Below are 57,671 nucleotides of genomic sequence, written 5' to 3'. Positions count from 1 at the left end.
CGGACAGCGACACCGAAACTGTGACGGTCGCAACCCCCAATCCAGTGCTGCGTGTTGTCAAGACCGAGGTGGATGGATCGGGCACCTTTGGCGCTGTCACAGGCGCCGAAGCTTACACTTTCGAAGTGTTCAATGACGGGAACGTGACGCTCAGCAACCTGAGCTTGAGCGACGATCTGACAGGGTTTTCCTGTACGTTGGCAGATCTTTTGCCCGGTGCATCGACCACCACCTGTGCCGATACGACCTCGCTGGCTGACAGCTACACCATCACGCAAACGGATGTGGATGCGCGATTCCTGACCAATGAGGTTCAGGTCACGGGCACTGCACCAGGTGGTGCATCCGTCAGTGATACCGACACTGTCACATTGGCTGGTCCGACACAGGCGCCCGCCATTGATATGACCAAGACTGCAACAGCCGGGGACAATTTCGCGGCGGTGGGCGACATGGTCAGCTACGACTACGTTGTCTCAAACACCGGGAACATCACGCTGACGGCGGATATCACCATCGCAGACGACCGCACGGCTGTAAGTTGCCCGGCGCTGCCACTCGGCGGCCTCGCACCCGGTGCCACACTGACATGCACAGCAACTTACGAGATCATGCAGGACGATCTGGATGCCGGCAGCGTGCTCAACCGTGCGACGGCGACCATCACGCAGACCGTGGTACCAGACACGCCCGGTGGCGCCACCGAAATCACCACGTCGTCGCCCGAACGGACCGAGACAGTGACTGCGGCCCAGTCCCCGGCGCTGACCCTCTCGAAGGCGCTTGCCGCAAGCTCGGCCAGCAGTTTTACCAATCCGGGCGACACGCTGACTTACGCGTACACCGTTACCAACACCGGCAACGTCACGATCACTGACACAATAAATGTGACGGACAACCAGATTGCGGGCGGTGCGCCGCAGCTTTGTTCCGAAGACGATCTGGCCCCTGGTGCCAGCCTGACGTGTGAGTTGGTCTGGACTGCGGATCAGCCAGCGATTGACGCTGGAAGCATCACTAACGTTGCTTCGCCGCAGTCGACATTCGGTGGTGTTCCGGTCCCGGCAACGTCTGACACGCTGACAGTCCCCGCAGTACAGACCCCGGCACTCACCATGTTGAAGGAGTTCGTTTCGATCCTGAACGCAAACCCGCCCCCGGTTGCAGGGGACTTTGCGGCGGGTAATGACGTAATCTATCGCTACACGGTCACCAATTCCGGCAACACGACCGTCACGACCGAACCCGTGGTGACGGACAACCTGATCCTGCCGGCGTCCATCTCTATCGATGCGCCATTTCCGGCGGCAGGCCTCGCGCCTGGTGACAGCGTCACTTACACAGGGGTGTACGAGCTTACCCTGGCCGATATTCAGCTTGGTAGTGTCACGAACAATGCGACTGCGACGTCGGGCGGCGTGACCTCGAGCCCTGCAACGGAAACCATTCCATCGGGGGCCAACCCGGCGCTCAGCATCACAAAGACCGCCGTCCAGACGAGCTTCACCGCCGTGGGGGACGTGATCGACTATGAATACGTGGTCGAGAACACATCGCAGGGCACGCCGGCGCCCGCATTCGCCAATGCGATTACGGTGGATGACGACAAAACGACCGTGACCTGCCCTGCTGTTCTCGGCGGGCAGTTGTTGGTCGGTGAATCTATCACCTGTGAATCCGAGTATACGGTTACACAAGAGGATCTGGATGCGGTTGCTTCCGGCCAGCCCGGTGGGTTTGTGACCAACGTGGCCACGGCCAACACAGTGTTCGCCGGCCAACCGGTTCAATCCCCTGCTGCAACAGTCACAGTGCTCGCTGTGAATGATCCTGCACTGTCTGTGATCAAGTCCGTATCAGGCGGCCCTGACCCGGCCGGAGAAGGGGATACGATCACCTTCGCGATCCTGACCACCAACAGTGGGGATACGACTGTTTCCGGTTTGGAAGTGTCGGACCCGTTGCTTGCAAGCCTGAGTTGCTTTGATGGTGCGTCGAACACTGATCCTGCCGTGACCTTGCCGGTCGCGCTGGCGCCGGGCGCGCAGCTTCTGTGTGAGGGCGACTATACCATCACGCAGGACGATGTGGATGGTCAGAGCCTTATAAACATTGCGACTGCGCAGGGCGTGACGCCTGCGGGTGATCCCGTGGTCGCCACCGGGTCGGTCACTGCGCCGCTCGAAGATGATGCGCCTGCGGTCGAGGTCACCAAGGCCCTGAGCGCAAGCGAGCCCGACAGCAGCTTTAGCGTGGTTGGGCAAGAAATTGAGTTCACCGTGACGGTGCGCAACACCGGCAATGTGACCCTGACATCGACGACGGTTACGGATGATCTGGTGCCAGGGGAAACATGTTCCGTGCCCAGCCTTGCGCCGGGTGAAGAGGATCAGAGTTGCACATTCCTGTATACTGTTACTCAGGCCGACGTTGACCAAGGTGACTTCACCAATGTAGCGCGCGCCTCTTCGGTTCCGATCAGTGACCCGGCCAATCCGATCATTGATGACGGATCACTCCTCGTGGATGGTCCGGATGCCGAGCCGTCCTTTAGCTTGGTCAAGGATGCCGATATCACCAGTTTCGCCGCCCCTGGCGTGACCATCACCTACAGCTACACAGTCTCCAATACGGGCAATGTGACTCTGACCGCGGCACCAACCGTAAGCGATGATCGCATTGCCAGTGTGAGTTGCCCTGCCTTCCCAACGGGTGGTTTGGCACCGCTCGACAGTATTGTTTGTACTGCGACTTATGAAACCACACAGGATGACGTGGATGCGGGCGAGGTCACAAACATTGCCACGGTCGCAAGCAGCGAAGTCCCGTTTGATCTGCTTGACCCCAACCGTGCCGAAGCGACCGAGACGGTTCCGGCAACGCGGGGCCCGGCCTTTACCATCGACAAGACGGTCGATGACGCGACCGATGTGCAGGCGGGGCAAGATCTGACCTACAGCTACCTTGTGACGAACACGGGCAACGTGACCTTGACCGATGTAACACTGACCGACAGCCACACGAGCGCGGCTGGCACCTCTCCTCTGACACTCAGCGGTGGCGGTGTGATTGGATCGCTCGAGCCGGGTGACAGCGTAACTCTGACCGCGACCTACACGGTCATGCAGGCGGATGTGGATGCAGGTGCGGATCTGACCAATGTTGTCACCGGGACGGCGACCCCGCCCGGCGGTCTGACGCCGCCCACTGCCGATGATACGCAAAGTGTCAGTGTCGAAGGTCCAAGCCCTGAAGTCACGGCCCTGAAAACCGTGAGCGCCAGCACTGGAACCGACGTTGGCGACAGTGTCACCTTTGACATTACCGTCTCGAATACTGGCAACGTAACGCTGGATACGGTCACGTTGACCGACACGCTGCGCGACGGCAACGGGCAGACAATCCTGCCCGCACCGGTGCCGACGTTGATCGCTGGAGACGGTGTGACGCTGGACGTGGATGAGACGTGGACATACCAGGTTACCCATGTCCTGACCCAATCGGACATCGATAGCGGAGGGCTGAGCAACTCGGTTCTCGTCCAGGCGCAAGACCCAAGCGACACGCCTGTGAGCGACCTGTCGGACAATGGCGTTCCCGGCGACGGAAGCGACAATCCAACCACCTTCTCTGTGCCGCCCGCACCCGGAGTGACGGGGATCAAGACCATCACATCAACCGGAACGGCTGTGGGCGACACTGTCAGCTTCCTCATTGAGATCGAAAACACGGGCAACGTGACCCTGACAAGCGTTGACGTCACGTCTGATACCTTGGAACGGCAGGACGGGACATCCCTGACCCTCGCAACAGGGCCGACATTCAGTTCGAACGATAATGGTTCGCCTGCAGGCACGTTGCAGGTGGGTGAGACTGCCACCTACACCGCCACTTACGTGCTGGTTCAGGCTGATCTTGATGCTGGTGGTATCCGCAACTCCGCAATTGTAAGTGGCACGCCGCCCACCGGGCCGCCAACAACGGACATCACCGACAACGGTGTTCCGGGCGACGGTGACGATACGCCGACAAGCCTGGACATCGCCGCTGACCCGTCCTTCAGCTTCGTCAAGGATTACACGGGTGCAGACGCAAGTTTCGATGCTGTAGACGATGTGCTCGACTACACATTTACATTGGTCAACACCGGCAACGTGACCCTGACCGATCCGATCGTGATCACCGATCCGTTGCTTGCTACCCCAGCTATCTGCGATCCCGTCTCTGCCGCGGCGCCCTGGGCGCCTGACGATACGCGGACCTGCACCGCAAGCTATACCATCACGCAAGAAGACCTGGACCGCGGTGAAGTCGAGAACACCGCGAGCGCGGCGGTAGGATCCGCGCCGGGTCAGACAGACAGCGTGACTGTACCAGCCAGCCAATCGCCTACGATGGAGCTGTTGAAAGAAGCAGAAAGCGTTGATCCGGCCACAGAGTTCTTCGTCGGTGCGGTGGTTGATTACACCTACACGGTCACCAATGCGGGCAATGTGACGCTGACGACCCCGATCACGATCACCGACAATCTGATCCCAACAGGTGATATTGTCTGCCCGACCTTCCCGACCGATGGCATCGCGCCCGGCGGCACATATGTCTGCACCGGTAGCTACACCGTAACCGTCGGCGATATTGATCTTACGTCGGTCACGAACCTTGCGTCTGCAACGGACGGCACCACGACATCCCCGCAAGTGACAGAAACTATTCCCAATGCCGCCACGCCGGCATTGGATGTGACCAAGGAACTGGTTCAGGTCACAGACGCGACCGGTGCAACCGTGCGGACGGGCGGGTTCGAAACGGTTGGTGATCGCCTGTTCTATCGTTTTAGCGTCACAAACTCGGGCGGTTTGGCCTTTGTAAATGACGTTGTGGTGAACGACGCGCTTCTCGCAGCACCGCTGGTCTGTTTTTCCAGCACGGGTGCCGATCCCGATTTCCGGCCTGGTGAGACGGTGACCTGTGAAACCGACCTTCTGCAGTCTTATGAGGTCACACAAGAAGATCTGGACGCGGGCGAAGTCTTTAACGAAGCCATCGCCGAAACCAGTGCGTCAGGCTTGACTGCGCCGGTGATCTCGGACGTCTCAAGCGTGACCACGCCTGCGGCAAGCGATCCGATGATCGAATTGGTGAAGTCGACCACCGCAACGTCCTTTGCCAATGTGGGCGAAACGATCACCTTTGACTTTGTGCTGAGCAACACGGGCAACCAGACGCTGACAGATGTGAGCGTCACGGACCCGCTGATCCCTGCGCTTGTATGCGAAGCTGACACATTGGCACCAGGCGGCGATCTGACCTGTTCTGGCGACTACGTGGTGACGCAGGAGGATGTTGACAATGGCACCCTCAGCAACACGGCCACGGCAGAGGCGATTGATCCAACCGGCACGGCAGTCATGCCAGATACCAGCGGAGTCACCGTTCCCGGACCGCTGACCGAACCACTTGGCCTTGCATTGTCCAAAACTGCCACCCCGACGCCGTTTGGTGCTGTGGGCAGCACGGTGTCCTACGGGTTCGAGGTTGAAAACACGTCACGCTTCACTCTGGCTGACGTAACGGTCACGGACCCGCTGATCCCCGGCTTCAGCTGCGTGATTGACACGCTTGATCCCAGCGCCGTCGATGCGACCAGCTGTGCCGCTCTCTACACAGTGACCCAAGAAGACGTGGACCGCGGAAGCATCGAAAACACGGCCCAAGTCACTGCGCGCGATCTGCTCAACACCCGCACCGTGACGGTCGAGGATACGCTGACCACGGCAGGACCCGCACGCACCCCGGCGCTGGAAGTTACCAAGACCGCCGACGTGCCAAGTGTGACTCCCGGATCGACCATCACCTACACTCTGAGGGTAGCGAACGTGGGCAACGTAACTGTTGCGGTCAGCGGAATCACCGACACGATGACGCGGATCAACACGGGTGCGCCCACGTTCCTAACCACGCCGTTCACCTTCGTGACCGGCGATGCCAACAACGATGATTTTCTGGATGTGGACGAGGTTTGGGAATACGCCGCGACATATGTGCTTTCTCAGTCGGACATCAATGCCGGTGGGGTAAGCAATACTGCGACCGTCACCGCCGACGGACCCGCAGGCACGGGATCGGTCAGCGATACATCGGACAATGGCAACGACGGTGATGGCAATACGACCGATGATCCAACAATCGTCGATATCACGTCGAACCCGCGGCTGGACGTCACCAAAACAGTTGTGACGACTGGCAGTGAAGCGGGTGACACAGTTGTCTTCGAAATACGTGCGGCCAATACCGGGAACGTGGATATCTCGGGCCTTGCGGTCATTGACACGTTAAGCCGTGCCAACGGTGAGGCAATCGGAACGCAGCCGGCAACCCCCGTTGGGACGATCGCTGATCCGTTGGCGCCCGGCAGTGCAGCTGTCTGGCGTGTCTCGTACACACTGACAACCGAAGATGTGGACGCGGGTGGATTGTCGAATGTGGTTGTCGTGTCGGGCACCGGCCCGGGGCCGGGCAATGTCCCGGTTAGCGACACCGGCGACAACGGCGACGATACCGATGGCAACACCACTGATGATCCGACTGTTCTGACAATTCAGCCGATGCCTGAGTTGGTGGTGACCAAAACCTCTGGCAACCAGACCGTTGAACCAACCGCACCGGGTGAAACCGTCACCTTCGATATCCTGATCGAAAACCTGGGCAACGTGACCCTGCGTGATCTGGTGTTCACCGATACGCTGACGCGGCTGGACGGAACGATTCTGACCCCGGATACGCCGCCCGTTGCAGGGTTTGCTGAATTGGGCGCGGGTGAAACAACAACCGTCAGCGTGGCCTACACATTGACGCAAGAGGATTTCGACGCGGGCGGCATCCAGAACATCTTTGCGGCGACCGGTGATGATCCGCTGGGTTTGCCGGTGACGGACAGTTCGGACGATGGGGACGACACCGATGGGAACGTGCTGGATGATCCGACGTTGGTTCCGATCACGGCGCTTCCGACCGTCGTTCTGACCAAGACGGCGAATGTGCCGACGCGCGTTTCGGGATCGGTCTTTGAAGTTCTCTTTACCATCACGGTCGAAAACACCGGTAACGTGACGCAAGCCGATCTGGTTTTAACCGACGACATGACGGCTTTCGTCGCGCCATCGACGCTGGTCACCGTGGGGGCGCCGGTTGCCTCGGGCTTTACCACCGGCGGCGCCAATGGCGCGTTTGATGGACAGACTGACACTAATACGCTGAGCGCTGGGACGTCACTGGCCCCCGGTGAAACAGCTACTGTCACGATTGCGGTGCAATATGACACAGCAGCCGGATCACCGTCAGGGACCAACACGGCGTCACTGACATCCGACCGGCTCACAGCTGCTGTGACCGCATCCGCAGCCGTCGCCAGCAGTGAGCCGACATCGGACATCGTGGCAACAAAGCGTGCGACCAACAGCGGTGTTTTGCAGCGCGGCTCGGTTGTGACGTTCGAGCTGACGTTCGAAAACCGGAACACTACTGCAGAAAGCGGGCTAACATTCGTGGACCAATTGCCGCCGGGTCTTCTGTTCCTTCCGGGATCTGCGACGTTCAACGGTGCATCGACGCCTGAACCGGTGATGAATGGTCGTTCTGTCACGTGGCCGGACCAGACGCTTGCTCCGGCAGAGGTGGCGACGATCCGCCTGAGCGCACGACTGACGGGTGGGGCGGGCGAATACATCAACAGCGCATTCGCCCTTGGGCCGACAGGCGCGCGCGTATCGAACACCGCAACTGCGGCGATGCAGGTCACACCCGAGGCGGTCTTTGATTGCGGTGACATCATCGGCAAGGTCTTTGATGACGTGAATGGCGACGGGTATCAGGATCCGCCCGAGACGCTGAAGCGTCTGGCCAATTCCTATGCGGCGCAGCTTGCGCTTGAGAAACTGACACCTGCCGAGATCAAGGCGGACGGTGGTGAGCCAGGGCTGCCCGGCGTGAAACTGGTGTCGCCGCGCGGCGATATTATCACGACCGACAAGTACGGGCGCTTCAATGTTCCCTGTGCCCTGCTGCCGGATGGCTCGATTGGGTCGAATTTCCAACTCAAACTGGACGACCGGACATTGCCCACCGGCTACCGTGTCACCACGGAAAACCCGCGCGTGATCCGCGTGACGGCAGGCAAACTGGCAGAGCTGAACTTTGGTGCGCGGCTGGGCAATCTGGTCGAGATTGACCTGACAGCCGCAGCCTTCTCGGGGGACGGACCAAATGCGGCCTTGATCAAAGGCCTACAGGGGTTGGTCGAACAGATCCGGCAAGAACCTTCCGCCATCCAGCTTCGATACTACCGCAGTGATGAAAGTGTTGAGACGGCGCGTACCCGTCTCAAAGCAACAGAAGATGCCTTGCGACAGGCGTGGCGGGGCAGGGGGACCTATCGGCTTGATGTCGACCGGTCCGTCCGGCGGTTGCAGTGAGGGGTACGGACATGAAACGGTTTATCGCAACATCAGCCCTTCTTCTGAGCAGCACAGCGTTTCCTGCATTTGCGCAGGATGGTGGGTTTGTCATCACCCTGAACGGGGACAAGGTGGCGGGCGACGATCCCGCGCTCGAACGCCAGGTCAAACGGGTGGACGAGGCACTTGAACAGGCAGATGTCCGGGTCCAGTACGATGGTCTGGACGTGACGCCGCGCCTTGACCTGGAAATTGAGGGGGCGGACGGTCAGCGGCGTGCAGGCGACAGCGTCACGCTGCAATCCGCATTAAACTACCCCGGGTTCGTGACGCGCGGCGAAGTTCTGATCGTGGATCAGAATGCACGTGGTGGCCCAAAAACCCTTGGGCGCTACGACATTGCGCCGAACGGACAAGTGACCATCACTGTTCCTGACGGCGAGAATATCGTCGCTGTTCACCGTGTTTATGATGCCAATGGTAGATACGATGAAACCGCGCCGTTACCCTTGAGCCGTGGCGACGATCGTGCGCTCGAAGATGGGGTGGAGGACGGCAATGACGCGACAGCCCGCCGTCGAATTCCGGTATATGGTGGCGCCGTTACTGTATCAGGGAGCAGCGTCGCGCCCGGTGCGCAGGTCACGACGCTGGGGGAAGTTGTGCGACCTGACCCGTCCGGGGCGTTCGTCATTCAGCGGATTCTCCCACCGGGTGACTATGCAATAGGAGTGCAGGTGCAAGGCACCGGCGCCGTGCCAGTCGATGTGGTGCGCGAGGTTGAAGTTCCGCGATCCGAGTCATTCTACACCGCGCAGATCGATCTGACGCTTGGCTACAATGATGGTGACCTTGACGGGAGCAATTCATATGAACGGGGACGTATCGCAGGTTACTTCAATGGTCGGTATGCCAATGGGGTTGAGCTGACCGCCCAAGTCGATACTGATGAAGGAGATCTGGACGAGATTTTCTCGACCTTGGGCGAGCGGGATCCGCGCTCGACCTTCCTGCGGCTCGACCCGGACGATCTGTATCCCACCTACGGCGACGACAGCACGTTGGTTGACGACACGCCGACATCTGGCAAATTCTATCTGCGGGTCGAGAAAGACAACAACTACGCTGTCTGGGGTGACTGGCGGGCTGACATTGCCAACACGACGTATCTGCGCAATGACCGCACGCTTTACGGTGCCCGAGGGCATCTGGAATCCACCAACACGACGTCGTTGGGCGAGCCTGTCTGGCAGTTGGATGCCTATGCCGCGCAGCAGGACACACTGCCGCAACGCGACGTGTTCCGTGGTACAGGCGGGTCGGTCTATTTCCTGAGCCGTCAGGACCTGACCATTGGATCAGAAACATTGTTGGTGCAGGTGCGTGACGCCACCACCGGGCGCGTGATTTCAACGCAATCCTTGGTGGCGGGGCGCGACTACTCGATCAACTACATTCAGGGCATCATCACCCTGAGCGCGCCATTGCAATCCGGCACAGGGTCCAACGGTCTGGTTGTGACGGATGTGGGGGGCGCGGCCGATGTCAATCTGGTCGCGCAGTATGAATTCACCCCGGATGCTGGTGATGTTGACGCGTTTTCCTACGGCCTGCGTGGGGAAGTGTGGGCAGCGGATCGTTTCCGTCTTGGCGCAACCTTGCAGAGCGAGGAAACCGGACTTGGCACGCAAGACTCCTATGGTCTCGATCTTCGATATCAGTTGAACGAGGACACGTATCTGAGCGCAGAATACGCTTGGTCCGATGGGCCGGGTTTCGGGTTCGACACATCGACGGATGGCGGGCTGGTGTTTGATGAAACACCTGCCAGCGGTGGTCGCGGCGACGCTTACAAGATCGAGGGCCGCGCAGCCCTTGGCGATCTGGGATTGGCTACCGAGGGTTCAATCAGTGCCTATTTCGAAGAACGGTCGGAGGGGTTTACCACCCTGGACTACTCAACCACCGCGGATGAGACCTTGTGGGGCCTTGCGCTGGATGCTGAGGTGTCCGAGCAGCTGAACATCGCCCTTTATTTTGACAGCTTCAAACAAGAGGGTGGCAAAACGGATCGCGAAGGTGGGATCGAGGCCGAGTACCTCCTTTCAGATCGCGTGACCCTTGGATTTGGGCTCGAGAATCTGGACCGGGAGGGTATTTCCGGTTCGGGGGATGGACAGCGGACGGACGCTGTTGTGCGTTTGACGTACAAACCCAACGACAATCTGACGTGGTATGTCTACGGGCAAGAAACGCTAAGCCGTTCGGGCACGCTTGAGGAAAACGACCGGATCGGTGTCGGGGGCAGCTATAGCTGGGCCGAGACCTGGAAAGTCGAGGGTGAACTGTCCGAAGGGGATGGTGGCACAGGGGGCCGCATCCTGTTGCGCAACGATCGCGGCGAAGCGGGGAACACCTATTTCGGTTACGAGCTTGATCCAAGTCGAGAAATCTCGGGTCTCAGCCGCTCCGATACCGGACGGTCACGGGGGCGCTTCATCTCGGGTGGAGAACGGCGGGTCAGCGGCACCGTCACCATGTTCGGAGAGAACGCATTTGATCGTTTTGGTCGCTACGAAAGCCTGACATCCGCCTACGGTGTCACCTATGAACCGACCGAACGCCTTTCTTTTGTGACGGCATTCGAGACTGGTCGGGTGCGTGACAGCGTAAACGGTGATTTCGACCGCTATGCGCTATCCCTGGGTGCGCAGTACCAGAGCGAGCAGTTGGAGGCCAAGGCACGGCTTGAGTTCCGCAACGAGGATGGAACTCGCAGCAATTCGAACCGAAACAGCGATACATGGCTGTTCACCGGGTCTGGCAGCTATAAATTGGATGAAAGCCAGCGACTGGTTTTCTCTGCCAAGGTGTCGGATACCGATGGCAACAGCGGCATCGCGCCGGACAGCGACTATACCGATCTATCGCTCGGGTATGCCTATCGCCCGATTTACAACGAGCGCCTGAATGTGCTGCTGCGTTATCGGTATCTAGACGACAGTTTCGGCCAACAGGTTGACGGTAGCGACACCCCTGGGCCGGTCCAGCAATCGCATGTCTTCAGCGTTGACGCGGAATATGATCTTAACAAGTTCTGGAGCATCGGCGGTAAGCTTGGCGCACGGTTTACTGACAGCGCAGACAATGTGGATGCCGAGTACACGTCGAATGACGCTGTTCTGGCCATCCTCAACACCCGCTGGCACGTGGTCAACAAATGGGACGCACTGTTTGAATTGCGCGCGCTTGAACTGCGCGATGCTGGAGTGTCCGAAGTGGGTGGGCTCGCGGCGATCTACCGTCATTTGGGCAAGAACGTGAAGCTTGGCGTTGGCTATAACTTCACCAACTTCAGCGATGACCTCACCGACCTGACCTTTGATGACAGGGGTGCTTTCATTAACATCGTTGCAAAGTTCTGAGCTGGGTACCTTGGTCTTGATGACCAGTTTGTATAGTGCGTTGGAGTTTCCCAGTGCGGGGGACCTGCAGGTGATGGTCGTCGGGTCGGAGCAGTGATACTGAATTGCCGGACTGGGTGGCGGTTTGCGGTGAAAGTGAAACACGTTTTGCATTTGCAGAACAACACAGGCCTTACGTAGGAGAAGCGTGGCAGTCAGACGTGCTCGTTATCAGCAAGACTATGGCCTGCTCGACACCCGCAAAGTCCCTGCGCTTGACCGCCACAAAGTGAGCGTCCCGGCACCGCGCGATGCCGGGACGCTCGTCGATCAGATCAAAGGATGAAATCGTCGGTGCTTAGATTGAACACGTCTTCCACCAAAAAGGCTGTATCTGCCCGTCCATCGCCGTCCGCGTCAATCAGGACGTGCGACCCTCTTGTCGCGTCGATCGCAATCCGAAACTCGGCACTTCCTGATCCCGTGAAGCCGTCGACCAATGTGAACATCCCAGCGTCGTTCAGATCGCCGATATCCAGTTTGTCTTGTCCGCGTTCGAAGTCGAGAATTACATCGGTTCTTGAAAGCGCAACGGCGCTGTCCCGCAACGTGTTGAAGTCAAAAACATCGCTACCTTCGCCACCGCGCATCACGTCGCGCCCGGTGCCACCATCAATAAGGTCATTGCCTGAGCCACCATCGAGCGTATCGTTGCCGCTCCCGCCTTGAAGGATATCGGCGCCGGTGCCCCCAAGTATCAAATCCTGCCCGCTACCGCCGGCCACACTGTCGTTGCCTTCGTCGCCTCTCAAGGTATCGTTTCCCGTATCTCCAAAGAGGGTGTCGTTATCCTGACCTCCGCTCAGGCTGTCGTTTCCTTTGCGCCCAAACAACGTGTCCTGTCCCGACTGGCCGGACATTGTATCGTTACCCAGACCACCGACCATCTCGTCGTTGCCCGCGCCGCCAAACATCAGATCATCGTCGTTCAGACCGAACAGACGGTCGTCACCTTCGCCGCCGTCCAGCGTATCATTCCCGTCGCCGCCAGACAGGAGGTCCTCCCGTCCACCTCCCGATATGCTGTCGTCGCCCGCGTTGCCAAAAAGCCGATCAAAGCTGTCGCCGCCCAGCAAGGTGTCATTCCCCTCGCCGCCTCGCACGTCGGCCGCGTCCCCATTGCGCCCGTCAAACAGATCGTCACCGCCTTCCAGAAGGACTTTGCCTTCGATGGTTGCATTGTTAACCACCTTCTGCGCTGTGTCGTTCCCCATTACGGCAATCGATCTGACATCACCCCCACCACTCAGGAAACCGTTGTTCTGAATGACACCGCCAACTGAATCGACATGGAAGTTGATGCCAACACCTCGGCCAGTGATGCTTTGCCAATTCACGATCTCGACATCCTCGGATTCAACCACAATGGCGGTTCCTCCGAAAATCGTACCTCGGTTTAGGATGTAGTTGTCTTCGCCGTCATCAACGATACCAACTCCATTGATGTCTCCTACAATTTCCCCTGAGTTTAAGATCGCGCTGCCGAATCCTGTGTTCCTGATTGCCGTTTCGCCACTGATTTCAGAGAAAGTGCCGTTTACGATCGTATTTCCACTGCCAAACAGCTGAAGACCGGTTTCCAATCCGCTGATCGTGCCGCGTTGGTTGTGGATAATGCTTTCCGATATCTCGCCATAAATGCCTTCGAACGCTCCTTCGATTGTGCCGAAGTTCGTGAGACTTGCTCCGGAGATGAAGTCGATTTCTATGGCCGCAGAAAGAACGCTGTTTGTATTTGTGATAGTTGCGTCCTGATCGACGACAAAGGGTCCGGCATCAAACTCAAGAAGAATTCCTTTGTTGGTCGATTCTAAAAATTCAGTGCTCATGTATTGCTCCTAATCTGAGCCCGGTCGCGTGATGAACCGGAGATGGTCAAAAAACCCTCAGCCGCAGGGCTGATTGGGCGAACTTAAAGCGGCAACAAGATCAGAACCCACGTCGCCCGCATGCCTCAGAAACCCGCGTAATGCGGGTCGAGTGTTTGGCCTTTGAACTGCTGCCGTGCAGTCGAGTGATACGTTTGTGCAAATCCGTCAGTACGACTCGGTCGACGGTAGTGCGGATGCCCACTGGATTTTTGTCCGTGAATACACCCGCCGGTCTGTAGGGTGAGATTTTGAAATGATGTTTCGTTTCTGTGCTCTTCTAGCCGCCGCTAGTGGCAGATCAGTAGCAATCATAACTCAGGGTTGAAACGCTGCTTTTTTGCTTTCTTAACAATGTATAAGCGATATGTTGCTGATATTTAGGCGGCGTCCCGCGGATGACGCAGGGGCATGTTGGAGGTGCGTCTTGGGGTGCGCTGATGACTGTCGTGCCCGGGCCAAGCGCGGCTGCGACCATGGGCTTGATGCGAACCGCTGCATGACCTGCGAGGTGATTGAAGCCCACTACAAGATCAGTTGGGTGCCTCCGTGTCTGATCGTGCATTGAACCGTACACGTTCAGCGTCCATCGCAGCGCGCCATTCGGTTCTCAGGACGTCCATGCGGCGGGGGATTTTGTCAATCAGCACCTCCGCTGCGACGATGCGTTCACTGCGAAAATACCGAAACGCTTGTCGGAGTTCACACCATGCCGCCACGATCCGGCCGGCATCGCGGTAGCCGATCAGGAGGGGCCAGATCACGCGGTTGGTCATGGCCCCGGCACCATCCGCATATGTCAGGGCGATCTTATGTCGCTGGCGGATGGCAAAGCGGACGTCAGAGGCGCTGAGCACCTCTGGGGGTGGTGTCGCGGGGCTCACGCCGGTGGTCGGTTCGACAAAAAAGCTTTGGGTGTTGTCTGGTGCGACTGCGGCGATCTTGGAGATCAGGTTTTCGGCTGCGCGGGCGAGTTCTGGCTCGCCCCGCGTTTGCACCCATTGGGCACCGAGCACGGCCGCTTCAATCTCGTCCGGAGTCAGCATGAGCGGAGGCATGTGAAAGCCCTGCTCAAGAACATAACCGACGCCTGCCTCGCCTCTGATTGGAACGCGCTGTGCCATCAAGGCAGCGATGTCACGGTAGATGGTGCGCTTGGTCACCTCCAGCTCGGCGCCGATGGCCTCGGCCGAGATCGGGCCACCCGTCCGGCGCAGAATTTCGATGATTTCAAACAATCGGTCGCCGCGTCGCACTTGTGCCTCCATCGGTTGATGGCAGCGTGCCCCACCCATGCTGACACCATGCTGTCAGCATGGTGTCGTTAGACCAATGGCGCAATCACGAAGACCAGGAGAACACAGATGGAGATCAACGGAAGTTGCGTGTGCGGATCAGTTCGCTTTTCCATTGCGGGGCGGCCCAAGATGATGGGCACTTGCCACTGTTCGCGTTGTCGCAAACTGGGCGCGTCGACAATTGTTTTTGTGGAGCGGGAGCAGTTCACGCTGACCGAGGGTGAGGCGTATATCGAGACAGTTCAGCCTGCGCCGCCCTTCATCTATCATCGTTCGTTTTGCCGGAGGTGCGGCACATCTTTGGGTGAGCCGCTGTCGCCGGACCCGTCCTTTCCCATCAATGCGCACTGTCTGGATGATGACCCGGGTGTACGGAATACGTTTCACGAACACGAAGGGGATCGGCCCCCGTGGGAAGAGGTGTAAGGCGGGGTGAACCCCGCCTTACAGAGTTACTCGGCAGCCCAGCCGGAGATGGCTTTGACCTCGAGGAAATCTTCGATCCCCCAAATGCCGCCTTCGCGCCCGTTGCCGGACTGTTTCATTCCGCCAAAGGGTGAGCCTGCAGCGCGAGAGGTGCCGTTCATTTCGACCATGCCAGAGCGTAGCGCTTGGGCCATGCGATTGAGCCGCGCGTCATCCTGCGTCTGAACATAGTTGGTGAGGCCGTAGGGGGTGTCGTTGGCGATCTTGACCGCCTCCTCTTCGCTGTCGAAGGGGATGATGGACAGGACCGGGCCAAAGATTTCCTCGCGCGCGATGGTCATGTTGTTGTTCACGTCGGCAAAGATGGTGGGACGCACGTAATACCCTTTGTTGAACCCTTCGGGGCGGCCTGTGCCACCGGCCACCAACTTGGCCCCTTCATCGATACCCTTCTGGATGAGGTCCTGGATCTTGGTCCACTGCACCTCGTTCACGACGGGGCCGATATGGCGGCCTTCTTCCGAGGCCGGGCCGACAGTGACCTTGTTTGCGACGGCTGCGGCTTCTTCGACCGCGTCATCGTATTTACTACGTTGCACCAGCATGCGGCTGGGGGCGTTACAGGACTGGCCGGTGTTGTTCATCATGTGCAGCACGCCGCGTTTCACGGCCTTTTCGTCGGCGTCGTCAAAGATGACATTGGCCCCTTTGCCGCCCAGTTCGAGGTGCACGCGTTTGAGTGTGTCGGCAGCGTTCTTCGAGATCAGGCGACCTGCGCGGGAGGAGCCGGTAAAACTGACCATGTCGACGTCAGGATGGCCCGACAGCACCGTGCCTACGCCGGGACCATCGCCGTTCACGAGGTTAAAGACGCCGGGCGGGAAGCCTGCCTCGTCCATCATCTCTGCAAAGATCATGGCGTTGAGAGGGGACTCCTCGGACGGTTTGAGGACCATGGTGCAGCCCGCGATGGCAGCCGCACCCACCTTGAGCGTGACCTGATTCATCGGCCAATTCCACGGGGTGATCAGGGCCGCGACTCCGACCGCTTCGTAGATGATCCGGTCGTTCGGCGCGCGGTCGTTGAGCGGGCGGTTGAAGTCGAACGCCTTGGCCGCGCGAATGAAATTTTTCAGGTGCCAAGTACCTGCGCCAACCTGCTGGTTGCGCGACATGTCGAGCGGGGCACCCATTTCGGATGACATGGCTTGCGCGAGGTCCTCGCCCCGTGTTTCATAAACCTCGATCAGCTTTTCGACCAGCGCGATGCGGTCGGCGACGGGCGTGGTCATCCAGCCGGGAAAGGCGGTCTTGGCCGCGGCAATAGCAGCTTCGGCATCTTCCCTACCGCCCAGCGAGATAACGGCCGTCGGCTCTTCGGTTGAGGGATCAATGACATGGTGGTCAGTGCCGTTTTGCGGGGCGACCCACTGGCCGTTGATATAGAAATCGCGTTTTTCAAGCATTCGGTTTCTCCCTGAGTTTGAATGGAATGTGGCACCGGCATGTGCCATCGGCAAGACGGGGGGATGAAAAGGCGTGCGCAATGCCTTAGGTTGCGTCTGTCATTACTATCCCGACGGAGGACACCATGGGTTTGCGCATTAACGACACCATCCCCGATTTGACGGTTGAAACAGACCACGGCACGATTTCGCTGCACGACTGGATTGGCGACAGCTGGGCCATCCTGTTTTCGCACCCCAAGGATTTCACACCCGTGTGCACGACCGAGTTCGGCGCCGTGGCTCAGTTGGCCGACGAGTGGGCGAAGCGCGGCACCAAGGTGATTGGCGTGTCTGTGGACGGAGTCGAGGATCACAAGAAATGGAAGGGCGATATCGAGAAGGTGGGAGGTGCCAAGGCAACTTTCCCGATCATCGCCGATGATGGTTTGGAGGTGTCGAAGGCCTTCGACATGCTGCCTGCCGAAGCCTATCTGCCCGATGGCCGCACACCTGCGGACAGTGCGACCGTGCGGTCGGTTTTCATCATTGGCCCAGATAAGCAGCTAAAGCTGTCGATGACCTATCCGATGACTGTTGGCCGCAACTTTGCCGAGGTGGTGCGGGCGCTCGATGGCTTGCAGATGTCGGCCAAAGGTGTTGCGACACCGGCAAACTGGGTGCCTGGCGAGGATGTGATCATCCCTCCAACCGTTTCAAACGAGGACGCGAAGGCCAAGTTCGGCGAGTTCGAGACTGTCCTGCCGTATCTGCGCAAGACCAAAGCGCCAGAGTAACATGTCTTGGTCCGGTCCTGTTTAGTGACCGGGCCACCCAAAATGGTCGATCATGGCGGCAATCTGGCGATCATTGCCGCCAGAAGCGTTGATCTTCAGCAGCGCATCGTCAGGATCTCGAACCCATTCTATGATCCTGCTTCTTCCTGCGTAGTTGAAGGCTTCGGACCCTTTTCTGCGGTGCATCCAATACAGCCAGATATCGTCTGCCGTGGGACAAAGTCGGGACGCTGTTTCCCAATCCGTCACCTGATCATCAAAGCAACCGGGCGCATACAATACTCCGAGAACACCCGTTGGGAAAATATGTCCTGACCATATTGATGTCTTATAGTTCTTGGGCCAATCAGGGTAAGCAACTGGCAGACCGTTTTTGCCCAGTGGAATGAGGTGCCCGCGTGTACACACAACTGGCGCACCACTTTCTTGATGCGCAGTTACCATGTTTTCTAGCCAATCCTCTTTATAATAAACGTCGTCATCGGCAGTAACGATCGTTGCCCCTGGTGCTTGAACAAGGATTGGCAAAATTTTCTTGTAAGACCGCAAGTCGTCGCAAGTCCTGATTTCGAGACCATGCGCCTCAAGTTCCCTGATCTCATCAGGGAGGGCATCTATGTCGTCGTGTGCAAGCCACAATATGGTGCGGTCGGGGCGGATGGTTTGTTTCAACAGCCCCAACAATGTCAGCTTCAAGTGCGGATATCGGGGAGGATAGCTGGTAAGCGAAACGATAAGAGGTGTATCAAGTGTGTGCACTCTCGCCTCGACGGAGCGCAGTTGAACCTCTTTGGCGGCGCGCCGTTGACGAAGTCGATATTTAAGTCGTGCGATAGAGCCCGCGAAGAGCTTGATTTTCATGATCCCTCCCAAGCTCTCTTGAGCCATTCAACGTTTCCTATCCGCCGGTACCACTTGCTGCCGTGGCCTGAAAGAGCGTCATGCATCTTGGGTTCACCAGCAAATACAACAATTTTGGCACCTTCCGGCAAACTTGGATTCGAAAAATAACTGCTTAGTCCGCTGGGCACACAGTGATTTTTGAAACTGACGCACCATTCGTCCGGCCAATATTCAAGGTGGCCGTGGCGGGCAAGTTGAGCAGACTGAAATTGCTGGGAAATCTCGTACTGTGCCATCGCAGAAATAGGATCGACAAGATACGTCTCAAGTATATACGTGTGCTTGCTAATTTCGTAGCGAAAGACCGATGAGTTTCCTACTGACGCGAGAAAGCGATCTCTCTTGGGATTAATCCGCCTAAGCGGCTTGGCGCGAAAGAGTATATCGTCACGAATGATGCGAAAAGGCGCGTCATCGGCAAAAAAGGGATCAAGTGATCCAACAACAATCAAATCCAGGTCGAGAAAAAGTGCAGTTCCTGATAGATTATAAAGATCGGGTGCAAACAGTCCCAGTTTTTGCCACCGCGTATCTGAATGTCCGCTAGGAAGACGCATTTCAGGCAATGGAAAGACTTCGATGTCGCTCGACAGTCCAACAGAGTCATCCGTGAAACAGATAAACCTATGTGGGCGCGTAAGGTTTCGCGATACTGCTCTCGCGAGACGATTTACGTATTCGGGCCCGTAAAGTGTGCCCCATTTCATGGTGAGGATCAGAACTGGAGGCATCAGCGAAAAGCAATCCGGCTATCTCGGGCCTTACTCATTTGGGTCTACCAGTATTTTTTTACCATTGAAGCGATATGTTGGAAGATCATTTACATTTTGCTGTGGAAACTGAGGTAAGTCCACAAAGCCGCCGTCGGCAGCCTTCCTGTTTATGTAAGTGATTACATTCTCGCGCTGCTCATACCACTGATCGTATGCGCGGCGCTCCTTTATTGTGCGAATGCCAATATTATGCAGAAATGACCTCTTTGACTTTCTAAGAGATTGCATCATCCGAAGCTCATTCGGCTCGGCGACGCTTTGAGGATCAACGCCAACGCTCGCAAGCATGCGGCTGAATGCTCTTTCGTATTTCAGGTCGTAGTTTGCTTCACCCGGTCTATTCGGAAAAAACCATGGTTTGACACGATTACAAAAATGGAGAAATACGGGATCAAATAATTTTTTGACACCTTGGTCGAGGAGCGGTGGTTGGAAGTTCCATCGAGGACTTAGTTCAGTCCACTTGTCATGCAGAACGGAATTAAGAAAATCCTGAGACTTAATGGCCTTTACATTGCGCGACGAGAAGTACGTTTCAAGTGATCTCTCCAGCAAGTCGACGTCCCACTTGCTGTTATCTACAAGAAGCATGCCAGAGTTGAAATAGCGATCACCAGGAACGCCGATTTTCTTCAGCCAATCTGACCGCTCCAACCCGGTATCATAAGGCGCCTTGAATAAATTTGCAGTATCACTTACGGCACCAAATCCATTTTCAAGAGGGAGAGTCCACAGGCTAAGGTCTGCTTTCACAGACAAAATATCGAGATCGATATAAAGTAACCTATCTGTATCACCTAGAAATCCAGGAACATAATTGCGAAGAAATACAATTTTTGGCCACTTCTTTGAAGTTGGCACGTTGGAGGGAAGACGTTTATCAAGGGCATTCAAATGAACATACGCACGATCATTTGGAACTGGATCAACGTGATCAACATCAGGGTCTTCTACAAAAAGATGCACATCAGTTTGCCATTGCTCCGCTAGGTAATTTGCCTGAGCTCGACCAATATGCAGATATCGTCCATTCGTAAGAAGATATATCGCGGTTTTCATACGACTGCTTACCTAGGATATGCTTTGGCTTAGGAGCCGCTTTATCGGCAGCTCCTAAACTTGAGTTGGTCTACAGGTTATTCCGCTGCAGATTCTTCTTTCTTGATCTCTTCGCCGGTTTCCTGGTCGACGACTTTCATCGACAGGCGGACTTTGCCGCGATCGTCAAAGCCCAGCAGCTTGACCTTGACCTCTTGACCTTCCTTCAGGACGTCCGAAGGATGGTTGAGGCGGCGGTTTTCGATCTGGGACACGTGCACCAGGCCGTCGCGCTTGCCAAAGAAGTTCACGAATGCGCCGAAGTCGACGATCTTCACAACTGTGCCGGTGTAAACCATGCCTTCTTCGGGTTCGGCCACGATCGAGTGGATCATGTCGTAGGCTTTCTTGATCGAGTCGCCGTTGGGTGATGCGATCTTGATGATGCCGTCATCGTTGATGTCGACCTTGGCGCCCGACACTTCGACGATTTCGCGGATCACTTTACCGCCCGAGCCGATGACCTCACGGATTTTGTCCGTGGGTACTTGCATGGTTTCAATACGCGGTGCGTGGACCGAGAATTCCTGTGCGCCGGTGATGGCTTTGCCCATTTCGCCCAGGATGTGCATCCGGCCATCTTTGGCCTGTGCGAGGGCTTTCTCCATGATCTCGGGCGTGATGCCTGCGATCTTGATGTCCATCTGTAGCGAGGTGATGCCGTTTTCGGTGCCCGCCACTTTGAAGTCCATGTCACCAAGGTGGTCTTCGTCACCCAGGATGTCGGACAGGATGGCGTAGCTGCCGTCCTCTTCGAGGATCAGGCCCATAGCCACACCGGCCACCGCGTTCTTCAGTGGAACGCCTGCATCCATCATCGACAGCGAGCCGCCGCAGACGGAAGCCATGGAGGACGAGCCGTTGGATTCGGTGATTTCCGACACCAGGCGCACGGTGTAGGGGAAGTCAGTCGAGGCAGGCAGCACGGCTTGCAGCGCGCGCCAAGCCAGTTTGCCGTGACCAATCTCGCGGCGTCCAGGAGGGCCCACGCGACCCGCTTCACCCACCGAGTAGGGTGGGAAGTTGTAGTGCAGCAGGAAGTTGGATTTGAAGTTGCCGTGCAGGGCGTCGATGAACTGTTCATCATCTCCGGTGCCCAAAGTGGTCACGACGAGGCCTTGCGTTTCACCACGGGTGAAGAGGGCCGAGCCGTGTGTCCGGGGCAGGAGGCCCGTTTGGCACACGATGTCGCGGATCTCGTCCGTCTTGCGACCGTCGATGCGGGTGCCGGTTTTGACGACGTCACCGCGCAGGATGGAGGCTTCGAGCTTTTTCAGAGCGGAACCGAGGTTGGCATCTTCTTGCTGCTCTTCGGTCAACGCTTCGATGATGGCGGTGCGGGCGGCGGCAACGGCACTCGTGCGCTCTTGCTTGTCGCTGATCGCGAAGGCTTCGCGCATCTGGGTTTCGCCAGCCGCTTTGACCGCTTCATAAAGGTCTGAATAGTCAGGGGCTTGGAAGTCGAACGGCTCTTTCGCAGCGTCTTCGGCCAGCGCGATGATCAGGTCGATCACGGGCTGGATTTGCTCGTGCGCGAAGTTCACGGCGCCCAGCATTTCTGCCTCGGACAGCTCGTAAGCTTCGGATTCGACCATCATCACGGCGTCTTTGGTGCCAGCGACAACCAGATCAAGACGCTGCTCGGGGTTCAGGCGCAGGTCCTGCATGTCGTCGACGGTCGGGTTCAGGATGTATTCGCCATCCTCAAAACCAACACGGGCACCCGCGATGGGGCCCATGAACGGCGCGCCGGAGATTGTCAGGGCGGCCGAGGCCGCAATCATCGCGACGATGTCGGGGTCATTGACCAGATCGTGCGACAGCACGGTGCACATCACCAGAACTTCGTGCTTGAAGCCGGAGACAAACAGGGGCCGGATTGGACGGTCGATCAGGCGGGCGGTCAGTGTTTCCTTCTCGGTGGGCCGTGCCTCACGCTTGAAGAAGCCGCCGGGGATCTTGCCCGCAGCGTAGTATTTCTCCTGGTAGTGGACGGTCAGGGGAAAGAAGTCCTGGCCCGGTTTTGGCTTTTTCGCGAACGTCACGTTCGCCATGACGCTGGTTTCGCCCAGTGTGGCAATAACGGAGCCGTCAGCCTGACGGGCGACCTTGCCGGTTTCCAGTGTGAGCGTCTCTTCGCCCCACTGCATCGATTTTTTCGTCTCGTTAAACATCAAGTGTTTCCTAAGTTGGCCGGATGGCCATTTGCGTAGGGGGCGTATTCCCCCTGACCCCGGTATCTTCTTTTGTCGGGCGCTGAGGTCCGGGCGCCAGGCTTTCAGATTTTGCGCGCATACAGCACTTTTGCGGTAAATGAAAGCGTGCGGCCTGCGGCGCATGCGCGCTCAGGACCATGGTTTGCGCGGTGGTTTGGCAAAGGCGATGGCTGCGTCGGGGAACAGGTCATTAATCTGACTGTCGGGTGCTGCTGTGCCCCATTTCTGCATCCAGCGCGTGGGCGGGGCGAGAGCGCCGCCCGGAGACCATTCGAAGTACCCAAGCGCGCCGGGGGCAGGGATGGGATCGCAGGGTTCGGGATCTTTCAGCGTCAATCCGGCGTTGCCGCCGAACCATTCGCTGCCGGATTCAGTGATTATGCCTGTGACCTCGACCGAGCCGATGATGGCTCCGCGTGGCAGGTCGAGCGGGTGAGGGCATTTGACCCTGTGCTTTTCGAGCCGCCAGTAAAGGTAGCGGAATTCTTCTTCCTTCAGTCCGGCGGCGGCGTGGAGTGCGATGCGTCCGGGTGTCATGCGCCCGGCACGGATGGAGCCGAGCGTGCGGTTTTCGATCGGTTTGTGACCCGCGATGATAGCCCAAGCCGAGGGCTGGCGGACAGAGAGTGCGATGCGGGGTAGGTTGGTCATGTGGTGTGAGTTTAGCTGCCTGTGTTTTCGTGTCCAATTCCGTCGCGACAGTTTTGCCAATTACGATGAAAACAAAGGGCCGCAGTTCAACTTGGGCTTGCAGGCTGCAAGGTCACGTTTATTGATGGGTGAAACAAGAACTGGACAAGTATAATGAAGATCAAACTCGCCTATATAGTACTATTTGTGTGTGGAGTTGTATTGGCTGCATGCAACTCGCCCGAAGAATTGGAACGCAAGAATGCAGAGTTCCAGAAAAAGCACTTTGCAGGGACAAGTGCGTCTGGAAGTCCACGATACCTGCGGGGGTGGCAACGAAGGAGCACGTCAAGCCGGAAAGCTTTTTCGGCGCTGTGACCGATGAGAGTGCGCGCAGCATGCCCGTGTCAAAGCTGCCTGGGCTAACATCCGAGAGCATTCCGACCCGGCTGTTTCAGCAATGGTGCGAGAGGGATGGCTATTCAGCCTTTCGTGTGACCGGTACTGAGCACAAAGGCGATTTCAGAGTGCAGGTGGCTAGCTGGGGTAGAACCTATTTTCCCATTTATGACGTCACTGCGGAGTGTACGCGCTAAGGGAGAAATTTGCATGATCCGGTGATCCTTGGACATGCAATTGGCAAGGGGTTTGGCGCGGCTGCAGGCCGTTTCCGATGTCTGGCTTCGCTTCACTGGTTCGACTGCTGCTAAAACGCAAGAAAGCCGCGCTTCTAGCGCGGCTTTCTGACTTTGGTGAAGGCAGCTAGTTAGCGGCGCAGGCCCAGGCGTTTGATGAGGTCGGTGTACCGTGCCTCTTCCTTGCCTTTGAGGTAGTCGAGCAGCTTGCGTCGCTGGGCAACCATTTTCAGAAGGCCGCGGCGGCCGTGGTTGTCTTTCTTGTGCGTTTTGAAGTGCTCGGTCAGCGTGGCGATGCGCGAGCTGAGGATGGCAACCTGAACTTCGGGCGAACCGGTGTCGCCTTCCTTAGTGCCATATTCTTTCATCACGCGTGCTTTTTCTTCAGCAGTGATCGACATCGGGATCTCCTTTTCAGGTTAGAGTGAGACGCCGCCGTCCGGGATGTCGTCCAGCACGGGGCCAAGTACCCGGGCAGTTTCCGAGGATGAGCGCGTATAGGAGAGATTCGCAGTGTTGGCAACTTGGATCGGGCGCGTCGGTGGATAGGGTGGCCAATGCGCCCGGCCCGCTGCAGGTCAGAACGGAGCCATACCCGCGCTTTGCGCAAGGCTGAGCGGCATCAAGGCGATGTCGTCAATCGAAATCTCGGCTCCGTTCAGCACATGCGCCACTGGCACACCGTTCATCATCACTTGGGTGATGCTTGGGTCGTCGGGGTCGAGCTGAAGAGAGATTTGGGGATCTTCCTCGGCGTCGTCGTGGACCAGCAGAATGTTGTCCTCTTCCGCATCGAAATCCATGATCGTCGCAGCGTGACCTTCGGCAATCCAGTCGCCGGCAACAATTGTGTCGGTGCCCTCGCCTGCCGTGACCACGTCCTCTTCCCCCGCGATGATGAGGTCGTCGCCGCCGCCGCCGTTCAGATAGTCATTGTCGCCCGAGCCATCCAAATCGTCCGATGCCACAGAGCCCGGCGCGCCTTCGACACCGTTCAGCACGTCGTCGCCCCAACCGCCAAACAATGTGTCTTCGCCCTCTCCGCCATCCAGCGTGTCGTTGTCGAGGCCACCGTGCACTGCATCATTGCCGTCGCCGCCAGAAAGACTGTCAGCGCCCATGGAGCCGTGCATCGAGTCGTCACCTGCGCCGCCGTTGATCGTGTCGTCGTCATTGTGGCCGTAAATCTCGTCCTCGCCACCGCTGCCATGAATCACGTCGGCCCCATCATCGCCATGGAGTGTGTCATCTCCCATCCCGCCGTCGAGGGTGTCGTTCCCTTCCTCGCCACGCAAGGTGTCATCGCCGTCTGTGCCGGTCAGATCGTCATCTCCGTCAGTTCCAAGTCTGAGAGTGTCGTCGCCGATGTAATTGTCGGTGGTTGCCGTGTCGTATTCGCCGGTTTCCCCGCCATTTACTGATGTGTCGCCGGCTGTTTCATCGCCTTCTTCCACCGGCATCATGTCGATCACGCCGACAGCGCCGACCGCCACAAGTCCCATCAATCCAGCAAGCCACAACATACACGTATTCCAAGCAACGGGCGCATTTGCCCAACGGCCATTTACCGCAATCCACGGTTTGGAACAAAGCCTATCCCGTAAAATGGTTAACGTCGGGTAACGCCAAATCCGTTTTCCCAAGGCTGCGGTTGTTGCGCGTATGGTAGGTACAACGGGTGTTTGGGGTGTCCGGCCTTGGACAGGCCCAGGTGATAGAGCGGACGATCGACATTGCGTAACAGCGTTGCCACATGTGTTCCGCGATCCAGGTGCGCGCCATGTGTTCCCCAGGCTGCCACCACGTCGTGTGTCCATGTCGCCCGTTCCAGAATGCTTTCGTCGTTTTCAGGCCCGACCGGATCGGTGGCAGTCCGCATCGCGCGTGGATCGGTGTCGCGCCATGCGAAGATGTTGGTGACAGCAAAGCTGCCATAGCCGAGGGTCCGCGCCCGTCGTTCGCAGCGTTCGACGGTTGGGTCGTTTTGCACCTCGGTCGCCGTGGATGGGTTCAGCATGACGAAGTTCACGCGGCGTCCCGTGTCATCCCAGATGCGTGTCAGGCTGTAGCGGTACCGCTCGCAATCGGAGTAGACGGCGGTCGAGGGCGCATCGCCCTTGGTGTGGGTTCGAACGATCATGGGGCGGTTCTGCCAGTCGCAGACCGCCCCATCAATCGGTTTGTTCAGGTGTTCTTATTGAGCGGGTACGGCCACGGGTTTGGGGCGCAGGTCCAGGACAGCACCCTTGGCCTCCATGATGCTCGCGGCAACCAGAGCGTAGACGATATGGCCCCACAGAGCGACCCAGGTGATGCCAGTGAAGCCGAGGAACGGTTTGTTGCCGGTCACCAGGTGCGCCATGACGTAGAGCGCAAACACCCAAAGCGCGATGCCGTAGACCACGGCCGTGATCGACCAATGCAGGCGGGGCATGACGGCCAGCTGGATGGGACGGGCAATGACGAAATAACCAACGGCATAGAAGATCAGGCCAGTTAAGGCGTGCAACAGGTGTGCCGCGCCCGAGGGGTTTGCGCCAAAGATCGCCTTGAGCGATGCGCCCGCCAGTCCGACGGGAGCCAGTTTTGCATAGCCGAAGAGCGGGCTCAGCGCCTGGCCGAATGCGTCGAATGCGATGGTGGCGAATGCGCCAGCGGTCAGAACGGTGCCAACGGTGCGGAAGGTAATTTGGGTCATATCATCTCTCATCGGTTTTGGGCGTTTCAAACTTGATGAGGTAAATGTGGACTGAATAGTTCCTAATTCATAGAGCACTCACGCAGGGCTTACCTGGGGTCCGTAAATTGTAACAATTCTGCGGGATAACTGGTGGAATTCCTGACCAGAAAGTGCCGGTAGCGGACCGAGTGTTACAGGTTGAAGACCCGTGCGGGGTGCAATTCGCCTGCCTTGTAGCGCCCGACAGCAACCGGTTTGCCTTCAAAGGACGCCCAGCACTCTTCTCCGTATTCGACGTCCGCCGCCAGGACCATGCCGGGGTTGCCGTTGCGCAGCCGCGCGGCCCCTTCGGCTGTGGCCCGCAGTTCGGGCAGATCAGCCAGCCCTTCGGAAATGGGGCGCAGGTGCTCGTCCAATGCGGGTGTCTGCGCCATCTCTTCGATTTGGTCGAAGGTCAGGCCATCGGCGGCTTCGAACGGGCCGGACCAGATACGTCGCAATTCACGCACGTGACCGTAACATCCCAGCGCTTCCCCCAAATCGCGCGCGATTGAACGAACATAGCCACCTTTGCCGCACACCATCTCCAGCTCGACATGATCGGGATCGGGTCGGTCGGTCAGTACAAGTTCCTCGACCCATAGGGGGCGCGCCTCAATCTCGACATCCTCACCATCACGGGCGAGTTTGTAGGCGCGCTGGCCGTCGATCTTCACGGCGGAGAACTTGGGCGGAACCTGCATGATGTCCCCGACAAATGGACCAAGCGCATCTTTGACCTCGTCATCTGATGGGCGGGTGTCGGATTGCGCGATCACCTCTCCTTCGGCATCGTCAGTATTGGTGGCCTGTCCCAGCCTGACGGTAAAGCGGTACGCCTTGAGTGCGTCGGTAATGTAGGGGACCGTCTTGGTCGCTTCGCCCAAGGCGACGGCCAGAACGCCGGTGGCTTCGGGATCGAGGGTGCCCGCGTGCCCGGCCTTTTTGGCTTGCAGCGCCCATCGCACTTTGTTCACGACCGCAGTCGAGGTCAGGCCCGCAGGCTTGTCCACCACCAACCAACCGGAAATGTCGCGCCCTTTGCGTGAACGGCCCATGTCACCCTCGTTTTTGCGTGAGGGCTGCCGCCTATCGCAGGGCCGTGGCCCTTGTCAATTGCCGGTCTCGACCGTGCCGATGATGGGGCCGACGGCAAAGCCGAAATCGTCCCGGTTCAGGTCGGGTGCGTAGAGGCGCGAGATGTTGCCATCAAAGAAGAGCGCGTTGGGCAGTTTCAGGTGATCCCGGTACAGGCTGCCGAATTCGTAAAAAGTGACAGAGTTGTTCGAGATGGCAAAGATCGCCTTGGACCCGTCCGCCGTGGTGCCCACCCCGTTGCGGATAAAGCGCGAAGTGCTGTCAGGCAGAAAGCGCGGATGCAAGTTGCCATCGATCACCAGCATCGGCCCGGATTGCGTGGCAAAGGTGCAGTCGGGCGACTGATCCACATAGTCCAGTGTTTCGAACACGTCAGCCCGCCCGGGTCGCAGGCACAGGATGCCGTTGGGCAGCAATCCGAAATTGCCGGGGCCGGGGTTGGCGATCACACGCATGACCTCTTTCCCATTCTCGACATAGTGCCCCACCGGCGCGCGATCCTCGTGATACATGCCCGCGTTCATGCCGAAGCTGAGTGTTTCGCCATCTGATTGCAGGGCGCGGTCCACTGCGTTGAAGTGGCCGTATGGCGCGCCTCCGTCATTATACAGGAACAACCGCAGCTCTTCTTTGGCCGCATCGACCGTGCAGATGGTGTAGCTGTTGTCCTGATACCGGATGTCTTCGCAGGTCACGGCCCATGCGGGCAGCGCCCATGACAGCAGCACAAGTGCGGCTGCCCTTAGTATCATGCTTCGGTATCCCGCCGCACCGCATCCTGGTTCAGCATGCGCCGCGTGTCGTCCATCCGGTCAAACGTCTCGTCCAGTTGGAACCGCAGGTCAGGTGCAAATTTCAGGGCCAGTTTCTTGGACACCGCGCGCCGCAGCTCACCTTTGTTGCGTGCCAGCAGCTTCAGCACATCCTCTTGCCCTTGACCACCCAAGGGCAGGACATAGGCCGTCGCAATCTTGAGATCGGGAGAGGTCCGCACTTCGCCCACCGTGATGGACATGCGGTTGAGGTCGGGGTCATGCACGTCACCCCGCGCCAGCACCTCGGACAGGGTGCGGCGGATCAGTTCGCCCACGCGCAGTTGCCGTTGCGAAGGGCCGGGACCGTCATGAAACTTATTCTTTGCCATTTTCTCCATCTAAGACAGGCGCTGACCTTTGCCAAGCGCGGCGGGGCAAGCTAGTGAAGCGGGAAACCGCCAAAAGGGGTGAGGGACATGTCAGATTTGCCGGGTATCGTGATTGCGGGGGCATCGGGCCGGATGGGCCAAATGCTGATCAGCGCGGTGCTGAAGGATGACCGGATGCGTCTTGTCGGCGCGTTGGAGCGGCCCGGCCACGATTGGATCGGGCGCGATGTGGGCGAGGCGATGGGCCGTCAGCCCTTGGGCGTTACGGTCTACGACGATCCGTTGGAGCCGATGGCCAAGGCGCAGGCCGTGATCGATTTTACCGCACCCGAGGCGACCATTGCCCTGTCCAGGATTGCTGCACAGGCGCGTGCCGCACATATCATCGGTACCACGGGCATGAGCGACGATCAGATTGCGCAACTGGAACCCGCATCACGGCATTCGCCGATTGTGCGGGCGGGCAACATGAGCCTTGGCGTGAACCTCCTGGTGCAGCTGACGAAACAAGTGGCGGCGGCGCTGGACGAGGATTTCGATATCGAGGTGATCGAGGGGCACCACCATCACAAGGTCGATGCACCTTCGGGCACGGCGCTGATGCTGGGAGAGGCCGCCGCCAAGGGGCGTGGTGTGGATCTGGAGCAGGTGCGCGACGCCGCCCGTGACGGGATCACCGGTGCACGCAAGCGGGGCGATATTGGCTTTTCAGTCATTCGAGGCGGCGACATTGTGGGCGAGCACGAGGTTCTATTTGCCGGAGCGGGTGAGCGCATTGTGCTTAAGCATATGGCGACCGACCGCGCGCTGTTTGCCAAGGGCGCGCTGCGTGCCGCCTTTTGGGCACAGGACAGGGCGCCTGGGCAGTACGACATGCTCGATGTACTTGGAATGCGCGGATAAACGCCACCGGGCAGCCGTATTTTCAACGCCTGAGTGAACCAATTCACTTGATCATGCGTAAACGTTGGCAAAGGACGCCATCGCGTGAAGGTGCTTGTGATATGCGTATGATGATGCTTGCGGCGGGTGCCGCGCTTGCTACCGGGCCTGCTCTGGCTGATCTTGTGAAGGTCGATGATCAGCAGAGATTCGTGCAACTGGTGAATGGCAAGACGCTGACGCGTCCGTTTGTGAAGTTGAACGTGAAACCGGATGGTAAAATCGAAGGGCGCGGTGCGCGCTGGGATGTCGAGGGCACGTGGTCGTGGAAAGACGGATACTTCTGTCGAGACCTGTTCTGGGGTGGCGATGCCTTGGGCTACAATTGTCAGGAAGTACAGGCGACGGCTGACGGACGTATCAAGTTCACGTCCGACCGGGGTGCCGGTGACAGCGCGATGTTCCGGCTGCGCTGAGCGCGATCAGAAGTCGACCGCAATCCCTTTTTTCTCCCAATCCCCATAGCGGACGGGCTCCGGCCCGTCTCGGCCTCCCAACTCGGTTGGCAGATCCATGTTCTTGGCAGCCTTGCGTCGCTTCTCTGCCTCGGCCAGCGCGCGCTGGGCGGCGGGGGGCAAACCGGTATCTGTTTGCGGCGGCACTTCCACTGGCGTTTCCGGTGTAGGTGCGGGCGGGTCCGGTTGCGGCGCTTCGGTCGGCGCGGGGGCCGGTATCGGGTCTGGCGTCGATGGGATACCCGGCGGTGCGTCGGGGCGATTTGGGTCGTCTGACATCGTGGGTTCCTCTTGGATCATGCCCTTGATATACGCCCAACCTTCGGCGCCGCAAGCGGGTGCGACAGCAAGGATCGGGAACAGAGATGAGCGACAAACCCGCAAAAGATGGTGGCCTGCCCGCGCGCCGCAGCGCGATTTACCTGCTGGATCAGATCATTGGCGAGGGCAAGCTGTTGCCGGAGCTCATCGGGGCGGGCGCGTTAGATCGCCTCGAACCAGCGGACCGTGCCCGGGCGCAAAGGCTTGCCACCGAAACCTTACGTGGGATGGAACGCGCCGACCGCCTCCTGCAAAAACATCTTCAGAAATACCCACCGCTGACCGTTCGCAATGCACTGCGCGTCGGGACAATTGAGCTGTGCGCGGGCGAGGCCGCGCATGGGGTCGTCAACTCGATGGTGAATGTTGTTTCGCGCCACAAGCGCTATGGGCATCTTAAGGGTCTCGTGAATGCAGTCCTGCGCAAGGTGGCGGACAAGGGGCCAGAGCAATGGCCCGCCCTGCGCACCCCGCGCCTGCCCAAATGGCTGCGCGGCCCGCTGGTCGAGGCTTGGGGTGGTGAGGCTGTGTTGGCCATGGAAAGCGTGCAGTTCGAAGGCGCGCCGCTAGACTTGAGTGTGAAGGGCAACGCAGCGGATGTGGCCAAGGCCGTTGGTGGCAAGGTGCTGCCCACCGGATCAGTGCGGCTGATGGATGCGGGCCAGGTCTCGGCCCTGCCGGGGTTCACGGAAGGTCAATGGTGGGTGCAGGATGCTGCCGCTGCTATCCCGGCCCGCGTTCTGGATGCGCAGAAGGGCGAGGCGGTGCTGGACCTGTGCGCGGCCCCCGGCGGCAAGACACTGCAACTGGCTGCGAGGGGTGCTGATGTTACTGCGGTCGACATTTCCGAAGGGCGGATGGAGCGGGTGAAGCAAAACCTGGTGCGCACCAAGTTGTCGGCCACGACGCAGGTGGCGGACGCATTTGAGGTCACTGGGCAATACGACGCCATTTTGCTCGACGCGCCTTGTTCGGCCACAGGTACAATCCGTCGCCACCCTGATCTGCCCTTCGCCAAGGATGGGGCAGAATTTGGCGCGTTGATCGATCTGCAGGCGCGTATGCTGGATCATGCTGTCACCCTGCTCAAGCCGGGGGGACGTATGGTCTTCTGCACATGCTCGCTGCTTCCCGATGAAGGCGAGGTTCAGGTGGAAGAGGCCCTGGGCCGACATCCATCTCTGACCGTCGATCGGGACGCCTTGGACCGTCCGGGCATCGACCTGGCATGGATCACGGACGAGGGCGGATTGCGCCTGCGCCCTGACCATTGGGCGGATCAGGGCGGCATGGATGGCTTCTATGTCGCGTGCTTGCGCAAGACCGACTGACATCGCGTGACTTGCGCGTAGACACCCGCTAAAGTGCTGCTCAAAACGCCGTAGACGCGTAGAGGCAGAGAGCATGTCCACCCTGAGCGGGCTGACCGCACGAAAAACACGGTTCCTGAACCGTTGGCACGCACGCCGTGCAACCCAGGCCAAGGCGGTGACGGCTTTCGTGTCGTCCCCGGAGCCGCGCACCATCGGCAGCTTTGCCAAGGGGCGGCAGCTTGTGGCGGGGAACTACCTGTTCGCGGGCGCATTGATCGAAGCGAAAGGCATGATGATCTGGGAGATCAACGCCCCGGACCGCGCCTATCTTGACGAAATCCATGGCTTTGCCTGGTTGGATGACCTCGCTGCTGTGGGGGATGCATCGACCCGCGAATTGGGTCAGACGTGGTTGTGGGGGTGGATCGAACGGTTTGGCCGTGGGCGTGGACCGGGCTGGACCCCTGACCTGACGGGCCGCCGCCTGATCCGCTGGATCAACCACGCCCTGTTTTTGCTGCGCGGTCACGAAGTGCCGGCCACCGATGCGTTCTATCTTAGCCTCGCGCAGCAGACCCGCTTTCTGGCGAAGCGTTGGCAAGCTGCGGCGCCCGGCCTGCCGCGCTTCGAAGCGCTGACCGGGCTGATCTATGCAGGTCTGGCACTGGAGGGGATGGAGGATCTGACCCCGCCCGCTGTCGCGGCCCTGGCAAAGGAATGCAACGACCAGATTGACGAACAAGGCGGTTTGCCGACCCGCAATCCCGAAGAACTGCTTGAGGTTTTTACCCTGCTGACATGGGCCGTAGCCGCGTTGGAGGAAGCCGCGAAACCCGTGCCAGACACGTGCACCGCCGCCATCGAACGGATCGCCCCGACTTTGCGCACCTTGCGCCATTCCGATGGTGGCTTGGCCCGCTTCCACGGTGGCGGGCGTGGACAAGAAGGGTGGCTGGATCACGCGCTGGCGGCATCCGGCGTCAAGACGCGGCAGCCGGATGGATTGTCCATGGGATATGCGCGGCTGAGCTCGGGGCGGACAAGTGTGATCATTGATGCGTCGGCCCCTCCCAAGCCCGAGGCCGGGCACAATGCACATGCCTCCACCCTCGCCTTTGAAGTGACGTCTGGCCGACGTCCGATGATCGTGAATTGCGGATCCGGTGCGAGTTTCGGTGCCGATTGGCGCCGAGCAGGCCGCGCCACACCGTCGCATTCGGCGTTGTCGTTGGACGGGTATTCCAGCGCGCGTCTGGGCGATGCGGAACGGGCCACGGCTCGTGAAACGCTGATCGATGCGCCGATCCATGTTCCTATCGAAATCAATCACGCCCCTGATGGATTGCGCTTTCAGGGTGGACATGATGGCTATGTCCGGACCCATGGTCTGACCCACGCACGTCAGCTTGAATTGACATTTGATGGGCGGGGCATCGCCGGCGAAGACATGTTGCTGGCCATGGAAGATGGCGAAAAACGGTTATTTGACAAGGTGATGGACACCAAGAAACTGGCGGGTGTCCCGTTCGATATCCGCTTTCACCTGCATCCGGAGGTGCATGCCGAACTGGATATGGGTGGGTCTGCGGTGTCCATGGCGCTGAAGAGCGGAGAGCTATGGGTGTTCCGCCACGACGGCACCCGTGACCTGTCGCTGGAGCCGAGCGTGTACCTTGAGAAGGGGCGGCTCAAGCCTCGTGCCACGCAGCAGATCGTGCTGTCGGGGCGTGCGATGACATTTGCCACCCGTGTGCGCTGGTCCTTGTCCAAAGCGCAGGAAACTGCCATGGGCATCCGCGACCTAAGCCGGGATGAACCCGGCGAGGTATATGACTAAAGGAATGCTGCCAACATGACCGACCTGACCCTCGTCCGCCGTGCTTTGATCTCCGTGTCCGACAAGACCGGACTGGTCGACTTTGCTACCGCACTGGCCGGTCATGGGGTTGAGCTGTTAAGCACAGGCGGGACTGCCCGCACGCTGCGCGAGGCCGGGCTTGCGGTCAAGGATGTGAGCGAGGTCACTGGCTTTCCCGAGATGATGGACGGTCGAGTGAAGACCCTGCACCCGGTTGTGCATGGCGGTTTGCTGGCCTTGCGCGACAATGATGATCATGTCGCCTCGATGACCGAACACGGGATCGGTGCCATCGATCTGGTTGTCGTGAACCTGTACCCGTTTGAAGAAACCGTCGCCAAGGGCGCGGAATACGCCGAGGTGATCGAGAATATCGACATTGGTGGCCCGGCTATGATCCGCTCGGCGGCCAAGAACCATGGCTTTGTGAACATTGTTGTTGATGTCGAGGATTATGGCGTCGTGCTGGCTGAGATGGGTGAGAACGATGGGCGGACTACGTATTCCCTTCGTCAGCGCCTTGCCCAGACAGCCTATGCCCGCACTGCGGCCTATGACACGGCGGTCAGCACGTGGATGGCGGCACAGGTGGGCGAGACGCCGCGTCGCCGCACCTTTGGTGGGCAGTTGGTGCAGACCCTGCGCTATGGCGAAAACCCCCATCAGGCGGCAGCGTTTTATACTGATGGCTCCGCCCGCCCCGGGGTTGCAACGGCCACCCAACATCAAGGCAAAGAACTGTCCTATAACAACATCAATGACACGGATGCTGCGTTTGAGCTGGTCAGCGAGTTTGCGGGCCAAGGCCCCGCCTGCGCGATCATCAAGCATGCCAACCCTTGTGGGGTTGCGACTGGTGAGACGTTGAAAGAGGCCTATTGCCGCGCCTTTGATTGCGACCGCACGTCAGCCTTTGGTGGGATTATCGCGCTGAACCATGAACTGGACGCGGAAACCGCCAAGGAGATCACCGGTATCTTCACAGAAGTGGTAATCGCGCCAGGTGCAAGCGCCGAAGCGCGCGAGGTGTTCGCCGCCAAGAAAAACCTGCGCCTGCTGACGACAGACGGGTTGGCCGATGCCTCTGCCGCGGCGATTGCCGTCAAGCAAGTGTCGGGTGGCTTTCTGGTGCAAGACAAGGATGTGGGGCGGATCACCCGCGACGACCTGAAAGTCGTGACCAAACGCCAGCCTTCCGATCAGGAACTAAGTGATCTGCTATTTGCCTGGACCGTGGCCAAGCACGTGAAGTCCAACGCGATCATCTACGTCAAGGATGGCGCAACTGTGGGTGTTGGCGCCGGTCAGATGAGCAGGGTCGACAGCACGCGTATCGCCGCTCGCAAGGCGCAGGACATGGCCGAGGTGATGGGCCTGCCTGCACCGCTGACCCAAGGCTCGGTTGTCGCATCGGACGCATTCTTTCCCTTCGCCGATGGTTTGATCACTGCGGCAGAGGCCGGCGCTACCGCCCTGATCCAGCCCGGTGGATCAATGCGTGACGATGAGGTGATTGCCGCTGCGGATGAGGCCGGATTGGCAATGGTCTTTACGGGCATGCGGCATTTCCGGCATTGAGGTCTGAATGAAACTGCTCTGGATATCTGCGGCGATCGCCTTTCTGCTCGACCAAGCGTCGAAATACTGGGTGATCCACGTGTTGGGCGTGTCGCAATTCAAGCCCATTGATGTGCTGCCGCCGCTGCTGAACTTCCGGTACGGCGAAAACCGGGGGATCAATTTTGGCCTCTTCGGAGATGGCACCAGTGTTTGGGCTCTGATCGCCGTCGCGATCGTGATTTGCGTAGGCGTTTTGTGGTGGGTTTGGAAACATCCGCAAGGGCGGCTGGCCTACGCGAGTGCGGGTCTGCTGATCGGCGGGGCACTCGCCAATGTGCTGGACAGGTTGCTTTATGGCTTTGTTCTGGATTTCTTGAACATGTCGTGCTGCGGCATCAACAACCCGTTTGTGTTCAACGTGGCGGACATCTTTATCTTTGCGGGTGCCATCGGCCTTGTCTTCTTCGGCAGCGAAGGCGTAGCCCGGAAAAAGGGCGCGTGACAAGGTGGGCGAAGCTGCGATAAAGCTCGCTGACAAAGGGAGATTTCAGATGCGACTGATCGCATGTGCCATGATAGCCGTGACCTTCCTCGCTGCTTGCGAGAACAAGGGCCTGCGCCAGGTAACATCGCGTGGTGACGGTCCGGATGAATTTATTGTCGTACCGTCAAAGCCGCTGGAACAGCCAGAAAGCTTCTCGGCCTTGCCGCAACCGACACCCGGCGGGTTCAACCGGACAGATCAGCGCCCACTGGAAGACAGCGCGGCGGCACTGGGAGGGCAACGGTCCTCTCCAAATGCTCCGATTCCCGGCTCGGATGGAGCGCTGGTCAATCACGCGAGCCGCTTTGGCCGTGATGCCAATATCCGACCCACACTTGCGGCCGCAGATGCGGATTTTCGCAGGCGTCAATCGCGTCTGACCCAGATCCGGATTTTCCGCGAAGATGTTTATAACCGCGCTTACCGTCGCGAGGCGTTGGATCCGGCAAAGACGGCGCGGACCTTCCAAAGAGCGGGTATTCCAACACCTCTTGCGCCGCCGCCATCTGCCCGGCGTATTCTACCCTAAGCGCCTGTTCGCTCACAAACCTGCCAGTAGTGCTTGATCCGCGGGCGTGTGGCCGTATGTCTTGATCAAAGTAAACTGCCGAGGTTGTTTCCGACATGCTCCGATTGCGCGCCGCACTTGCCGGCCTTGCCCTGACTGTTTCGTCCTTTGCTGTGCACGCAGCACAGGAAGCGGTTACAACCTTTACCCTTGATAACGGGATGCAGGTGGTGGTGGTAGAAGACCACCGAGCACCGGTGTTGCAGCATATGGTCTGGTACAAGGCGGGCTCTGCAGATGAACCCGTTGGATCCTCCGGTGTCGCGCATTTCCTTGAACACCTGCTGTTCAAGGCGACCGACACGCTTGCCGATGGCGAACTGTCGGCCACAGTTGCGGCCAATGGCGGGACTGACAATGCGTTCACAAGCTATGACTACACCGCGTATTTCCAACGCGTGGCGGCGGACCGTCTGGAACTGATGATGCGGATGGAAGCTGATCGCATGCGCAACATTAACTTCACGCCCCAGAATGTCGCGACCGAACGCGATGTGATCCTGGAAGAGCGTAACCAGCGGACTGACAGCAATCCACGCGCTCTGTACTCGGAACAGATCAATGCCGCGCAATATCTCAACCATCGCTACGGCGTGCCGATTATTGGCTGGCGGCACGAGATGGAAGCATTGGATATGGATGACGCGCTGGGCTTCTACGACACGTACTACTATCCCAACAACGCGATCCTTGTGGTGTCTGGCGATGTAACACCGGAAGAGGTGCGTGAACTGGCGGACAAGTACTACGGCGTGATTCCGGCCAATCCTGACCTGCCTGAACGTGTCCGGTCCGAGGAGCCCCCGCAGACGGCGGAGCGCCGCCTGATCTACCGCGATGCCCGTGTAGGGCAGGAGTATGTCAGCCGCTCCTATCTGGCACCCGAACGCGACCCGGGAGATCAAGAAGCAGCAGCTGCGCTTACACTGCTGGCCGAAGTCTTAGGAGGTGGGCAGACAAGCTACATGACCGAAAAGCTGCAGTTCGAGCAGCAAAAGGCTGTGTTCTCCGGTGCATTCTATCGCGGGACCTCCCTCGACGACACGACCTTCGATGTTGTGATCGTACCGGTTCCCGGTCTTTCCCTCGAGGAGGCGGAGGCCGCCATGGACGAAACGCTTGCCCAGTTCCTTAAGGATGGCGTGGACAGCGCGCTGCTGGAACGCATCAAGTACCAGTTGCGCGCCAGCCAGATCTACGAGCGTGACAATGTCGACGGCATCGCCCGCAGATACGGGGCGGCCCTGTCCGTTGGGCTGACCGTCGAAGATGTGCAGGCGTGGCCTGACATCCTTCAAGCCGTGACAGAGGAAGATATCATGGAAGCCGCCCGCATGGTTCTGAACCGCAATGCATCCGTGACCGGTTGGCTGACCCGTCCGCTCTCCGATGAGGTGACACAATGATCCGAATTTTCGCAGCCCTGACCATTGCCCTGTTTGCCAGTCTGCCCGCTCGAGCCGAGGTGGACATCACCGAAGTTGTCAGCCCCGGCGGCGTCACCGCGTGGTTGGTGCAGGAACCGTCGATCCCGTTCATGGCGCTTGAGGTGCGGTTCCGTGGCGGCGCATCGCTGGATGCGCCGGACAAACGGGGGGCCGTTAACCTGATGACCGGCCTTCTGGAAGAGGGTGCCGCTGATCTGGATGCCCGGGCCTTTGCGCGCGAGTTGGAAGCTCTGGCCGCGTCCTTTGATTATGACGTGAGTGATGACAGTCTGGCGGTGTCGGCCCGCTTTCTGACCGACAATCGTGACGAAGCGGTCGAACTGCTACGTAAATCGATAATTGAACCCACATTCGGGCAAGAGGCGCTGGATCGCGTCCGGGAACAGGTACTCACGGGCCTGCGGTCCGATGCCCAGGATCCGAACGAGATTGCCCGCGCCGCCTTCAACAAGATGGCCTATGGCGACCATCCCTATGGCTCCAACTATCGCGGTACGACTGACAGCGTGACTGCGCTGACGCGCGAGGACATGATCGATGCACATCGTGCCGTCTTTGCCAAGGACAGGCTCTACGTTGGGGCTGTTGGCGATATCACGCCCGAAGAACTGGGTCCGCTCCTTGACGAATTGCTCGGCGCACTGCCGGACGAGGGCGCGCCGCAACCTGGCCCCGCAGATATCCTGATCGAGGGTGGAACAACCGTGGTGCCCTTCGACACGCCGCAATCTGTTGCCCTCTTTGGGCAGGCTGGAATCGAACAGGACGATCCTGATTTCTTTGCCGCGCGTGTCCTGAACCAGGTGATCGGGGCTGGTGGGTTCGAAAGCCGCCTGATGACCGAGGTGCGAGAGAAGCGCGGGCTGACCTATGGCGTCTATTCGTTCCTCGTGCCACAGGATCACGCCGCGACATATCAGGGGCAGGTCGCATCCGCGAATGATCGGATCGCCGAAGCTGTGTCAGTCATACGTGACGAGTGGGCCCGCGCCGCTGCCGAAGGTGTCACTGAGGACGAGTTGGAGGCCGCCAAACTCTATGTGACAGGCGCCTATCCTTTGCGATTTGACGGCAATGGACCTATTGCGCGAATCATGGTTGGCATGCAGATGCTTGGCCTTCCCATCGACTATATCGCGACCCGCAACGACAAGGTCGAGGCGGTGACTTTGGAGGATGTGAAGCGTGTGGCGGGCGAGTTGCTCGACCCCGATAGCCTGCATTTCGTCGTGGTGGGTCAGCCGGAAGGTCTGGAAACAACCGTCGCCAATTGAGTGCTGCGCACGCGCGACCTATTCCTGCTGACGAGGGGGCTGTCTGCTCCCTCGAACTCCCCTGATCGTACTTCCAGTCAGAAGAAGTCTTATTCGCCGTAGGGCACCCAGATGGTTTTGACCTCTGTGGCGGCCAGCAGGAACGCCTTGCCTTCACCGTCAGATCCCATCCAGTCGCGGGCCTTGCCGTGGTTCACCCACGTGCGTTTCAGGTTGCCAGCGGCTTCCCGTTCGATGGTCGCGGACAGGTCACTGCCCGAGAAGGACCAGACGGCATCGACATTCAGATGTTTCGCCATATGCGGTGCAAGCTCCTCATGCTTGCCGGTCAGGATGTTCACCACTCCCGCAGGGACGTCCGAGGTTTCGAGCACCTGATAGAAATCGGTTGCCGCCAGCGGGAAGGGCTGTGACGCGGCCAGCACCATGCGGTTGCCCATGGCAATGGCAGGGGCCATTAGAGAGACGAGGCCCAGAAGCGGTGCTTCGTCCGGGCACAGGGTTCCGATGATGCCCGTCGGTTCATTCATCGCGAGGGCGACGCCGCGGATCGGCACACCCTTGGCTGCGCCGTCATATTTGTCTGCCCAGGCCGCATAGGTGAACAGGCGTTGGATGCTTGCCTCGACCTCCTTGTCGCCAGAACGGCCGCCTTGCAGGGCGTTCAGGCGGTTTGCGAATTCGTCGCCTCGCGCTGCGAGGTTTTCGGCGATGTAGTACAGGATTTGCGCGCGCAAGTGGCCGGTGGTCTTGGCCCATCCTTTGGCGGCTGACGCCGCTTCGACTGCGTTGCGTACGTCCTTGCGGTTGGCAAGGCTGGACTGGCCGAGCAACGCGCCGTTCTTGCCGTAGACATTGCGGGAATAGCCGCCATCAGGACGGGCCTGTTTGCCCCCGATGTACAGTTTGGCGGTCCGGTCCAGCGGGTCGCTTGGGGTGTCCTCGCCCGTGAAGGCCGTAATCGACTTCAGCGCCTTGGGTGATCCCTTGGGCTTGGTATAGGCTTGTAGCCCTTCCCAGCCGCCTTCACGTCCAAAACCACTTTCGCGCACACCGCCAAAGCCTGCGGCCGCGTCAAAGAGGTTCGTGGCATTCACCCAGACAACGCCAGCCGCCAGTTTTGGCGCCACGTCGAGCGCGAGGTTGACGTTTTCGGTCCAAAGCGTTGCGGCCAGCCCATAGCGGGTGTTGTTGGCCAGCTCGACAGCCTCAGCTGGGGTGCGAAAGGTGGTTGAGACGAGGACAGGGCCGAAGATTTCTTCCTGCATCAGCGGGTCAGCGGTGTTCAGGCCGGTGATCAGGGTCGGTGGGTAGTAGCAGCCAGTTGCGGGTAGGGACGATGACGGCTGATAGACCTGTCCAGCAGTGTTGCTGCTGACCATCTTGCTGATCGTATCCAGCTGAACCGGGTCAACGACCGCGCCCACGTCGATGGATTTGTCGAGTGGATCGCCAATGCGCAGCTTGTCCATCCGGGCCCGCAGCTTGGCATAGAACGCCTCGGCCACGGGTTCGTGCACCAGCAGGCGTGAGCCAGCGCAGCAGACCTGTCCTTGGTTGAACCAGATGGCGTCGACCAGCCCTTCGACCGCCGAGTCGAGATCGGCATCGTCAAAGACGATGTAGGGGGATTTGCCCCCCAGTTCGAGCGTCAGTTCCTTGCCCGTACCAGCCGTCGCTTCGCGGATGCGGCGGCCCACGGCGGTGGAGCCTGTGAAGGCGAGCTTGTCCACGTCAGCATTCACGATCATCTCGCCCACCGCGCCGTCGCCGGTGACGATGTTGACCACGCCCTTCGGGACACCGGCCTGGCGGCAAATGTCTGCAAACAGCAGAGCAGTCAGCGATGTGTATTCGGCGGGTTTCAGAACAACCGTGTTCCCCATGGCGAGGGCAGGCGCGATTTTCCATGCCAACATCAACAGAGGGAAGTTCCATGGGATGATCTGGCCGCAGACGCCCAGTGCCTCGCGGTCGGGCAGTTCCGATTGCATCAATTGCGCCATGCCTGCGTGGTAGTAGAAATGGCGCTGGGCGAGGGGGATGTCGATGTCGCGGCTTTCACGGATGGGTTTGCCGTTGTCGAGGGTTTCGAGCACGGCAAAGAGACGGCTGTGTTTCTGCAAGAGCCGCGCAATGGCATAGAGGATGCGGGCACGTGCATGACCGCCCGACTTGGCCCACTTGGGCTGGGCCGCGCGCGCCGCTTTGACGGCTGTGTCCACGTCGGTCTGTGTGGCTTGTGACAAGGTGGCAAGCACCTCGCCAGTGGCGGGGTTCTTGCTTTCAAAGCCGTCCGAAGGATCGGTGAACTGGCCATTGATGAAATGGCCGAACCGTGCGCCTTGATCAACGATCCAGGCGAGGGCATCTCCGGCTGCTTCCGGTGCGGTGCCGTAATCCATGCTCTCGAAAATCTCTTTGACGGTCATCATGTCGTCCTTCGTCTCGATCCGGCTGCTGTTGTTCTGATAGACAACGATCCGGCATTCTGAAAATTCGGGCTACCCGATCGCGTGGCGGTAACCAGCGGAATAGGAACCGGTCAGGTGGTGTTCCAATTGGCGTTCGATGTCGCCCAGCAGCGAGGATGCGCCAAACCGGAACAGGTCCGGTTGCAACCAGCGGTCGCCCAACTCTTCCTTGATCAGCGACAGGTAAACGAGGGCGTCCTTGGCCTTGGAAATCCCGCCCGCCGGTTTGTACCCCACACGATAGCCGGTGTGTTCGTAATAGTCACGAATGGCCCGGATCATCACCAGAGTGACAGGCAAGGTGGCGTTCACGCTTTCCTTGCCTGTCGAGGTCTTGATGAAATCGGCCCCAGCCATCATGCAGACCAGCGATGCGCGGGCCACGTTGCGCAGGCTGCCCAATTCTCCGGTGGCGAGGATCGCTTTGACATGGGCGTCACCGCAGGCCTCCCGCATCTCCGCCATTTCGTCATAGAGAGCCTGCCAATTGCCTTCCAGCACGTGGCGGCGCGAGATGACGATATCGATCTCTTCTGCCCCTACCGCGACGCTTTCTCGGATTTCCTGAATGCGCAGGTGGAAGGGGGACAGGCCCGCCGGGAAGCCAGTAGAGACAGCTGCCACGGGAATGCCGGAGCCTTTCAAGGCTGTCACAGCGGCAGGGATCATCTCGTGATAGACACAGACGGCACCCGTGGTCAGACCGGGCATACCGAGGGCGTCCAGCATCTCGGCCCGGACTGGCTGGCGCGCCTTAGCGCAGAGCCGGTGCACACGCTGTTCCGTGTCGTCGCCGGACAGCGTGGTCAGGTCGATACAGCTGATCGCCTTGAGCAGCCACGCGGCCTGATGGTCTTTCTTGATCGACCGGCGTCCGGGCAGCGTCGCACAGCGCCGTTCGATGGCCGAGGTGTTGGCCTGCACGCGCGCGACCCAATCCAGATCCAGCTTCATGCCGGGATTGCGCGGTTCGGTGACCTGCGGCAGGTGGGTCGTGGCGGTGGTGTCTGTGGTCGTGGTGGTCTGCATCTTCGTGATCCTTCCGGACGGCGACAGAGTCCCGAAGTGGCATGACCGGGCGGTTTTGGCAACCACCACCCCTCTGCACAAGCTCTGCACAAATGGGCGCGGTTGATCTGCACTATTGCCTGCAAGGTTGCTCTCAAAGCAAGTGACCAAGAAAGGCAGGACAGTGAAAGCTTTGACGATACCCGGTGTGCCATTGGCGATGGAGCAGGATGGCTGGTGGCTGGATGCACCGGCAAACAAGACGGAACAACGACGCAAGGTGCGGCGGTTGGATGGGGGCAAGGCACTGCTGCTGCTTGCGCTGATCGCTTTGGGCGACGTGCTGGTGTGGGACACCGTGGCGGGGCTGAACATCGCTGTCTTTTTCGGTGCTGTGCTGTTTGCGGGCCTTGGGGTGGCGTGGCCGCGCCTGAGCGCGCGCACGCGCGTCGGCATCGCGGCGGGCGTTACGCTCAGTCTTTTGCCTCTGGTCGAGTTGGTGCAGCCGCTGTCGTTGCTGATCGCTCTTGTTGGCTTGTCCCTTTGCACGGCCGCCCTTGCGGGTGTGACCCGCGTTGACCTGCTGTGCGGGGCTGCGCGGTTATGGTGGGTTGCGCCGGCGCAGACCTTTCAGGACGGGGCGCGGGGGGCGCGGCAACTGAACGATCTCAATTTATCCCGGGTGGACATGCGTAGCCTGGTGATGACTTGGGGTGTCCCCGCGGGGACAAGTCTGGTTTTTGCCCTGCTGATCCTGGCCGCGAACCCGGTTCTGGACCGTTGGGTGAGCGGCATTACGGCGCTTGAGCTACCGGCGCCCGATTGGTGGCGTGTGTGGTTCTGGCTGTTTCTGGCGGCGACCATCTGGCCCACGCTAGTCACTTGGCGGATGCGGGAACGTCTGCGCGCACGCAAGCCACAGCGTGCGACCGTGCGGCGCGAGGGTGTGATCAATGCAGGCTCTGTTGCGCGGTCGCTGATTGCGTTCAACGCGCTGTTTGCGGTGCAAACCGGGATGGATGTGCTGTTTCTTTATGGGGATGCAGGCCTGCCCGATGGGATAAGTCCGGCGGCATACGCTCATCGTGGCGCTTATCCGCTGCTGGTGACCGCGCTACTGGCCGGGCTGTTTGCTGTCATGGCCCGCCCCTTTTTGGCCGGACGTTCTGTGCTGCGGTGGTTGATGCTGATCTGGTTGGCTCAGACCATGGCATTGGTTGTCGCATCTGTCTGGCGCTTGGATATTTATGTCGATGCCTTTGGTCTGACACGCCTCCGGCTGGCCGCGTATATTTGGATGGTTTTGGTTGCAGCTGGGCTGGGTCTTGTTGTCTGGCAGATCTGGCGGGACAAGCCTGCCGCCTGGATGATGCTGCGCAGCGGTGTGATGGGGGCTGGGGTTCTGTACCTTTGTGCCTTCGTCAGTTTCGATGCCACAGTCGCACGGCACAACCTGAGCCAACCGGTGCACGAAGATATGTTCATGCTTTGCCAGTTGTCCGAAGATGTGATCCCCGCAATGGCATCGACCTTTGGGCACAACTGGAGCGCGGCCTGTGCGTCAGAATACACCCAACCGCATCTCTTCCAGCCGGACAATTGGCGCGAATGGGGCTTTCGCAACTGGCGGACGCGCAATAGCCTTACGTCCATGTTGACTGATCCCGCCATGCCATGACCAAGACCCATCTGTTGGTGGTCGACGACGACCCGCATATCCGGTCTGTTCTGCGCATTGCCTTGCAGCAGGCCGGTCACGCAGTGGACGAAGCGGGTGACGGGATCGAGGGCCTGACCAAAGCGCGGTCCGGGCGCTATGACCTGATTGTCCTGGATATTGGCTTGCCGGAAATGGATGGGCTGGCTGTCTGCCGCAGCTTGCGGGAAACGGACCAGACGCCGGTCCTGTTCCTGACCGCGCGCGAGGACGAGATTGACCGCGTTTTGGGGTTTGAACTGGGTGGTGACGACTATGTTACCAAACCCTTTTCCCCGCGGGAGCTGGTGGCGCGGATCGGTGCGATCCTGAAGCGCGCGCGGCCTGTTGCGGCACCGACCTGGACGCGCGGCTTGCTGCGCGTTGATCCAGCACGGCATCTTTGTGTGGTCAACAGCACGCCGCTGACCCTCACCGCGCGCGAAATGGAGATTCTGGCCCATCTGATGGCCCATCCCGACCGCGTGTCAGCCCGACCGGCCTTGGTGGATGCGCTATATGGCGCGGGTGGGCAGGTCAGCGACCGCACGCTGGATAGCCATTTGCGCAACCTTCGGTCCAAGCTGGCGGCGGCAGGGTGCTCTGACGCCATTGAAACGGTGCATGGCATCGGCATTCGGATGGGGCCATGCGTAGGATCATAAAGAAATGGCGCCCGCCCCTTGTCTTTGTCCTTGGGGGCACACTGGCGGCAGTTCTGACCTTGCCGATCCTTGGGATCGTCAACCTGCGCCTGTGGGGCAACGTGATGGGGTGGGGCGAAGCGGCATGGCTGATCGCCTGGATTGCCGTTGTTGCGACTGCGGTGCTTGGCTTCTTGCTCTGGCGGCTTGTGCTGCGCCCGGTCTGGTCACTGGATCGATATGCACAAGAGGTGCGCAAGGGTGCGCGGCCAGATGCGCCTACGCATCTAGGCACGCCTGAGTTCATGGGCCTTGCCTCCAGCGTCATGGGCATGGGGGATAGCCTGCAAAGCCGTGCTGACAGTCTGCAGGCCTATGCGGATCATGTAACGCATGAGTTGAAGTCACCTTTAACCGCGATCAGGGGAGCGGCAGAGCTGTTGCAGGCCGGTGCCAGCGGTGCGGATGCCAAGGTATTGAGCAATACGATCACGGATGCTTCGGCCCGTATGCAGAACCTGCTCGATGATCTTGCGCGACATGCGCATGCCGCTACGTCCACGGGGCCGGGGACCGTACGTTTGTCGGATGCGGTAGAGAGTCTGAAAACGGATGTGGCGCTGAACGTCGAAACCGATGGTATGCTGCCGATCAGTGCGGAAGACCTCAAAGCCATCCTGACACAGCTTGCTGGAAATGCTGCAGCTCATGGGGCGAACAAACTGTCGCTGCGTGTGTCTGTGGCCGGGCTGGATGTTTGGGATGATGGTCCCGGGATCAGTCCGGGCAACCGTGATCGCATCTTTGACCCGTTCTTTACCACGCGCCGGGAACGGGGTGGCACCGGCATGGGGCTGAATATCGTTCGCAGCCTAGTGCAGGCGCGTGGTGGGCAGATTGCGCTGCAAGAAGAGGGCGAGGGCGCGCGTTTCTTAATCACTTTCGAGTGAGTGTCTTCAACATCTAGGCATGTTATTGCGAGTCATTCGCATTCTTATTGACTTCTTGCGAATGATTCTCATATTCATGTGTATGAGACAGAAAACCCCCTTTCCGCTCTCCCGTCGTGCTTTGTTGGCTGGCTTTGGTGCATTGGCCGCTGCCCCTACTTATGCCGCATCCTCTCCCCTCAACATCGTTGCCACCACGGGCATGATCGCGGACATGGCGCGGTCCATCGGTAGTGATCAGGTTACGGTCAAAGGGCTGATGGGCGCTGGCGTTGATCCGCACGCCTATCGTCAGACGCGCAGCGACATTGCTGCCATGACCCGTGCAGACGCGGTGCTTTGGCACGGTCTATATCTTGAGGCACAAATGGAGGATTTCTTCTTCGATTTGAGCCGCAAGAAAGAGGTGCATGCGATTGCTGAAACGCTGGACCCTTCTTTGCTGTTCGCGCATGAGGACTACGAGGGTCGCTTTGATCCGCATGTCTGGATGGACCCGGATCTGTGGGTGCAGTGTGTGCCTGCCGTCGTCGATGCACTGTCTGACCTGCGCCCCGATGCGCGCAGCATGTTCGAGGCGAACGCTGCCGCCTTCGTTTCCGAGGCGGAAGCGATGTCAGTCTATGCGCGCGACCTGTTGGCGAGTGTTCCCGCAGAGCGGCGCGTGCTGCTGACGGCCCATGATGCGTTTGGATATTTCGGAACAGCCTATGATTTCGAAGTGATGGGCATTCAAGGCATCTCAACCGAAAGCGAGGCTGGTCTTAACCGTATCGGAGAGCTGGTTGATCTGCTCGTTGAACGCCAGTTGCCCGCCGTGTTCGTGGAAACATCCGTGTCTGATCGCAACGTCCGAGCGCTGATCGAAGGGGCTGCGGCGCAGGGGCATGAGGTGATCATTGGCGGATCGCTGTTCAGTGACGCCATGGGTCCCGATGGCACCTATGAAGGCACTTGGCTGGGCATGATTGATCATAACGTGACAACCATTGCCCGCGCTTTGGGCATAGACGCGCCCGCCGGTGGACGGCTGGGCAAGCTGAAGGCTGCTGTATGAACATTTCCCTTGTGACATTGCAGGATACCGACCTGGCCACGCGCGCAGCGAGCCCGCTGGCGGTGCGCGGCATGACGGTGTCCTATGGTCAGACACCCGCCATCTTCTCGGTCGACATGACGGTGCGTGCGGGTGCGATGACGGCCATCGTTGGGCCGAACGGCGCAGGTAAGTCGACCCTGCTCAAGGCGGCTTTGGGTGTGATCGCGCCCCTTGCTGGATCGGTGACGGTCTTTGGCGAACCGATGGCGGACATGCGCGACCGGATTGCCTATGTCCCGCAACGGGCAAGTGTGGATTGGGATTTTCCGGTGCGTGTCATCGATGTCGTGATGATGGGGATGTACCGCAAGCTTGGCCTGCTGGGCCGCGTTCGGGGCCAGCATAAGGCACTGGCGCGGGAGTGTCTGGGTCGCGTTGGCATGGCAGACTTTGCGCACCGCCAGATTGGACAGCTCTCTGGCGGTCAACAGCAGCGTGTCTTCTTGGCGCGGGCGCTGGCGCAAGAGGCGGATATCTACGTTCTGGATGAACCCTTTGCCGGTGTGGATGCCGCCACAGAAAAGGCTATTATCGCAGTTCTGCAAGGGCTTAGAGATGCAGGCAAGACCGTTCTGGCTGTGCATCACGACCTGGCCACCGTGCCGGATTACTTCGACGATGTGCTTTTGCTGAACACCCAAGTGGTGGCTGCCGGGCCGGTGGCCGAGGCGTTCACCGAAGACAACTTGCAGGCCGCTTATGGTGGCCGTTTAACCACGGCACGCGCGGATCCTGAAAGCGTGGCGGGCTAAGTCATGTTGGCCGACGCGCTGCTTTTGCAGCTGGGCTACAACGCCACGCTTGTCACCATTGGGGCGGCCCTCTTAGGTATCGCGTCTGGCGTGGCTGGCACTTTTCTGTTTCTGCGCAAACGCGCCTTGGTCAGCGACGCGATTTCCCATGCCACTTTGCCCGGGGTCGGGCTGGCTTTTATCTTCATGGTTGTGATGGGTGGTGAAGGGCGATCTCTCTTTGGATTGTTGCTTGGGGCCGGAGTGTCAGCGGCGTTCGGGCTGCTGTGTGTGCAATGGCTGGCGGATCGCACCCGGTTGGGCGAGGACGCGGCCATTGGTGCTGTTTTGTCAGTGTTTTTCGGCTTTGGTATCGTCATTCTGACTGTCATCCAAACCATGAATGCAGGGCGGCAAGCAGGGCTTGAAGGGTTCCTGCTGGGCTCAACCGCTGGCATGTTGCGCAGCGACGCAATCCTATTGGCCGTGTCTGCAGCATTGGTGCTGGCGCTGGTTGTTATCTTGCGCAGGCCGTTGGGCTTGGCGGCCTTCGATCCCGGCTATGCCGAGGCGACAGGATGGTCGTTGCCGCGCATCGATCTGGCGATGATGGGCATTGTTCTGGTGGTGACGGTCGTGGGCCTCAAGGTTGTGGGGCTGATCCTGATTGTGGCGCTGTTGATTGTGCCGCCGGTGACGGCCCGGTTCTGGACGGAACGTTCGGACCATGTGGTGATCATTGCAGGTGTCGTGGGGGGCGTGTCGGGCTATGTCGGTGCGGCCAGTTCGGCGACAGCGCCTGCCCTACCCACTGGGCCGATTGTCGTGTTGGTAGGGTTTGCCATCTTCTTGTTTTCTTTGCTATTCTCACCGCGTCGTGGGGTGTTGGCCTCGCTTCTGACCCACCTGCGCTATCAGCGAAGGGTACATGTGCGGCAGGGGCTTTTGGCATTGGCGCAGGGGCAGCCGATCTATGAGATTCTGACGCGCCGATTGCTGGAGCGTGCAGGCTTGGTCCTGCCCGACGGTGTGCCGACACCGGCGGGGCAGGCGGCGGCTTCGAAAGCGCTGCTCGATGAGACGCGGTGGGCCATTGTTCGAGGGGACCAAGCCTATGCCTTGGCGGCCACGCGATATGATGGTTTGACGCCGATTGAGGATGTTTTGACTCCTGACCAACTCACTGAAGTTGATGGGAAAATCGACGCACCGCAGGTGGTAGCGTGATGGGGGCGGAGTTTGTTGCCCTGTCCCTGCCGCCGATCCTGATCGGAGTGTTGGTGGCCGTGGCTTGTGCATTGCCGGGGAATTTTCTGCTGTTGCGACGGCAGGCGTTGATTGGTGATGCGATCAGCCATGTGGTGCTGCCGGGGATCGTGGTGGCGTTTTTGGTCACAGGGCTGATTGCTACGGGCCCGATGCTGCTGGGGGCGGCTGCGGCTGCGGTCATTGCTGTGATTGCAATCGAAGCCGTGCGTCGTCTGGGTCGGATCGAGGCGGGGGCGGCCATGGGGGTCATCTTCACGGCCATGTTTGCGGGGGGTGTGCTGCTCTTGGAGCAGTCGGATACCTCCTCAGTCCACCTGGATGTCGAGCATGCCTTGTACGGAAATCTGGAGAGCCTGATCTGGCTGGATGCGACGGGATGGGCCTCGCTGTTGGACCCTGCCGCACTTGCGGGGCTGCCGGTGGAGTTGCCCCGCATGGCGCTGGCGTTGGTGGTCATCGCTTTGTTTTTATGGCTTTTCTGGCGCCCTCTGGCCTTGTCTACCTTTGATGAAGGGTTTGCCCGAGGACTTGGCATTCGCACGGCACCGCTGGGCTTGGCGCTGGTGATCATGTCGGCTATCGCCGCCGTTGCAGCCTTTGATGCGGTGGGGTCGATCATCGTGATTGCCATGTTCATTTGCCCACCCGCCGCGGCCCGGATGATGACCAACCGGTTGGGCCATCAGGTGGCGTGGTCGGTGGTGTTTGCGGCGTTGGCTGCCGTGCTGGGATATGTGCTGGCGGGGTATGGGCCGCTGTGGATCGGGGCCGATGCATCAGTCAGCGCGGCGGGGATGATTGCAACCGTGTCGGGCATTATTCTGGGGGTTGCGGCCGTCACCGGGCCGCACCGTACGCGCAACGGTTAACGGCGGAAACGGACGCTACGTCGACCAAACGTGCATTAACACTTTATTCTGTTGGGAAAAACCGCTGTCACCCCCCGTGCAGCATCCGTACACCCCCTGTGCACCCCTTCGGAGACGTATGGAGTGATTTACCGTGGTTAACGGCGCGTGCTGTGTCAAAAGTTAACAATGAATGAACATGTCATCTGGCGGATAGCAATGGCCCGCGACGAGGTGGCTCATCCGTCAATTCGAAGCTTTGTCAGCGAAGGCGGAGAAGGTGCAGTTTACAGCCCAAAGTGTCGTATGCTGCAGCCTGTGCTAATATCAGCGAAGCGCAGACAGCCAACATTGGCGTTGGCAGAGACGGGCCCAAACCGGTCCTTCAATCTCCGTTGACAATGCTGCGGCGCAGTCCGTCAAATCGGCCATTCGCTGCGTTTGCAAAATTGCGGCCCGAATAAAGTCACAGATGCGGACGCAAAGGACCGACGCGCCCGTGGCACGCTCTATCGTCGAGACCCACATCCGTGGCATTCACATCACGGCGGCGTAGCTCGGAGTCCTCAGACTGTTCGCTCGACCCGAGTCATACTGGCGAGTTCGAAGTCGGAATTTCATATAGCGGTGTGTATATGCGTCACATGCGATACGCCGGTGCCACTAGCCGGGATAGAGGGCAACAAGTTTTGACACCAATGTTCGTGTCAACTCGTTGTTCAAAGATCCGAAAGAGTGAAAACTACTGGTACAAGGGTACCAAATCGGCCTCATTTGTTATTCGTTAAACATGGTCAACTTGCGTCTCTGGTCAGTCTCGCAGTAACCTTGTCTCGTTCCTTTTTAGATTTCGTTTAATTTGCTTGTAAATTAGAGGCAGCTACATGCCACGCCAACATGGATATGCAATACGTGCGGTTCGACAGGCAGGCCAAAATCTCCCGGAAAGATTGCTTGCATTGAAAGTCATAGGAATGCTGGACTCGTTAGTGATCCTGGAACAATCCGACAAGGACCCCCGCGTACTGTTTGTGGACGCAGAAGCAAGAAGTGTTTTGCGAGACTCCATCAGTCAAGGAATGATCGAGCGAGCGGCCGTGCCATGGGACTATCTGAAAAACGTTCAGCTTTACGATCACTTCTGCATTGGGCTGGACCCTGCACCTCACACACCAGAAATGCTCGCCTGCCTTGGTGAGGCCATGTCACAAAAGGACTGGCCGCAGCGGCAGCAGGAATCCCAAATTCCTGCCGCCTACACCTATCTGGGTCAATTCATTGCCCATGACATCGGACGCTTGGCACCGATGCAGAGCGAAGACAACCTGACAAACTTACGGACATCGGCTCTGGACCTCGACAGCGTCTTTGGAGCCATTGACGCCGGGAACCGTTCACTTGCCACCAGCGTAGCCACTAAGGGGCACCTATCGCTGGGAAGCGTTAATAAGTACATCAAGGACTGTTCGGGCTTTCGGGATTTGCCACGATCTTCAAAAGGCGAGGCGCAGATTGCGGATGCGCGGAATGACCACAATCTGGCCGTGGCCCAGACAACGGTTGCCATCATCAGGTTCTACTGGCGGCTCTTTGAATTTTTTGATGGAGATGAAGTGGCTGCGAGACGCTCGACGATCTTGCATTTTCAACACGTCATATTGAACGATTACTTGCCCAGACTTGTGGACAACGCTGCCTATACTGACGTGACAAAGAACGGTTTAAGATTCTGTCGGGCTGGATCCATTTCTGGTGTCGCGCGAATTCTCTTTTGCGTGTTTTCGGATGGGACACTCCATGATCCGAACCCGGTACCCTAAATGGAGTGATCAGACTGGCGCAAGTGTTCCGGATCTGCTGAAACACACGTACAGAAACGGCCATAACAGGCTCAGGCCCATACCGGGTACGGCACCCCCGGAGCTTGGCTTGTCGCAAGATTGGCCTGTTTTGTGGAGCAATTTCAATCCTCCGTCCGACGGAAACAATACCTCCTTTGTGCGCGCACGATCCATTGACGCAGACTTGGATCTCGTCTCTGTCAAATCTAGACGCTCACCTCGTGAACGAAATTCTGTGCTCGGATGGAACACAGACGGTCCCGCAGCCTCTCACGTCCATGAAAAACCCTGAAAAGATAAACCTCTCTGTGCAAACCCTGCTCCGTGGTCATCAGGCCGATTTGCCCGATGCGCAGACGTTTCATAGTGAAATGGCGAATGCGCTTGCCGGGACACCTGGCGAGCTTCCACCCGCGCTGAGTGGGACTCAAATGTCTGATGTCGGATCGCACAGCCTCAAAGATTTCCTCGAGCACGGTGCCGGCGCGGCGTTCGCGCACTCGACGCCACTATGGTTCTATTGCTTGCGAGAGTGTGCGGTTGCATTCTCGGGTGGCGGGTACCTCGGACCTGTCACCAGTCGTGTGGTCATGGAAACGACTTACGCAGCAATCAAGATGGACGCTTTGGGGGTGCTGAACTTGAGCGAAGCCGAGAAGCAGGGACTCATGCTGCTGGAGGCGCAGAATGCGCCCGGAGCGTTTGGTTGGCACGAGTTCGTGGAATTCGCATTCGGGAGTTAGATTAAGACCACAATCAACAGGGAAAGGGAGAAATATGCCTTCGATAATTTGCTACGGTGGTGCTGGGGATAAAACCACTCGAAGACGAGCGGGCATGAGTCACATGGGAAAAACATTTTCGGAGCAGCTTGAAAATACAGATAGCGAGCGACAAGCCGTGCTCAGGACGCTGAAGAGGTGCAACCGGAACGTAGACGGAGTAGATTACCAGCTAAAGATAAAAAACGAAAGCGACTTGGAGGTCGGGGTCGAGCGAATTTCCAAGCGTGGCTCTGACAAAGTCGTTCTAACCTACGACAAAACGGAAAAACTGGTTCTGACAGTTCTTGAGGACGACGACAGGAAATTCAACAAGAAGATGACAATTACCGTTCCGGGCGATCGCAGCACAGTTAATGATCCTACTGACCTATATACCGAGGGTGTTGTAGACGACATCCATGACATCAGGGGTGGCGGGTCAGATGCTGAAATAGATGCGGCCGCTCAATACACGCTGGCCACGATCACCTTTAGGCGCTGCCTCTAGGCCTTATCCGGCGGGCGATTGAGGCCGAGTGTCGCCTCCTGCAACGTGTCGTCCAGCAGATCGCGTTCCGCCGCGCCGCGGAACGGGTATGCATGGACGAACCAGTGGCGCACTGTTTCCGGCGTTGCGGGTTCGGGGCCATGCCAGTTGGCTGATACATCCCGCACCAGCTGGCTATAGGCGACAGCAGCCTCGCTCCGGCGCCCGAGCTGAACCAGCGCGGCGGCGGTCCAGCCCGTGTTGTCTATGATCACGTCGCCTGACCGGCGCGCGGCTTCAAGCGCGGCATCGGCATTGCCAGCAAGAAGATATACGGACGCCGCATAACACCACTGGTAATCCAGTAGCATCGGCGCGCAGTCCAGGCTGTGCGCCAGGATTTCCGCCGCCCGGCCATGTTCACCTAGAAATCCGAACCCCATCGCGCAGGACATTAGCGTGCGAGGGCTGTGAGGGTTCAGCCGCGTTGCCATGTCCAAATTGATCGACGCCTTGTCGAAAGAACCGTCCAACGCGGCCGACCATCCGACTGCCAACTGATTGCGTGCATCTAGCGGATCGAGTTCGACGGCCTGATTGGCCAGCCCGTGTGCGCGACGCGATGCATGGGCATCGCGCAGCAAACCTGGGCGAACCACATGGCGAACATTCAGCAGGCTGGCAAGGCTGGCATAGGCAGGCGCGTAAGTCGGTGCCCGCTCGATCAGGGACGAAAAAATCTCCGCCGCAGCCTCGTGGGCTTGCGGCGTCCAGCGACCGATCAACCGCTCCGCCTGCAGCCATTCGTCCACGACCTGGTGGTCTCCTTGTTCGGTGCCGATAGAAGTCCGGTCCGTCGTGATGAAAACTTCCAGCGTCGCCGCGATCCGACCAACGACCTTTCGCCGCGCGGTTTCGACTTGCCCCACGCTGACATGCACCAAATCCTGCCAGACCAACCGGCCCGTCATGATCTCTGACAGTCCGATTTGGATTTGAGTAGTAGAACCAGCAGACGATGATATCGTCACGGCATAATCTGATCCGATGTCTTCCGCATGTCTGGATTGCACCCCTTCGACAACCGACCAACCGCGAAAACAGGCCAGACCCGCCATCAGTTCCGATCGGAACGCGACAGCCTGATCCAGCAAATCCTCCCGGGTTGACGTGACCTGGCGCACTTGAAGACGTAGCGGAACAGCCCGACTGTGCGCGGTTGCCGGCGAGACAGATTTTTTGGCGGTCCCCATACCCTGCAACGCTGCGGTGGTCTCTGGACGAGGGCCGATACTGTAGCGTTCCCGCAGAACGCCGCTCAGTGTGTCATAAACTCTCTGCGCAGCACCAAGATTCCCAGCCTTGACCTGGCTTCGAATGAGACGCCGTGCGGCATGTTCATGGGCGCTCTCGATGATCAACAGTGCCTTTGCAACATCGCGTATCGTCAAATCTTCATCGTCAAGGCGCTCAAGTTCAGTCTCTAGCAGCGCGGCCAATCGGTCCTTCCACTCTGTTCTGGTTACTTCCAGCCAAGCCATGAATTGCGGACTGATGCTTTCCAATCCCATCAGAAGTCGATCCGGCCAGGCCAAATCTCGGACCATGAATGCTGCGATGTTGCCGCGTTTCAGTGCTTCTTCGGCCTCAAGAAGATCAACCTTCACGCTGTCCATGTCGAGACGTGCAACTCCGCCGGAGATGTCCAGGACATCGCCCGATTGCGCCTGTAGCTCGCTCGCTGCCTGCAACACCACCTCGGGTGTGTCTGGGGAAATGATCGAAGCCAAGCGCGAGACACTTTCCGAGCATCCTGGGCTTAGCGACAGGCAGGCAAGGACAGCCATTGAAAGGGTAGACATCTGGAGGCCTGACGAACCGTCGCCTTGGACAACTTTCAGTCCTCCAATCGTGCCAATATCGATCCGGTGGGTCGAGTCAATGCGCTGATTGTGCTTTGGTCCGTCAACCAGATAGAGCATGTGGTGGCCATCTAGGTTTTTCAGCCGCCGCGCGCCGATCGCTTGCAATCGGACATTCCTGGACCGGCGTACGAGGAGGAACACGTCATGGGACACGCAAATGCCACCATCGGGGGCGAAAGACTCGATCCGTGATGCGAAATTGACCGCGTGGCCGAAGACATCGGACCCCCGCAGCATGACCTCTCCGCAATGAACCCCGATGCGAAACGGCGTTTGCGACGCATTTGCGTCTTCTTGAAAGGCAATCGCAAAGTCCATCGCCTGTGATGCAGTCGGAAACACCGCAAGAAATCCATCTCCGGTGGATTTGATAATCCGACCCTGTGTGTGGGCAGCCATGTCTTGGACCGGCGCAAGACGCGCCTCAAGTCTTGCGATCGTCTCTTCCTCGTCGCGGGCCATCTTAAGCGAAAATGAAACCATATCCGCAAACAGGACCGCCATCATTGCTCTGTGTGTCTGGCTTTCCTTGGGTTCTTGATCGTCTTTGGATACCATTTCAGTCCTGCAAGCTAGCAATCGCGCGTTCAATCAGTGAAGTACCTATGTATTCTATTCTAAACCCATTTTCGGAACTCGCCGAGTATTTCGACTTTATCGATGCGACGCCTGATGGCTACAAAGGGAAGTTTGAGTTTTGTCTGCCGAACAAGCGAGCATTTCAACGGTGGACCAACTGGCCAGCAGCGGCACGCCCCGAGAACGGTCGCGCGGCTGCAGGACGAGGATGGACTCGCGATCAGTGCCGCATAAGTGGCTTGGGTGAAGCCATTGAATTGGCCAGTGTGTGCGTATGGGGCAATGAAGATCTTGTTTTTGCAAGCCAAAGGGAATTAGGGGAGAGCGCCATTCCGGCCTATGCAATCCTCGGGTTTTCAGAAGCAGAATACCATCACCGCGATGATTGGAACTCTGGTCCGTTCGGTGATTTTGATTGGCATCCGCGGGAACAGACGATGTCGGAACGCATTGATTGGTTTCCCGCACGAACAAATGACGAAAAAGAAGTCTACATACCGGCAGATCTAGTCTTGGTAGGACGTCGAGAGGCCGGAGACCCGAATGCGATTGGGATTGCAACGACGAGTGGGTGCGCTGCTGGAGCTACTTTCAAAGACGCTGCAGTGCGGGCGTTGTTGGAAGTGTTCGAACGAGATGCAATCGGGCTCTGGTGGTATGGCGGCAAGCCGGCGACACCCTTGCCGCTGGACGAAACATTGTCTGATCCAACCATTTCCAAACTGTTGGCTTCAAGACGGCGCTTGGTCCGTCTTTTTGACATTTCCACCGATCTGTTTCGTCATGTTGTGGTCGCCGCATCTTGGGAGCCTTCGGGCAAGTCTATCGCCTTGGGATTTGCAGCTAATACGGATCAAAGTTTGGCGTCAAGATCGGCGGTCCTTGAACTTCAACAAACGGAAATCGGATTGATGCAACGACGCGCAATCAACGATCAGCTTGTCGATCTTTGGTTTCGAGAAGTGACTGAAAACGCGCCTCAATTTCAAGAAACGTCCGACAGCCTCATGGGGTTGTCATCGCAAAGATTCCGGTATTCACTTTGCAATCTTTCCAGGTCGGAGTTTGGGATTCCAGTCGTCCGTGCGGTGTGCACCGGCTTGGCCACAGACAAACCCAGATATGGATCCACTAGGCTCGGCGCGCCCAACGGGCACTGCTTGTTTCCCTTGCTTATATGACGCCGGTCTCACTTCAAGTTGCGCGATTTTTGTCTTTCAGGCGTGGCTTTCATGGTAAAGTAAGAAACGGCAGGCAGGCTGAGAGCTCAAATGCAGATCGAAGTACCTCCTTTCCGTTGGTGCGAGTTTCAAAAAATTCACACCCTGGTTTGATCCCGAGGCATGAGGGCGGTGCGCCATCTCCGGGTTTTGGAAGACCGACCCGCGTCACTCTCGGGCCCATACCGGACCTTCGGCGTGATCATTGAATGCTGCGGTCGCAGCCCGCACTGCTGCCATTCGCTGCGCATGCTCGATTTGTACTGCGGACGAACTCGGCCAATGGTCGTGGGATGCGTCGTGGACGATCCCAAGCCATAAGCATAGTGCTAGTAGTCATCGGTTTCCGGGACATTCCCGAGCCTGACAAGGAAGCTCGGTGATCCGACCTCACCACTGACTGGGTCTTCACTAATCATATAGGCATCGGCACCGGCACAATCCTCGGACTGGGCTTCCCGTTCCGCTCTATTCTGAGCATCTGCTGCCGTGGAATACTGAAATTGTTTGCCAATCTTCAGGCTCGTGTGCCCGTCGCCCCCTGGCTTCTGTTCCACGTATGTCTGACAGATATAGTGAACTTTTGTTGTGCTCTCGTCTGCGTGCGTCATTGGCAAATTCCTTCTGGTGTGTCCGGTCGCTCAAGCAGATTGAAAGATGCGGGCAAAACCTGGGTTGTCGCGATGTGGTCACCTTGGTTAAACCTTTCCTACGCCCCTAACGCGACGGCTTTGTCGGAGTGTTGGCTTCTCGTTCAAGGCGCGCGTTGCGAAGACGGTCGTTCTTGGCTTGGCGCTGCTCGGCCTCTTCTTCGACCATCTTGCGAACGATGCGGGTTGTCTTGTCCAATGGTGTTTCGGCATTGGGAGTTTGAGCCTTGAACACG

Annotated in this window: 45 protein-coding genes (2 of these 45 only partly in view); 25 read left to right on the top strand and 20 right to left on the bottom strand. The window is 58.8% G+C overall.

Annotated elements, in window-relative coordinates:
- The 3 genes from ACZ1HN_RS02705 to ACZ1HN_RS02695 all read left to right on the top strand — a co-directional run.
- Window positions 1-8,471: the 3' portion of a beta strand repeat-containing protein gene (locus tag ACZ1HN_RS02705; RefSeq protein WP_472726397.1), read on the top strand. 88 nt of this gene lie to the left of the window's left edge; the window shows 8,471 of its 8,559 coding nt (coding positions 89-8,559); its start codon lies off the left edge, out of view; its stop codon occupies window positions 8,469-8,471.
- Between the two features lie 11 nt (window positions 8,472-8,482).
- The gene (locus ACZ1HN_RS02700) at window positions 8,483-11,878 is read left to right on the top strand and encodes a hypothetical protein (protein WP_472726396.1); all 3,396 of its coding nucleotides are present in this window, start codon (window positions 8,483-8,485) and stop codon (window positions 11,876-11,878) included.
- A 187-nt stretch (window positions 11,879-12,065) separates the two neighbouring features.
- A complete protein-coding gene (locus ACZ1HN_RS02695) occupies window positions 12,066-12,203 on the top strand; it encodes a hypothetical protein (protein ID WP_472726395.1) in 138 nt (45 codons plus the stop codon).
- On the opposite strand, the gene ACZ1HN_RS02690 is transcribed toward ACZ1HN_RS02695, so the two are convergent.
- Both ACZ1HN_RS02690 and ACZ1HN_RS02685 read right to left on the bottom strand, forming a co-directional pair.
- Window positions 12,193-13,746, bottom strand: coding sequence for a calcium-binding protein (locus tag ACZ1HN_RS02690; RefSeq protein ID WP_472726394.1), 1,554 nt, complete (start codon window positions 13,744-13,746; stop codon window positions 12,193-12,195). The two genes, ACZ1HN_RS02695 and ACZ1HN_RS02690, sit on opposite strands and share 11 nt — an antisense overlap.
- Before the next feature lie 572 nt (window positions 13,747-14,318).
- The gene (locus ACZ1HN_RS02685) at window positions 14,319-15,080 is read right to left on the bottom strand and encodes a helix-turn-helix transcriptional regulator (protein ID WP_472726393.1); all 762 of its coding nucleotides are present in this window, start codon (window positions 15,078-15,080) and stop codon (window positions 14,319-14,321) included.
- A gap of 69 nt (window positions 15,081-15,149) precedes the next feature.
- On the opposite strand from ACZ1HN_RS02685, the gene ACZ1HN_RS02680 reads away from it, so the two are divergent.
- Window positions 15,150-15,509, top strand: a complete 360-nt coding sequence (locus tag ACZ1HN_RS02680) for a GFA family protein (protein WP_472726392.1) — start codon at window positions 15,150-15,152, stop codon at window positions 15,507-15,509.
- 26 nt (window positions 15,510-15,535) lie between these two features.
- On the opposite strand, the gene ACZ1HN_RS02675 is transcribed toward ACZ1HN_RS02680, so the two are convergent.
- The gene (locus ACZ1HN_RS02675) at window positions 15,536-16,975 is read right to left on the bottom strand and encodes an aldehyde dehydrogenase family protein (protein ID WP_472726391.1); all 1,440 of its coding nucleotides are present in this window, start codon (window positions 16,973-16,975) and stop codon (window positions 15,536-15,538) included.
- Between the two features lie 125 nt (window positions 16,976-17,100).
- Between ACZ1HN_RS02675 and ACZ1HN_RS02670 the strand changes: the two genes are divergently transcribed.
- Window positions 17,101-17,751: a peroxiredoxin gene (locus ACZ1HN_RS02670; protein WP_299600357.1), complete on the top strand. Its 651-nt coding sequence runs from the start codon at window positions 17,101-17,103 to the stop codon at window positions 17,749-17,751.
- 21 nt (window positions 17,752-17,772) lie between these two features.
- On the opposite strand, the gene ACZ1HN_RS02665 is transcribed toward ACZ1HN_RS02670, so the two are convergent.
- From ACZ1HN_RS02665 to rbfA, 12 genes are all read right to left on the bottom strand, one after another.
- Window positions 17,773-18,612, bottom strand: a complete 840-nt coding sequence (locus ACZ1HN_RS02665; protein WP_472726390.1) for a glycosyltransferase family 2 protein — start codon at window positions 18,610-18,612, stop codon at window positions 17,773-17,775.
- On the bottom strand, window positions 18,609-19,220 hold the full coding sequence (locus ACZ1HN_RS02660; protein ID WP_472726389.1) for a hypothetical protein: 612 nt from the start codon (window positions 19,218-19,220) through the stop codon (window positions 18,609-18,611). The genes ACZ1HN_RS02665 and ACZ1HN_RS02660 overlap by 4 nt, the downstream gene beginning before the upstream one ends.
- A gap of 195 nt (window positions 19,221-19,415) precedes the next feature.
- Complete coding sequence (locus ACZ1HN_RS02655) at window positions 19,416-20,486, bottom strand: glycosyltransferase family 8 protein (RefSeq protein WP_472726388.1); 1,071 nt, start codon at window positions 20,484-20,486, stop codon at window positions 19,416-19,418.
- A gap of 77 nt (window positions 20,487-20,563) precedes the next feature.
- Window positions 20,564-22,699 (bottom strand): polyribonucleotide nucleotidyltransferase, encoded by a 2,136-nt coding sequence (pnp, locus tag ACZ1HN_RS02650; RefSeq protein WP_472726387.1) that lies wholly within the window; start codon window positions 22,697-22,699, stop codon window positions 20,564-20,566.
- Between the two features lie 171 nt (window positions 22,700-22,870).
- Window positions 22,871-23,392, bottom strand: a complete 522-nt coding sequence (locus ACZ1HN_RS02645) for an ASCH domain-containing protein (protein WP_472726386.1) — start codon at window positions 23,390-23,392, stop codon at window positions 22,871-22,873.
- Window positions 23,393-24,137: 745 nt separating this feature from the next.
- Window positions 24,138-24,407, bottom strand: a complete 270-nt coding sequence (gene rpsO, locus ACZ1HN_RS02640; protein WP_299202688.1) for a 30S ribosomal protein S15 — start codon at window positions 24,405-24,407, stop codon at window positions 24,138-24,140.
- 177 nt (window positions 24,408-24,584) lie between these two features.
- Complete coding sequence (locus tag ACZ1HN_RS02635) at window positions 24,585-25,508, bottom strand: calcium-binding protein (protein ID WP_472726385.1); 924 nt, start codon at window positions 25,506-25,508, stop codon at window positions 24,585-24,587.
- 107 nt (window positions 25,509-25,615) lie between these two features.
- Window positions 25,616-26,146 (bottom strand): DUF1643 domain-containing protein, encoded by a 531-nt coding sequence (locus tag ACZ1HN_RS02630; RefSeq protein WP_472726384.1) that lies wholly within the window; start codon window positions 26,144-26,146, stop codon window positions 25,616-25,618.
- 54 nt (window positions 26,147-26,200) lie between these two features.
- Window positions 26,201-26,704: a hypothetical protein gene (locus tag ACZ1HN_RS02625; RefSeq protein WP_472726383.1), complete on the bottom strand. Its 504-nt coding sequence runs from the start codon at window positions 26,702-26,704 to the stop codon at window positions 26,201-26,203.
- 173 nt (window positions 26,705-26,877) lie between these two features.
- On the bottom strand, window positions 26,878-27,783 hold the full coding sequence (gene truB / locus ACZ1HN_RS02620) for a tRNA pseudouridine(55) synthase TruB (RefSeq protein ID WP_299202674.1): 906 nt from the start codon (window positions 27,781-27,783) through the stop codon (window positions 26,878-26,880).
- 54 nt (window positions 27,784-27,837) lie between these two features.
- Window positions 27,838-28,575, bottom strand: coding sequence for a phosphodiester glycosidase family protein (locus tag ACZ1HN_RS02615; RefSeq protein WP_472726382.1), 738 nt, complete (start codon window positions 28,573-28,575; stop codon window positions 27,838-27,840).
- Window positions 28,572-28,967 carry a 30S ribosome-binding factor RbfA gene (gene rbfA / locus ACZ1HN_RS02610; RefSeq protein ID WP_299202668.1) on the bottom strand — a complete coding sequence of 132 codons (396 nt, stop codon included), beginning with the start codon at window positions 28,965-28,967 and terminating at the stop codon, window positions 28,572-28,574. Before rbfA ends, ACZ1HN_RS02615 begins: the two co-directional genes overlap by 4 nt.
- Window positions 28,968-29,054: 87 nt before the next feature.
- On the opposite strand from rbfA, the gene dapB reads away from it, so the two are divergent.
- Together dapB and ACZ1HN_RS02600 are read left to right on the top strand one after the other, a co-directional pair.
- Window positions 29,055-29,870 (top strand): 4-hydroxy-tetrahydrodipicolinate reductase, encoded by an 816-nt coding sequence (gene dapB / locus ACZ1HN_RS02605; RefSeq protein ID WP_472726381.1) that lies wholly within the window; start codon window positions 29,055-29,057, stop codon window positions 29,868-29,870.
- Between the two features lie 101 nt (window positions 29,871-29,971).
- Window positions 29,972-30,325, top strand: a complete 354-nt coding sequence (locus ACZ1HN_RS02600; protein WP_299202662.1) for a dihydrodipicolinate reductase — start codon at window positions 29,972-29,974, stop codon at window positions 30,323-30,325.
- A gap of 6 nt (window positions 30,326-30,331) precedes the next feature.
- On the opposite strand, the gene ACZ1HN_RS02595 is transcribed toward ACZ1HN_RS02600, so the two are convergent.
- A complete protein-coding gene (locus tag ACZ1HN_RS02595) occupies window positions 30,332-30,643 on the bottom strand; it encodes a DUF1674 domain-containing protein (RefSeq protein WP_472726380.1) in 312 nt (103 codons plus the stop codon).
- A gap of 86 nt (window positions 30,644-30,729) precedes the next feature.
- Between ACZ1HN_RS02595 and ACZ1HN_RS02590 the strand changes: the two genes are divergently transcribed.
- The 7 genes from ACZ1HN_RS02590 (at window position 30,730) to ACZ1HN_RS02560 (ending at window position 39,250) form a co-directional block, all read left to right on the top strand.
- Complete coding sequence (locus tag ACZ1HN_RS02590; RefSeq protein WP_472726379.1) at window positions 30,730-32,016, top strand: RsmB/NOP family class I SAM-dependent RNA methyltransferase; 1,287 nt, start codon at window positions 30,730-30,732, stop codon at window positions 32,014-32,016.
- Between the two features lie 73 nt (window positions 32,017-32,089).
- A complete protein-coding gene (locus ACZ1HN_RS02585; protein WP_472726378.1) occupies window positions 32,090-33,835 on the top strand; it encodes a heparinase II/III family protein in 1,746 nt (581 codons plus the stop codon).
- Between the two features lie 15 nt (window positions 33,836-33,850).
- Window positions 33,851-35,434 carry a bifunctional phosphoribosylaminoimidazolecarboxamide formyltransferase/IMP cyclohydrolase gene (gene purH, locus ACZ1HN_RS02580; protein ID WP_472726377.1) on the top strand — a complete coding sequence of 528 codons (1,584 nt, stop codon included), beginning with the start codon at window positions 33,851-33,853 and terminating at the stop codon, window positions 35,432-35,434.
- 7 nt (window positions 35,435-35,441) lie between these two features.
- A complete protein-coding gene (lspA, locus tag ACZ1HN_RS02575) occupies window positions 35,442-35,918 on the top strand; it encodes a signal peptidase II (RefSeq protein WP_299701101.1) in 477 nt (158 codons plus the stop codon).
- A gap of 49 nt (window positions 35,919-35,967) precedes the next feature.
- Window positions 35,968-36,489, top strand: a complete 522-nt coding sequence (locus tag ACZ1HN_RS02570; protein ID WP_472726376.1) for a DUF3035 domain-containing protein — start codon at window positions 35,968-35,970, stop codon at window positions 36,487-36,489.
- Window positions 36,490-36,584: 95 nt separating this feature from the next.
- Window positions 36,585-37,934 (top strand): M16 family metallopeptidase, encoded by a 1,350-nt coding sequence (locus ACZ1HN_RS02565; RefSeq protein ID WP_472726375.1) that lies wholly within the window; start codon window positions 36,585-36,587, stop codon window positions 37,932-37,934.
- The gene (locus ACZ1HN_RS02560; RefSeq protein WP_472726374.1) at window positions 37,931-39,250 is read left to right on the top strand and encodes a M16 family metallopeptidase; all 1,320 of its coding nucleotides are present in this window, start codon (window positions 37,931-37,933) and stop codon (window positions 39,248-39,250) included. The genes ACZ1HN_RS02565 and ACZ1HN_RS02560 overlap by 4 nt, the downstream gene beginning before the upstream one ends.
- Window positions 39,251-39,339: 89 nt before the next feature.
- Here ACZ1HN_RS02560 and ACZ1HN_RS02555 read toward each other — a convergent pair whose 3' ends face one another.
- Both ACZ1HN_RS02555 and deoC read right to left on the bottom strand, forming a co-directional pair.
- On the bottom strand, window positions 39,340-41,682 hold the full coding sequence (locus tag ACZ1HN_RS02555) for an aldehyde dehydrogenase family protein (RefSeq protein WP_472729262.1): 2,343 nt from the start codon (window positions 41,680-41,682) through the stop codon (window positions 39,340-39,342).
- 72 nt (window positions 41,683-41,754) lie between these two features.
- Window positions 41,755-42,753, bottom strand: coding sequence for a deoxyribose-phosphate aldolase (gene deoC / locus ACZ1HN_RS02550; RefSeq protein WP_472726373.1), 999 nt, complete (start codon window positions 42,751-42,753; stop codon window positions 41,755-41,757).
- A gap of 163 nt (window positions 42,754-42,916) precedes the next feature.
- Between deoC and ACZ1HN_RS02545 the strand changes: the two genes are divergently transcribed.
- From ACZ1HN_RS02545 to ACZ1HN_RS02500, 10 genes are all read left to right on the top strand, one after another.
- Window positions 42,917-44,410, top strand: a complete 1,494-nt coding sequence (locus tag ACZ1HN_RS02545) for a DUF4153 domain-containing protein (RefSeq protein ID WP_472726372.1) — start codon at window positions 42,917-42,919, stop codon at window positions 44,408-44,410.
- Complete coding sequence (locus tag ACZ1HN_RS02540; protein ID WP_299600305.1) at window positions 44,407-45,093, top strand: response regulator transcription factor; 687 nt, start codon at window positions 44,407-44,409, stop codon at window positions 45,091-45,093. The genes ACZ1HN_RS02545 and ACZ1HN_RS02540 overlap by 4 nt, the downstream gene beginning before the upstream one ends.
- The gene (locus ACZ1HN_RS02535; protein WP_472726371.1) at window positions 45,078-46,022 is read left to right on the top strand and encodes a sensor histidine kinase; all 945 of its coding nucleotides are present in this window, start codon (window positions 45,078-45,080) and stop codon (window positions 46,020-46,022) included. Before ACZ1HN_RS02540 ends, ACZ1HN_RS02535 begins: the two co-directional genes overlap by 16 nt.
- 82 nt (window positions 46,023-46,104) lie before the next feature.
- Window positions 46,105-47,079 carry a metal ABC transporter solute-binding protein, Zn/Mn family gene (locus ACZ1HN_RS02530; protein ID WP_472726370.1) on the top strand — a complete coding sequence of 325 codons (975 nt, stop codon included), beginning with the start codon at window positions 46,105-46,107 and terminating at the stop codon, window positions 47,077-47,079.
- A complete protein-coding gene (locus ACZ1HN_RS02525; RefSeq protein ID WP_472726369.1) occupies window positions 47,076-47,873 on the top strand; it encodes a metal ABC transporter ATP-binding protein in 798 nt (265 codons plus the stop codon). The genes ACZ1HN_RS02530 and ACZ1HN_RS02525 overlap by 4 nt, the downstream gene beginning before the upstream one ends.
- A gap of 3 nt (window positions 47,874-47,876) precedes the next feature.
- Window positions 47,877-49,079 carry a metal ABC transporter permease gene (locus tag ACZ1HN_RS02520; protein ID WP_472726368.1) on the top strand — a complete coding sequence of 401 codons (1,203 nt, stop codon included), beginning with the start codon at window positions 47,877-47,879 and terminating at the stop codon, window positions 49,077-49,079.
- A complete protein-coding gene (locus ACZ1HN_RS02515) occupies window positions 49,076-49,990 on the top strand; it encodes a metal ABC transporter permease (RefSeq protein ID WP_472726367.1) in 915 nt (304 codons plus the stop codon). The genes ACZ1HN_RS02520 and ACZ1HN_RS02515 overlap by 4 nt, the downstream gene beginning before the upstream one ends.
- Window positions 49,991-50,853: 863 nt before the next feature.
- Window positions 50,854-51,789, top strand: coding sequence for a peroxidase family protein (locus tag ACZ1HN_RS02510; protein ID WP_472726366.1), 936 nt, complete (start codon window positions 50,854-50,856; stop codon window positions 51,787-51,789).
- A 299-nt stretch (window positions 51,790-52,088) separates the two neighbouring features.
- Window positions 52,089-52,553, top strand: a complete 465-nt coding sequence (locus ACZ1HN_RS02505; RefSeq protein WP_472726365.1) for a hypothetical protein — start codon at window positions 52,089-52,091, stop codon at window positions 52,551-52,553.
- 103 nt (window positions 52,554-52,656) lie between these two features.
- Complete coding sequence (locus ACZ1HN_RS02500) at window positions 52,657-53,082, top strand: hypothetical protein (protein WP_472726364.1); 426 nt, start codon at window positions 52,657-52,659, stop codon at window positions 53,080-53,082.
- On the opposite strand, the gene ACZ1HN_RS02495 is transcribed toward ACZ1HN_RS02500, so the two are convergent.
- Entirely contained in the window at window positions 53,079-55,544 is a 2,466-nt protein-coding gene (locus tag ACZ1HN_RS02495) for an adenylate/guanylate cyclase domain-containing protein (RefSeq protein ID WP_472726363.1), read from the bottom strand. The two genes, ACZ1HN_RS02500 and ACZ1HN_RS02495, sit on opposite strands and share 4 nt — an antisense overlap.
- 47 nt (window positions 55,545-55,591) lie before the next feature.
- On the opposite strand from ACZ1HN_RS02495, the gene ACZ1HN_RS02490 reads away from it, so the two are divergent.
- Window positions 55,592-56,746, top strand: a complete 1,155-nt coding sequence (locus tag ACZ1HN_RS02490; RefSeq protein ID WP_472726362.1) for a YcaO-like family protein — start codon at window positions 55,592-55,594, stop codon at window positions 56,744-56,746.
- 756 nt (window positions 56,747-57,502) lie between these two features.
- Here the strand turns inward: ACZ1HN_RS02490 and ACZ1HN_RS02485 are convergent.
- Window positions 57,503-57,671: the 3' portion of a hypothetical protein gene (locus ACZ1HN_RS02485; RefSeq protein ID WP_472726361.1), read on the bottom strand. The gene runs 23 nt beyond the window's last position; only the last 169 of its 192 coding nucleotides appear in the window; its start codon lies beyond the right edge, outside the window; its stop codon occupies window positions 57,503-57,505.

This window comes from Tateyamaria sp. GN1-10 (genome assembly GCF_055693845.1).
This window is presented reverse-complemented; position numbering and strand designations above follow the sequence as displayed.

Coding starts and splice junctions, on each gene's coding strand:
- deoC (WP_472726373.1), bottom strand. CDS start 42,753: ATGCAGACCACCACGACCACAGACACCACCGCCACGACCCACCTGCCG.
- ACZ1HN_RS02520 (WP_472726368.1), top strand. CDS start 47,877: ATGTTGGCCGACGCGCTGCTTTTGCAGCTGGGCTACAACGCCACGCTT.
- lspA (WP_299701101.1), top strand. CDS start 35,442: ATGAAACTGCTCTGGATATCTGCGGCGATCGCCTTTCTGCTCGACCAA.
- ACZ1HN_RS02570 (WP_472726376.1), top strand. CDS start 35,968: ATGCGACTGATCGCATGTGCCATGATAGCCGTGACCTTCCTCGCTGCT.
- ACZ1HN_RS02500 (WP_472726364.1), top strand. CDS start 52,657: ATGGGAAAAACATTTTCGGAGCAGCTTGAAAATACAGATAGCGAGCGA.
- ACZ1HN_RS02700 (WP_472726396.1), top strand. CDS start 8,483: ATGAAACGGTTTATCGCAACATCAGCCCTTCTTCTGAGCAGCACAGCG.
- ACZ1HN_RS02535 (WP_472726371.1), top strand. CDS start 45,078: ATGCGTAGGATCATAAAGAAATGGCGCCCGCCCCTTGTCTTTGTCCTT.
- dapB (WP_472726381.1), top strand. CDS start 29,055: ATGTCAGATTTGCCGGGTATCGTGATTGCGGGGGCATCGGGCCGGATG.
- purH (WP_472726377.1), top strand. CDS start 33,851: ATGACCGACCTGACCCTCGTCCGCCGTGCTTTGATCTCCGTGTCCGAC.
- pnp (WP_472726387.1), bottom strand. CDS start 22,699: ATGTTTAACGAGACGAAAAAATCGATGCAGTGGGGCGAAGAGACGCTC.
- ACZ1HN_RS02655 (WP_472726388.1), bottom strand. CDS start 20,486: ATGAAAACCGCGATATATCTTCTTACGAATGGACGATATCTGCATATT.
- ACZ1HN_RS02615 (WP_472726382.1), bottom strand. CDS start 28,575: ATGATACTAAGGGCAGCCGCACTTGTGCTGCTGTCATGGGCGCTGCCC.
- ACZ1HN_RS02590 (WP_472726379.1), top strand. CDS start 30,730: ATGAGCGACAAACCCGCAAAAGATGGTGGCCTGCCCGCGCGCCGCAGC.
- ACZ1HN_RS02675 (WP_472726391.1), bottom strand. CDS start 16,975: ATGCTTGAAAAACGCGATTTCTATATCAACGGCCAGTGGGTCGCCCCG.
- ACZ1HN_RS02595 (WP_472726380.1), bottom strand. CDS start 30,643: ATGTCAGACGACCCAAATCGCCCCGACGCACCGCCGGGTATCCCATCG.
- ACZ1HN_RS02585 (WP_472726378.1), top strand. CDS start 32,090: ATGTCCACCCTGAGCGGGCTGACCGCACGAAAAACACGGTTCCTGAAC.
- ACZ1HN_RS02525 (WP_472726369.1), top strand. CDS start 47,076: ATGAACATTTCCCTTGTGACATTGCAGGATACCGACCTGGCCACGCGC.
- ACZ1HN_RS02630 (WP_472726384.1), bottom strand. CDS start 26,146: ATGATCGTTCGAACCCACACCAAGGGCGATGCGCCCTCGACCGCCGTC.
- ACZ1HN_RS02690 (WP_472726394.1), bottom strand. CDS start 13,746: ATGAGCACTGAATTTTTAGAATCGACCAACAAAGGAATTCTTCTTGAG.
- ACZ1HN_RS02670 (WP_299600357.1), top strand. CDS start 17,101: ATGGGTTTGCGCATTAACGACACCATCCCCGATTTGACGGTTGAAACA.
- rbfA (WP_299202668.1), bottom strand. CDS start 28,967: ATGGCAAAGAATAAGTTTCATGACGGTCCCGGCCCTTCGCAACGGCAA.
- ACZ1HN_RS02635 (WP_472726385.1), bottom strand. CDS start 25,508: ATGGGACTTGTGGCGGTCGGCGCTGTCGGCGTGATCGACATGATGCCG.
- ACZ1HN_RS02680 (WP_472726392.1), top strand. CDS start 15,150: ATGGAGATCAACGGAAGTTGCGTGTGCGGATCAGTTCGCTTTTCCATT.
- ACZ1HN_RS02560 (WP_472726374.1), top strand. CDS start 37,931: ATGATCCGAATTTTCGCAGCCCTGACCATTGCCCTGTTTGCCAGTCTG.
- ACZ1HN_RS02625 (WP_472726383.1), bottom strand. CDS start 26,704: ATGACCCAAATTACCTTCCGCACCGTTGGCACCGTTCTGACCGCTGGC.
- ACZ1HN_RS02530 (WP_472726370.1), top strand. CDS start 46,105: ATGAGACAGAAAACCCCCTTTCCGCTCTCCCGTCGTGCTTTGTTGGCT.
- ACZ1HN_RS02685 (WP_472726393.1), bottom strand. CDS start 15,080: ATGGGTGGGGCACGCTGCCATCAACCGATGGAGGCACAAGTGCGACGC.
- ACZ1HN_RS02505 (WP_472726365.1), top strand. CDS start 52,089: ATGAAAAACCCTGAAAAGATAAACCTCTCTGTGCAAACCCTGCTCCGT.
- ACZ1HN_RS02565 (WP_472726375.1), top strand. CDS start 36,585: ATGCTCCGATTGCGCGCCGCACTTGCCGGCCTTGCCCTGACTGTTTCG.
- ACZ1HN_RS02555 (WP_472729262.1), bottom strand. CDS start 41,682: ATGACCGTCAAAGAGATTTTCGAGAGCATGGATTACGGCACCGCACCG.
- ACZ1HN_RS02600 (WP_299202662.1), top strand. CDS start 29,972: ATGCGTATGATGATGCTTGCGGCGGGTGCCGCGCTTGCTACCGGGCCT.
- truB (WP_299202674.1), bottom strand. CDS start 27,783: ATGGGCCGTTCACGCAAAGGGCGCGACATTTCCGGTTGGTTGGTGGTG.
- rpsO (WP_299202688.1), bottom strand. CDS start 24,407: ATGTCGATCACTGCTGAAGAAAAAGCACGCGTGATGAAAGAATATGGC.
- ACZ1HN_RS02645 (WP_472726386.1), bottom strand. CDS start 23,392: ATGACCAACCTACCCCGCATCGCACTCTCTGTCCGCCAGCCCTCGGCT.
- ACZ1HN_RS02665 (WP_472726390.1), bottom strand. CDS start 18,612: ATGAAAATCAAGCTCTTCGCGGGCTCTATCGCACGACTTAAATATCGA.
- ACZ1HN_RS02540 (WP_299600305.1), top strand. CDS start 44,407: ATGACCAAGACCCATCTGTTGGTGGTCGACGACGACCCGCATATCCGG.
- ACZ1HN_RS02490 (WP_472726362.1), top strand. CDS start 55,592: ATGTATTCTATTCTAAACCCATTTTCGGAACTCGCCGAGTATTTCGAC.
- ACZ1HN_RS02510 (WP_472726366.1), top strand. CDS start 50,854: ATGCCACGCCAACATGGATATGCAATACGTGCGGTTCGACAGGCAGGC.
- ACZ1HN_RS02495 (WP_472726363.1), bottom strand. CDS start 55,544: ATGGTATCCAAAGACGATCAAGAACCCAAGGAAAGCCAGACACACAGA.